Origin of the sequence: Aeromonas sp. S2(2024), assembly GCF_041402505.1 — a bacterium.
Classification (GTDB): domain Bacteria; phylum Pseudomonadota; class Gammaproteobacteria; order Enterobacterales; family Aeromonadaceae; genus Aeromonas; species Aeromonas media.
In genome coordinates, this window is the sequence record NZ_JBGLRL010000004.1 from 114540 (window position 1) to 170345 (window position 55806).

Here is a 55806-nt window from a genome sequence, read left to right on the forward strand (position 1 = left end):
GGGGGATCATGATGTCACGCACGCGCAGCTCGGCAATTTCGAGCACGCCTTCGATCATGTCCTTGGTGTCCTGATCGATGAGGTCACGTTCTTCCGCATCGGCGATGACTTCTACCAGATCATTGCGGTCTTTTGGCTCGCCCTGGAAGAGTTGGCTGAGCTTGTCGAGCCAGGTTTTCTTCGGCGAGCCGGTACTAGGGTGATCGTCGGTCATTTTCTCTCTTGGTTACTCGTGTGAACATTCGGGATGTTGTCTTGCCGATATAAGGATGGCGGCTGTCTGTTTCAAGACGGTGACCTCTTTACCGGCCTGTCACTCTTCTACGTCGTCGAGGTAGGGATCCGCAAAGCCGAGTTCCTGCATGATGTCGCGCTCGAGCTGCTCCATCTCCTCGGCCTCCTCGTCCTCGATATGGTCATAACCTAGCAGATGCAGACTGCCGTGCACAACCATGTGAGCCCAGTGGGCCATGAGGGGCTTGCCCTGTTCGATGGCCTCGGCCTCGACCACCTGACGACAGATCACCAGATCCCCGAGCAGGGGCAGTTCCATGCCGGGGGGAGCCTCGAACGGGAAGGAGAGCACGTTGGTGGGCTTGTCCTTGCCACGATAGGTGTGGTTGAGCTCGCGGCTCTCCGCCTCGTCCACCAGCCGCACCGTCACCTCGGCCTCGTCCTGGAAACCCAGGATGGTGCCATCGAGCCAGCCTTGCAGCTGGGCTTCGGTCGGCAGGCCGTCGGTGCTGGCACAGGCCAGCTGCAGATCCAGGGTCACGCTCATTGGGCACTCTCTTTGCTGGTGTTCTCGTTGCGGGTGTTGGGGGCGCTCTTGTCGGCCGCCTGCTGGGCATCGAACGCCTCGTAGGCCTGCACTATGCGGGCGACGACGGGGTGGCGCACCACGTCCTTGGATTCGAAGAAGTTGAACGACAGGCCATCGACCCCCTGCAGCACTTCCAGCGCGTGGCGCAGGCCGGATTTGGTGCTGCGCGGCAGATCCACCTGGGTGATGTCGCCGGTGACCACCGCCTTGGAGTTGAAGCCGATACGGGTCAGGAACATCTTCATCTGCTCCGTGGTGGTGTTCTGGGCCTCGTCCAGGATGATGAAGGCGTCATTGAGGGTGCGGCCGCGCATATAGGCGAGCGGTGCCACCTCGATGATGTTGCGCTCCATCAGCTTCTCGACGCGCTCGAAGCCCAGCATCTCGAACAGGGCGTCATAGAGGGGGCGCAGGTAGGGATCCACCTTCTGGGAGAGATCCCCGGGCAGGAAGCCGAGTTTCTCACCGGCTTCCACCGCCGGGCGGGTCAGCAGGATACGGCGGATCTCCTGGCGCTCCAGTGCATCCACGGCGGCGGCTACGGCGAGATAGGTCTTGCCGGTACCGGCCGGGCCAATGCCGAAGCTGATGTCGTGGCGCACTATGTTGGCGATGTACTGGGCCTGGTTCGGGCTCCTCGGCTTGATGAGGCCGCGCTTGGTCTTGACCGTCACCTCCTTGCCATAGGGCTGGCTCGGCGCCTCGTCGTCCTGCTCCAACACCCGGGATTCCTGCACCGTCAGGTGCACCATCTCGGGGGTGATGTCATTCACCTTGCCGCCCCTGAGCGGCTGGGTCTCCACATAGAGGTGCTTGAGGATGACGGCCGCCGCATCTATCTGTGCCTGCTTGCCGAGCACCTGAAAGTGGTTGTCACGGTAGCTGATCTCGATGCCGAGACGGCGCTCCAGCTGCTTGAGGTTGTCGTCAAAGGGGCCGCACAGGCTGGCGAGACGCAGGTTGTCGGCGGGTTCCAGGTGCAGGTTCAGGGTCGAGATGTGTCGGCTCAAGGTGTCCTCGTATCGGTTGTTCCCCCCGCCCTCGGGAGGGGGGAGGAAATTAATGGGGTCTGAAGGCCGCCACCCCGAGATCATCGGGGACGTTGTCCGGGCGGCGAGCCAGGATTTCGCTCGGCGCGGTGGCGATGCGCAGATTCATCTCATCCTCGCCGCGGATGAAGCGGCCACGCAGGGAGTAGGGGCGCACGTCGGTGATCTCAACATCGGCGAAGCCGCCGATGAGACGGTGCGGCCCCTCGAAGTTGACCACCCGGTTATTCTCGGTGCGGCCACTGAGCTGCATGGGATCCATCTTGGAGGGGCCCTCCACCAGGATGCGCTGTACCGAGCCAAGCATGGCGCGGCCGATGAGCATGGACTGGTGATTGATCTGATTCTGCAGCCGGGTCAGGCGGGCCTTCTTCACCTCCATGTCGACGTCGTCCGGCAGGTCTGCGGCCGGGGTGCCGGGGCGGGGGCTGTAGATGAAGCTGAAGCTCATGTCGTAGTTGATCTCTTCGATAAGCTTCATGGTGGCCTCGAAGTCCTCGTCCGTCTCGTTCGGGAAGCCGACGATGAAGTCCGAGCTCATGGTGATGTCGGGACGGACGGCGCGCAGGCGGCGGATCTTGGACTTGTACTCCAGCACGGTATGGGGGCGCTTCATCATGGTCAGGATGCGATCAGAGCCGCTCTGCACCGGTAGGTGCAGGAAGCTGACCACTTCCGGCGTGTCCTTGTAGACCTCGATGATGTCGTCGGTAAATTCGATGGGATGGCTGGTGGTGTAGCGGATGCGGTCGATGCCGTCGATGGCGGCCACCAGGCGCAGCAGCTCGGCGAAGGTGCAGTCATTGCCATCGAAGGTCGGGCCGCGGTAGGCGTTGACGTTCTGGCCGAGCAGGTTCACCTCGCGCACACCCTGCTGGGCGAGCTGGGCGATTTCGTAGAGCACATCGTCGAGCGGTCGGCTCACCTCCTCGCCACGGGTGTAGGGCACCACGCAGAAGGAGCAGTATTTGGAGCAGCCTTCCATGATGGAGACGAAGGCAGTGACCCCCTCGGCGCGGGGCTCCGGCAGGTTGTCGAACTTCTCGATCTCCGGGAAGGCGATGTCCACCTGGGCGCCGCGCCCCTCCTGGACCTGCTTGATCATGGCGGGCAGGCGGTGCAGGGTCTGGGGTCCGAAGACGATGTCCACATAGGGCGCCCGGCTGCGCAGGGCTTCCCCTTCCTGGGAGGCGACACAGCCACCCACCCCGATCACCAGTTCCGGTTTCTTCAGCTTGAGCTTCTTCCAGCGACCGAGCTGGTGGAACACCTTCTCCTGGGCCTTTTCACGAATGGAGCAGGTGTTGAGCAGCAGGACGTCTGCCTCCTCGGGCTCTTCGGTCAGCGTGTAGCCATTGCTGGCGTCCAACAGGTCGGCCATCTTGGACGAGTCGTACTCGTTCATCTGGCAGCCCCAGGTCTTGATATGAAGTTTCTTGCTCATTGCTACTCTTGACTGTGTTTAAGATCGGCAGGGTCAAAGGACCGGCCATTTTACTCCGCAATCCCGGTGCTGACCAGTCTGGGGCCGCGCCGCCGCCATATGGCCTGGCCCGTCGTGGCAATTGCCCGCCTGACGCACTGTTTATCCGGTCTCCTTGCGTTATCATGCCCCATTCGGTTCGCCCCTCTCTCCTTGTTCGGGGCGACCCCTTGCAGGAATCAAGTTATGGAACAGTGTGATATCGCCATCGTCGGCGCAGGCATGGTGGGCGCCGCCACCGCCTGCCTGCTGGCGGCAGAGGGTCTCAACGTGCGGGTCATCGAGACCCGGTTGCCGGAGCATTACGCCCCGGATCAACCGCTGGATCTGCGGGTCTCCGCCATCAGCCAGGCCTCGGTGGCACTGCTGGACAAGGCCGGTGCCTGGTCGCACCTGCAGCAGATGCGGCTGTGCCCCTACCGCCGGCTGGAGACCTGGGAGCTGGACGGCTTTGCCACCCGCTTCGACGCGGCGGATCTGGGGCTGCCCCAGCTCGGCTACATCATAGAGAACCGACTGGTGCAGCTCGCCCTGCTCAAGCGCATGGAGGATTTCCCCAACATCCAGACCCACACCCCGGCGGCTGTGGCGCGGCTGCAGCAAGGTGCCGAGCACGCCAGCCTGCTGCTCGATGACGGTACCGAGTTGCAGGCGCGCTGGGTGCTGGCCTGCGACGGCGCCGAGTCGCTCACCCGCCGTCTCGCCGGGATCGGGGTGTCACGCTTCGAGTACCGCCAGCACTGCATGCTGATCAATATCGACACCGAGTTCGAGCAGGAAGACATCACCTGGCAGCAGTTCACCCCGCAGGGCCCGCGCGCCTTCCTGCCGCTGCCCGGCCGGCACGGCTCCCTGGTGTGGTATGACAGCCCGGCCCGCATCCGGGCCCTGGCCGCCATGAACAACGAGGCCCTGGCCGCGGAGGTGCACCGCCATTTCCCGGCTAGGCTCGGCGGCTTCCAGGTGACTGGCAAGGGCAGCTTCCCCCTGGTGCGCCGCCACGCCAACCACTACCACGCCGGACGGGTGGTGCTGCTCGGCGACGCCGCCCACACCATCAACCCGCTGGCGGGGCAGGGGGTCAACCTCGGCTTCAAGGATGTGGCCTGCTGGACCGAGCTGCTGGGCAAGGCGGGGGCTGACTGGCACGACATCACCCTGGCTAGCCGCTACGAGCGCCGTCGGCGCCCCGACAACCTGCTGATGCAGTCGGGGATGGATCTCTTCTACGGAGTGTTCAGCAACGACATAGGGCCGCTGCGTCTGACCCGCAATCTGGCCCTGACCCTGGCGGACAAGGCGGGGCCGCTCAAGGAGATGGCGCTGCGCTACGCCCTGGGGCTGGTATAAAAGCTCCCCTGACCGGAAAGCGATGACGGTATCTGATGTCTGCTCGTCGACGCATCAGGCCGGCACGGGGTTGATTTCAATGCCCTGTTGAAACCCTGTAGTTTTGGGGCAACATGGTCAAAACAGTGCTGGCCACAAGGATGAGGACATGCGACATCAGGGCAGGATCGCGAGCTGGAACCCGCAGCGCGGCTTCGGTTTTATCAAGCAGGATCAGGGCGGAGCCGATCTCTTCGTGCACATCACCGCCCTGCAATTCGATGGCAGGCTGCCGGAGGTGGGAGAGAGGGTCTCCTATCAGGTCGGGAGCGGCAAGGATGACAAGCCCTGCGCCGTGCAGGTGTTCTTCCCCGACCGCCCCCTCTCGCTGGCAGACGGGCTGAGACCATCCATCGAGTCCCCCATGCCGGATCGCGGGAACAGGGCCGATGTGAACATGAGGGCACCACAACCCGCCATGCCCAGAGCCCGCGTGCATCACGCCCCTCGCCGCAAGGGCAACTGGCGTGGCAAGCTTGTCCCCCTGCTGGTGCTGGCGGGACTGTTCTTCCTCTATTCCCGCTTCTCGGCGGAGTTTGTCTCCCCTCCAGCAGCACCCACTTTCAGTCAGGAGGAGACCAGTACCTCGTACGGCAAGGCGCAGGCGTCCTCTTTTGTCCGTCAGTGCGACGGTCGTCAGCACTGCTCCCAGATGACCTCCTGCGAAGAGGCGACCTGGTTCTTGCAATATTGCCCCAATACCAAGATGGATGGAGAGGGGGATGGCATTCCCTGTGAAGATCAGTTGTGTGGCCATTGAGCCAGCCTTGCTGCTTTCCATTTCCCTGTTTGGGCAGCACTCCTGTCAGAGGTTATTCCCCTCCGGGTGCATGGCCCTGACCAGGGTCAGGAAACGATCCCGAATGGGATCCGCAAAGTCGGGGTTCCACACCAGGCTTATCTCCCACTCGGACCAGGGGCCGGACAGGGGATAGAGGGTCACGTCCTTGCCCGCGATGAAGCCGACGCTGCAGGGCAGTATGGCGTTGCCTATGCCGGCGGCCACCAGGGCCACCAGGGTCTGGATGTCCTCCGCCTCCTGGATCATGCCGGTCAGCCGGTTGGCGCCGAGGAAGCGGGCGATCTGCTGGCTGAGGCCGGGGCAGCGGTGGCCCACCATCTGCAGCAACGGCTGCGTGGTCAGCGCCCGCTCCACGTCGAACGCAGCCGGATCCGGCCCCGTCATCTGGCTTGGCACGGCCAGTACCAGCCGGTCGGTCAGCAACCTGTGTTCCTTCAGCTGTGGCGCTTGCGGCCTTCGCATGAAGCCTATCTGCAGCCGCCCCGCCAGCAGCAGATCGTGCTGGACGGCGGAGGTCATGTCCTGCAGATGCACCATTACATCCGGGGCCTGCTGCTTGAAGCGGGCCACCAGAGAGGGGGCCAGGGCGAAGCTCGACAGCCCGAACCCTATCTTGAGGCGCCCGGCGGCGCCACTCGCCAGCGCCACAGCGTGCTGCTCGAATCCCTTGCCGTGTTCCACCAGGGCGCGGGCCTGGGGCAGCAACTGGGTGCCGATGGCGGCCAGCTCGGCGCCGTGGCGGCCCCGGTTGAACAGAGTGCTGCCGAGCGCCAGTTCCAGCCCCTGGATCTGCTTGGTCAGCGCCGGTTGCGTGATGAAGAGCCGACTGGCGGCCTCCCGGTAGTTGGCGGTCTCGGCCAACATGACGAAGGCCTGCAACTGTCTTAAGTCGAATTTCATTCCATTTGGTTATCCAATGTGGCGATTTATTGATTATAAATTATCTAACTCCCTTGTTCTAATGGTCTCGAAACGGGCCTTTGGCCCTCTGACCAGCCACAAGGAGTCATGTCATGTCGAGTGAACGCTATCTGTTCTTGATCAAGGGAAGCCTGGTAATGGCCCAGCCACTGGCGGCGCCGGAGACGGGTGAGCTTCTGACCAGCCTGTTGCAGCAGGGGTTTGCCGTCGGGCCTCTGCCGGTGTGGGCGAGCAATACCGAGCAGGCGCTTGCTTGTTATGAGCAGTCGGCCCAGCGGCAGGCCTTCGTCGACGTGCTGGCGGGGAGAACCGCATGACCGTGCTCACCCTGAGGGCCGAGGCCCTGTTACTGGACATGGACGGCACCCTGGTGCACTCCACCACAGAGGTGGAGACCGTCTGGCGGCTCTGGTGCCAGAGCCATCGGCTGGATCCCGAGCCTGTGCTGGCCATGTGCCATGGGGTGCGCTCGCGGGAGGTGATACGCGCGCTGGCGCCACAGCTGGATCTGGCCCGGGAGGTGGCCCTGCTCGACGAGCTGGAGATCCGGCATGCGGGAGTGGCCGAGCCGATCGCCGGGGCCCGCACCCTGCTTGGGGCCTTGTCGCCGGCGCGCTGGGCGCTGGTGACCTCCGCGAGCCAGCGGGTGGCGCGGCACCGCCTGGCCAGTGCCGGGTTGCCGTTGCCGAGACTATTGATCGGGGCAGAAGATGTGGTGCGAGGCAAGCCGGATCCCGAGCCTTATCTGCTTGCCGCACGCCGGCTTGGCCTTGCTCCCGCCGACTGCCTGGTGTTCGAGGATGCCCCTGCGGGGATATGCAGCGCCCTGCAGGCTGGCTGTCAGGTAGTGCAGATAGGGGGCGACAAACGGCTCGATGGCGGGGTCAGGGCACGGCTGGAGGACTGGCGGCAGATCCGCCTGACCGAGGACGAGGCTGGCCTGCAGCTTTGCATGGCGAACCTGCTGCCGGACTGAGGCCGGCCTCCATCTGCCGGGGCGTCAAGAGGGATCCGAGTCCATGGCGGGGGGCGCCGCATCCCCCGAGCGCCTGTCTGCCTCTTCGCCCCCGTGCAGCTCCACCCGGTTGCGGCCATTATGCTTGGCCTGATAGAGGGCCTGATCGGCGCGGGAGAGCAGCCTGTCCAGGTTGAAGTGACCCTGGTGCTGGCAGGCTATTCCTATGCTCACAGTGACTGAGACCGGGTTGCCTTCCCCATCCAGCACCTTCAGCCGAGCAACCGCCTCCCGTAGCCGCTCGACCACATCCAGTGCCTGGGCCCTTGTGGTATCGGGCAGCAGCACCGCAAACTCCTCTCCTCCCATCCGGCCGAACAGGTCTTCCTGGCGCAGATGCTGGCTCACCGTGGTGGTGAAGGCCTTCAATAGTTTGTCGCCTGCCTCGTGACCATGGCGGTCGTTGATGCGTTTGAAGTTGTCCAGATCCAGCATGCAGACCGCGAGGGGGTGTTTCCCCCGTTCCAGCTTCTCCGCCATCTGTTCGGCACCGGGCCAGAAGCCAGCCCGATTGAGGACGCCGGTGAGATGATCATGGTGCGCCAGGTATTCCATCCTGCGCAGCAGGTTATTGCGTGTCGCCATTATGCTGGCGGCGGTGAGCGGGGTGAGGGCAATCAACATGACGCCGATCCGCACCGAGAACATCCAGTACTGAGTCTGGACATCCTGACTGATGATCAGGTAGCCGTTGGAGAGGGCGAGCAGGATCAGGGTGCTGAAGGAGAGCGAGAGCAGGCTGGTGGCAAAGACGGAGTAGTTGATGGCGCACCAGAGCAGGGCCGGGACCGGAAAGGCAATGGAGCCAGGCCCCTCGATCAGCAGGGTCAGCAGCAGGGTGCCGACCAGGCTCAGCAGGGGCAGCAGCCTGCTCCAGGAGATATTTGTCTGATACAGGAGGCGGCGCCAGTCCGGTAGTGTGCCCGGCGGGGGCAGGGTCAGGATCACCGGCAGTATGGCCATGTAGTTGACCAGCTCGCTGGCGAACCAGAAGCCGAGCCCGTAGAGGTGTGAGCCCTGAAACAGCATGGGGTTGATCGCTGCCCCGACCAACCCGGCGGCGAAGGAGGCCGCCATGGCGATCAGCAGCAGATAGACGATGGAGGTGGGTCGCCTGAGCCGTTTGTCTTCGTGATCCAGCCTGCGGAACAGCAGGTAGCCGACGCTGACGCCGGCCAGGTTGCCGAGGGTGAGCAGCGCCGTTTTGAGGGGCGGGTCCTCGGTGAGCAGGGAGGCGAGCAGATAACCCAGCAGGCCCCCCAGCCAGCCTGGGGGCGAGGCCAGGCGCGGGTAACGCAGCAGTATGCCGAGCAAGACGGCATTGGCGGGCCAGAAGGCCGCCAGCAGGCTGGGAGGGCGGGTGAAGATGCCGACAAGTGAAAACAGCAGGATGAGGGTGGCGACACAGAGCAGGGCAAACAAGGGATAGAAAGTGGACAAGATACGCTGGCGTCTGGCTTCTCCCATGCGTCTCTCCTGAGGGCGGTTGGCATGATAGCCCTGAGTATGGTTGTACGGAGCGGAAAATGCGGGGGGAAGCAGGGGCAAAGGCCCCCTCGGCGAGGGGGCCTTTGGGGTTAGCCGAAGACCCGGAAGCGGACCTCGTCGTCAATGAAGGTCTTGTCACCGGCCGGTTGCTCTATGCTGCCAAAGGGCATCTGGGCACGCAGCAGCCAGCTGGCGGGCAGGTCCCACTCCTTGCGGACCGCCTCGTCGATCAGCGGGTTGTAGTGCTGCAGGGAGGCGCCAACACCTTCCTGGGCCAGGGTGGTCCAGACCGCAAACTGGGCGATCCCGGTGCCATGTTCGGACCAGATGGGGAAGTTGTCGGCATAGAGGGCGAATTTTTGCTGCAGATCCTTGATGACGGCGGTGTCCTCGAAGAACAGCACTGTGCCGAAGCCTGCGCGGAAGCTGCCGTTTACCTTGGCCTCGCTCTGGGTATAAGCCTCTGGCGGTACAATCTTTTTCAATTCAGCTTTGACGATGTCCCACAGCTTGTGGTGCTGTTCGCCAAACAGGATGACGGCACGGGAGCTCTGGGAGTTGAAGGAGGAAGGGCTGTGCTTGATGGCATCCTTGATGAGAGCCGTCAGCTGAGCCTCGGAATGGGTCACCTGGTCACCCAGGGCATAGATGGTACGACGTACTTTGATCTGTTCGATAAACGGACTGCTCATAACATCTCCTTGGTTGTGGATCATCACCGCCAGCATTGCCGATAAAGGTCATCTGGCTCCGATTTATCCAGTCATGGACTATAACACCTTCTGTGCAAGAAACCGTCAACGCTGGGTGATGACTGTTTCCACTTTTCATGGATATTCACTTGATGAAACCGGGTATGGCCCGCTGATGTCTTTGTTGTCATTAACCGTAGTTGTTAATGACTTCAATCAATACTTGTATGGTGTTTTCAACTATAAAATGCATCTTATGTGACATTTTATAGAGGGTGGCATGGCTGCGGCTATCATCAAGGAGCGCTACTACATACTGACACCGCTGTCGTTTCTGCTCGGTGCCCTGGTGCTGATCACCACCCTGTTGCTGGCGGCGGCCAGCTACCTGCGCAGCATCGACAAGACCATCGCCGGCTATGACCACATGCTCACCTCCATCGACGCCACCCTGATCCACGAGATGGTGCTGGCCAATCGGCGGCAGCTCGGCGTGCTGGAGGCCTCCCTGGACAAGCGGGCCATCGCGCGGGGGGGCTCTGCCATCAACCCGATCTGGGCCATCGCCCACCAGTTCAAGCACGACGCCCACTTCCTCTACTTCTACAACACCCGCGTCGACCGTCTCGAGAGCTACCCCGAGTGGCAGGTGCCGACCGGCTACCAGGCACAGAAGCGCCCCTGGTATCAGACCCTTGCCAACGACGGCGAGGAGCTGGTCTGGTTTGGTCCCTACCAGGAGTTCGGCGGCAACGCAGAGGTCCTGACTCTGATCAAGCGGGTCAAGGATGACGAGGGGAAACTGCTGGGTTTGCTGATGGTCGACATGTCGTTCAACTCGCTGCAGGCGGCGCTGCAGGCGGCGCTGCGACGGGCGATGGGCAGCGATCAGGCTGCCATCTACATCACCGAGCGCAAGGGAAACCGACTGGTGGTGGGACACAACCTGTCACTGTTGCCGGCGGTACCCGGGACGCCGAGCCAGGGGGCCGAGTTGAAGGTGATCCGGGAAGGTTGCCACCTGACACACCCGCTGTCGGATATCGACTGGGATCTCAACATCTATCTGCCTCCCGCCCACTTTCATGACAACCTGCAAGATACCCTGCTGATGGTGGTGCTGCCCGCGTTGGCGCTGCTCGGTATCTGGCTCTGCAGTCTGTTGTTTCTGGTGCGTATTTTTCGCCAAGAGCAGGCGTTGGTGCAGCGATCTCTCAGCGGCCTCGTCCAGGATGCGGCGCTGATGGAGATCCAGCTGCGCCGGCGTACCTGGTTTGTGCACGGCAGCCTGGGGGAGATCAGTCAGGTGAGAAACAGCTTGCTGGAGGGACAGGATGCTCTGCTGCACGATCCCCTCACCGGCATCATGAATCGGCGGGCCTTCGAGCAAGGCAGGGCCAGGCTGGCGCAGGAGGAGAAACCCCACTGGCTGGTGCTGTTTGATGTGGATAACTTCAAGCGCATCAATGACAGCTGGGGACACGGGGTGGGCGATGCGGTGCTGTTCCGGGTGGCCACCATCATGGCGAGAACCCTGGGAGAGGCTCAGGTCTACCGTATAGGTGGGGATGAGTTTGCGGCCCTGCTGCCCTGGGAGCAGGAGGAGGTCGAGGAGCGTCTGACCCAGCTGCTGACCCGGATGCGGGCGCTGCAGTGGCGCGAGTTTGAGGAGTCCATCACCCTGAGCGCGGGTGGGGCTCGCTATCCGGATGACGCCGCCCTGCTCGATCGGGCGGATGAGTGCCTGTACCAAAGCAAGCGGCAGGGACGGGATTGCTGGCACCTGTCACCCACCCAAGATCCCCCAAAAGGGGAGGTCGTGACAATATCTGTCTGACCGCCATCGGGAGAAAAAGGGCCTGAATGGCCGAGAAAGGGGTCACAGTGGGGATAATTTCCCATGTGACCTTTTTTTTTAATTCATTTTCAGTCGGTTAGCTCATGTGATTGTGCCATGTCGCGAAGGAGAGACACTTCCCCTGCCGGCAAGGACGCCGTAATCCTGGTAGCGGAGTCCGGGACGCTTTGTATAGTGCAGGGAAAAATAATCAATTAGACATCAGGTTTGACAGGAGTACCCCATGGAAATGAGACAATACGGCATGAGCGCGATGGCGCTGCTGGGCGCGCTGCTGTTGGGCAATGGTCAGGCGCAGGCGTCCGAGACCGTCAACACCATACTCGGTGGTGGCGTCGGCGGGGTGGCAGGCACCATGATCGGCAAGCAGCTGGGGGGCGACACCGGCGCCTTGGTGGGGGCCGCTGTTGGCGGCGCGGCGGGCGGTGCGGCCACGGCCGACAGGGGCAACAAGAATGAGGCAGCCCTGGGGGGCGCGGTGGGGGCACTGGGCGGTGCCGCCATTGGCAAGAGCGTGGGTGGCAGCACGGGCCAGCTGATCGGTGCCGGCATCGGCGGGGCTGGTGGTTCGGCCATAGGCGCCAAAACCGGCGACAGTCACGAGAGCAAGAACGAGCGCTATTACGACGACAGGCGCTATCACAAGCACCACAAGCATCACAAAAAGCACCGTAAGCACAGATGGCATGACGACGACTGAGGTCAGCCAGGAGAGAGAAAAAGGGGCCAGGGGCCCCTTTTTCGTGTCCGTCGTATCGAAGGCGGTAGTGATACCCGCCGAGCGATGTTGTCGGCCCCGGCCTCGGCGTGTCAGACCAGACGGTGCTGGCGCCTGCCGGCGGCAAAGGCGTTGATGTTGTCGATCAACTGATCCGCGAGGCGCTGCATCGATTCCTCGCTGGCCCAGGCCACATGGGGCGTCAGAATGAAGTTGGGGTAACGCAGCGCCTGCATCAGGGGGTGGTCGGGGGGAGGTGGCTCGATGCTCGCCACGTCGAACCCGGCGCCGCCGAGGCGACCGTTGGCCAGCGCCTCCAGCAGGGCCTGCTCGTCCACCAGGCCGCCGCGGCCCACGTTGATCAGCAGAGCCCCCGGTTTCATCATGGCCAGCTCCCGCGGACCTATCAGGTGGCGGGTGTAGGGGGTGAGCGGGCAGTGCAGGCTGATGACGTCCGCGCTTTGCAGCAGCTCGTCGAGGGGCAACCGATCCTCGTCGTGGCTGGCACCGACCTGGCTCTGGGCATAAAAGACCTCCATGCCGATGGCACTGGCCCTCTGCCCCAGGGCCTGCCCCAGGGTGCCCTTGCCGATGATGCCGAGGCGCTTGCCGTGCAGATCCGTGATGGGGTGATCGAAGAAGCAGAACTGGCCGCTCTGCTGCCAGCGCCCCTCCAGCAGGGACTGGCGCCAGGCGAACAGGTTGCGAGACAAGGCCAGCATCAGTGCCATGGCGTGTTCTGGCACCGAGGGGCCCGAGTAGTTGCGGATGTTGCAGACGCCGACGTTGGCGGCGCGGCACGCCTCCAGATCCAGGTTGTCACTGCCGGTGGCCGCCAGCGCGATGAGTTTCAGGTCCGGCAGCCGGGCCAGCTCGGCGGCGCCGATGCGCACCTTGTTGATGATGGCGATGCTGGCGCAACTGAGCCGCTCCACCACCTGTTCCGGTCTCGTCTCGGGGTAGCTTTGCCAGTGATGGGGGAAGTCGGGGCGACGCAGATTGATGCCGGCGTCCAGGGTGTCACTGTCGAGAAACACGATTTGCTGCATTAAGCCTCCTGCCGTTGAGGCGTTTATGATGCCAAACATCGGCGACCGAGGGCCAGTTTGCAGCGCATCAATGGCTTGGCAATCGCGCCGGATGTGAGGCAGGCGGCATTTTTGGGGTCAGATCCAGCCCAGATGGGTCAGCCAGCCCTGGATGCGACCCGGCGTTTCGCCCAGTTCCATCAAGGCATAGGGACGGTAGTTGAGCTTGTGGCTGCGGCGGCTCTCGCTCTGGCGAGCCTCGGCAGCCAGCAGGGGCCAGCGTCCCCCGTCTTCCTGATAGAGATCCAGGGTGGGAATGCTGGCCTGGGCCACCTGCTTGGCCAGGGTCTGGTTGCTCAGCTGGTTGGGAAAGAAACCGTCGAGCAGCACCAGAGCATCGGGGGCGGGCAATTGCTCGCTGGTGATGAGGTTGGCGGCCCAGGCCGCGCTGGTGCCTTGCGCCAGCAACAGCTTGAACCCGCCCTCCTGCAGCTTGGCGTCACCGAGCTTGACGATGCGTTCGGCAAATTGCCGGCGAAATGCGTCAATGTTCTCCTGCTTCTTCTCTGAGGCCGGATCCAGCTCGGTCTGCTGGGGGGAGGGGAGCAGCAGCAGGGTATCGAAGCCGAGTCGACCCAGATCCCGGGTCAGTTGCCACAGCTGGCCGCTACGCTGCCAGTCCGGCAGCAGGATGGCGAGCCCCAGATAGCTGTCGCCGTCGTGCTTGGCAAACAGCACCCTCTGCTTGTCGATCCGGGTGCTGTCAGGCACTCCCTTCCAATCGCTCTCCTGCCAGTGATCGAGAGGGGCCGGGGGCGAGATCTCGTTAGCCGGCAAGGTGGTGCTCGCCAGCAGGGTCAAAAACAGCAGTGGTAAGGATAATCTGGCCATAATGCGCTCCCCGGTTGACTGGGTTAGCGGCGGCGTGCCGGATTTCTGAAGGGGGTCGGGGGATCCAGTAGCAAGAGGGAAGGGGCAGGCCCCTTCCCTCGACGGGCTCAGGGCCGGGCAAGTCTGCCGAGCTGGCGGTCGTGCAGGGGGGAGAGCAGAAGCAGGGCGCTGACGGCCCCCATCAGGGCGAAGAACATATCGGACTGGGTATCCCAGGGGTCTCCCTGGGTGCCGAGGAACTCGTCGGCGCCCTGACCCAGAGCCAGGGCTGCACCCCACTCGATGAGCTCATAGCTGGCGCTGACGGCGAGCACCACGCAGATCACCAGAAACACCAGCATCTTCTTGCCCTGCACATGGTGGCCGCGCAGCAGTATCTCGCGGCAGGCCAGGGCGGGCACGAACCCCTGGAAGAAGTGGCCAATCTTGTCATAGGGGTTGCGACTGAGATCGAACCACTGCTGTAGGTCGAAACCGAGCGGCACCCGGGCATAGGTGTAAGCCCCCCCCAGCATCAGCACGGCCCCGTGCAGAAAGACGCACAGATAGAGCAGGCTGGTGAGGGGGTAGCTGCGCTGGCTCAGCAGCAACAGCGGCAGGACGATCAGCACGGGGGCGACTTCCAGCAACCAGGTGACCCTGTCATAGGGTTGCCAGCCGGAGAGCACCAGCAGTACCAGGGTGAGCAGCAACAGCAGGAGTTTTTGATGAGATGTCATAGGGAGCCTGTGAGGGAGGAGGAACCTGACTTCATGGTGTAGTCCCAATCGGCGCGAGACTAAAGGGGGCAGGGGAATTCTCCCTCAATGGAAGGCCCGCTGTCACTGACCGGGGCTGAATGATCGCAGGGCAAATGCTCATAAAGAAAAAGCGAGCCTGGGGCTCGCTTTTTTCAACACGGGCGTGAAGCCGTCAAATCAGTTGACGCGACGCTTGAATTCACCGGTGCGGGTATCGATTTCGATCTTGTCGCCGATCTCTACGAAGGCGGCAACGGCCAGCTCGTAGGTGGTGCCCTTCAGGCGGGCCGGCTTGGTCACTTTACCGGAGGTGTCGCCACGGGCGGCCGGCTCGGTGTACTCGACTTCGCGAACGATGGTGGTCGGCAGTTCTACGGAGATGGCTTTCTCGTTGTAGAAAGTCACTTCGCAGATGTCTTCCATGCCGTCAACCATGTAGTTCAGGGCGTCACCCAGGTTGTCTTTCTCGACGTCGTACTGGTTGTACTCGGTGTCCATGAAGACATACAGGGGGTCGGAGAAGTAAGAGTAGGTGCACTCCTTACGCTCCAGCTGAACGACTTCCAGCTTGTCGTCGGCCTTGAATACGGTCTCGGTGGCGCTGCCGTTCAGCAGGCCTTTCAGCTTCATCTTGACCACGGCGGAGTTACGGCCGGATTTGTTGAATTCGGCTTTCTGGACCACCATCGGCTCGGTACCGATCATGACGACGTTACCAGCGCGGATTTCCTGTGCGGTTTTCATGTAAAAATTCCTGTTCGTATACGGGCAGATAAAAACTGCCAGATTATATACGGCTTTCTAAAAATTTCACCAGCCGAGTGACGAGATCCCCATCGGCAAGCAACTTCTGTGACCAGCTTCGCGCATGTTGTTGCCAAATAGTGCCGAATTGCGGCCATTGGGCCCAGAGTTCGCGCACATCTTGCCCATGGTTAAGGGCATGATTGAAGGCGCGCAGCCAGTGGGCCGCATCGGTTGGCAAGTCGGCCAGATCTGGCAAGCTAGATAAGTAGTGGTCGAGGAAATCATCCAGCTTGGCAATGTGAGCCTGATCGTCCTGGGGATAGATGTGCCACAGGAAGGGCCTTGCCGCCCATTGGGCCCGCACGAAGGAGTCTTCGCCGCGCACCAGGTTGAGATCGCAGCTCCACAGCAGCCGATCGTAGCCCGCCTGGCTCGTCATCGGCAGCAGCTTGATGGCAAGCTGGCCCGATTGCAGCAGATCCCCCGCCCTGGCCGTGCCGATGGCACTCTCAAGCCCTGCGCCGCTGAGCACGTCGTTGAGGGAGCGACCGAGCGGCAGCAGCAGGGTGACCGGGGTGGCGCCCTGGCTCCAGCACTGGACCAGGCTTTTCAGCGCCTCGCTCTCGTAGGTGAAGAGGCTTATCCGCAGCTCGTCTTGCGCCCTGGGCGGCAGCCCCAGGCTCGCCCAGTAGGCGGCAAGGCCTGCCTCATCCTGCTGCCACCGCTCCCGCTCGGCGATGAGCCCCTGCTCGCACAAGAGTCCACCGGTCTTAGCCGTGAAGCCCGGGAAGAAGAAGTATTTATTGAGGCTCAGCTTGCCGACCCGCTGCGGCGAGGCGAGGCCGTGGCAATCCTCGACCCAGCTCTCTGCCGAGAGATACTCCAGATTGATCCAGCAGGGGGGCGGGCTCTGCTCGGCCATGCGTTCGATAAAGGGGGCGGGCAGCTCGCAGGCGAAGGCCTCTATGACCACTCTGGCCGGGATGGCATCCGCTGGCAGGGGGCCTTGCCAGCGCTGGATGTGAATTCCCTCAACCCACTGGCGATCCCGCGCGGGATTAAGCCCCGGACAGATGCGGGCAAAGCTCGCCAGGTCGTCCACCCAGAGCCGCACCTCTCCATGCCCCTCCCGCTCCAGCTGGCGGGCCAGCCGCCAGGTGACGCCTATGTCGCCGAAGTTGTCCACCACGGTGCAGAAGATGTCCCAGTCGAAGGGGGGCAGGGGGCTGGTCATGTCAGGGGTCCAGATGCAAAAAAACCGGTGCGCAGGGTAGCACACCGGTGGCCTGGCTTCTAACCGTCAGCGCGTGACGGGGCTGCGGCAGATTACTCCTTGCCGTAGACGTTGTTCTCCTGCTCGCGCACCCGGATGAAGGTGGTGCGCTTGGTGAGCTCTTTCAGCTGGCTGGCACCGACATAGGTGCAGGTGGAGCGCACACCGCCGAGGATATCGCGCACGGCGTTCTCGACCGGGCCGCGGTAGGGCAGCAGCACCGTCTTGCCCTCGGAGGCACGGTACTCGGCGACGCCGCCGGCGTGCTTGTCCATGGCACTGGAAGAACTCATGCCGTAGAACTTCATGAAGGGCTCGCCATCCACGTCGACGACTTCGCCGCCGCACTCCTCGTGGGCCGCCAGCATGCCCCCCAGCATCACGAAGTCGGCGCCGCCGCCAAACGCCTTGGCCACGTCGCCCGGGCAGGTGCAGCCGCCGTCACCGACGATCTGGCCACCGAGGCCGTGGGCCGCATCGGCACACTCTATGATGGCGGAGAGCTGGGGGTAGCCTACCCCTGTCTTGACCCGGGTGGTGCAGACCGAGCCCGGGCCTATGCCCACCTTGACGATGTCGGCGCCGGAGAGGATCAGCTCCTCCACCATCTCGCCGGTGACCACGTTGCCGGCCAGGATGACGTGGTTCGGGCAGGCTTCACGGATCTTGCGCAGGAACTCGACGAAGTGCTGGGAGTAGCCGTTGGCCACGTCCACGCAGATGAAGCGCAGCGCCTCGGACATGGCGAGGATCTGGCGGGTCTTGATGAAGTCCTCTTCCGAGGTGCCGGTGGAGACCATGACATGGCCCAGCAGGGCCGGATCGGTGTCGTTCACGAAGGTTTGCCACTGGGCGAGGCTGTAGTGCTTGTGTACCGCCGTCATCATCTCGAAGCCCGCCAGAGTGCGCGCCATGGCGAAGGTGCCGACGGTGTCCATGTTGGCGGCGATGACGGGCACTCCCTGCCACTGGGTCCGGGTGTGCTTGAAGGTGAACTGACGGGTCAGGCTGACTTGGGAACGGCTCTTGAGGGTAGAGCGCTTGGGACGAAACAGGACATCCTTGAAACCGAGTTTCAAGTCTTCTTCGATACGCATTGCAAATTCCTTATTGAGCCTTGTGAAAGTCACTGTTGCAGTGGGCAAAATTTTCGGCAGGCACAAAAAAACCGCAGGTTTTCAAGGCCTCCGGTTTACAACAGTCTAGGCAAAAATCCCGCCAGAACAAGACTGATAATTAGCTCAGCATTGTGGTAGCCTTTGGCGTCACAACCTGAGGTCGACCACCAGCTTCATCCAGCACCTCGCCGTGGCCTCTCTCTCCCCCTCTTTTTCCCCCTGCACCAGAGTCAACTGCTGTCGGATCCCCCATGCCGTGAGTGCCAGAGGCCGGGGTTCTGGGCGCCTGCGCCACGTTTGCCAGTTGACAGGGGCCTGCGTGCTGCCCACTCTGGCGCAGAGGGCCAGCGTGGGCCCGCTTCGACGAGGAGAACACATTGTCCGTATCACACAAAGCCGGCTGGTTGTTGTTGGCCAGCCTCTGCTTCTCATCGGGCGCCTGGGCGGCCCCCACCGTCTATGGCTGGATCGAGAAGGGCCTGATCATGCCAAGTGGCGTCGCGGTCAAGATGAAGCTGGATACCGGGGCGCTCACCTCGTCCCTCGATGCGCGGGAGCTGCACCACTTCAAGCGTGACGGCAAGCCCTGGGTGCGCTTCACCCTGGCGTTGACCGATGCCAACACCGACAAGGAGGTGCGCCAGACCCTGGAGCGGCCGGTGGAGCGCAGCGTGACGGTGCGCGGTGCCGGCGGCATGGAGGAGCGTCCCACGGTGACCATGTCCATCTGTGTCGGTGACAAGGTCTACAAGGAGTGGTTCACCCTGCGGGATCGCAGCGACATGATCTATCCCGTGCTGCTCGGTCGTCGTCTGCTGGCGGAGCTGGGGCCGGTGGACTCCGCCCGCACCTTCACGGTGCAGCCGAGCTGTGGCTAGGCGTCATTCCAAAGGCGTGAGGATCGCACGCGGGGCCCGAGGCCCCGCGTTTTTCTCCCCTGAGGTCTGTGCCTTCTATGCCGGGCGGGGGGCGGCGGGCAGCAGCACGCTCACCTCAAGGCCCCCCTCGGGCCGGTTGTGGATGTCGAGGTCCGCGCCGTGCAGTTGCACGATGCGCTGGACTATGGCCATGCCAAGTCCCACCCCATCCCCCTGCTGGGGGTTGACCCGAAAGAAGCGCTCGCACAGGCGCGACAGGGAGGCGGTGGGAATGCCGGGGCCATTGTCCCGCACATCGACCCTGACCCTGTTGCCCTCCTGAGTGATCACCACGGCGACCTCGCCGCCCACCTGGGTGTAGCGCAGCGCATTGTCGATGAGGTTGCCAAACATCAGCTCCAGCAACATGGCCTGTCCCATCACCTGCAGATGCTCGTCGCCCTCGAGGGAGAGTTGCAGGTCCTTCTTCAGGGCGATGGGGGCAAGGGTGGCCAGGGTGCCCTGCAACAGCAGGCTCAGATCCAGCCTGCCGAGCGCCGGGACCTGCTGATTGTCGATGCGGGCCTGGGTCAGCAGCTGGCGGATCAGCCGGTCGCTGCGATCGAGCGCCAGCAACATCTTGCGCAGCGCCTGTTCGCGGCTGAGATCATCCTCGGCCGCCAGGGCATTCTCGCTGTGGATGCGCAGCACCGCCAGCGGGGTGCGCAGCTCGTGGGCCGCCTCGTTGGTGAACTGTTTCTCCCGCTCTATGGTGTCCGCCAGGGTGTGCATCAGCCGATTGATCTCCGCCACCAGCGGCGTCAGCTCCTCGGCCTTGATGGCCAGGTTGAGCGGGCTCAGGTTGGCAGGATGGCGCTCGCCGATGGCCTGGGTCAGCTGGTGCAACGGAGCCAGGCCACGTTGCACCAGCCACCAGAGCAGGACGAGCAGGAAGGGCAGGGTGATGAAGAGCGGCAGCATGGTCAGGGTGGCCATCTTGCTGGCCAGCTCCCCTCGCTCGTCATCCCGCTCCGCGACTATGAGCCAGGTGTGCTCATCCTCGTTGTAGAGGGTGAAGGTGCGCCACTCGTGGTGATCCTTGGTCTCGCTGTTGAAGCCGCGTTCCAGGGTGGTCAGGGGCTGCTCCGGCGCATTGGGTGAGCGCAGCAGTATGATGCCCTGCTCGCTCAGCAGCTGGAAGTAGAGGTTGTGTTCGAACTCGTGGCCGTAGGGGGTGAACTCGTTGTCCCGCCCAAGCTGGCTGAAGCTGCGCTTCTCCTGATGAAAGGTGTCGGGCACGGCCTGCTCCCACTCCTGGTAGACGGCGCCGTTGCTGGGCAGCTCGCCGCGCTGCTTCAGATAACGGCTGAGCAGCTGGTTGGTGATGCGGGCGGACTGGGCGAGACGGGCATCGAACAGCTCTTCCATCTCGTGGTTGGCTTCCAGATAGCCGATGAGGCCGCTGACGGCCAGGCTGAGACTGACCAGGGCCAGGATGCCGGAGAGCAGGAAGCGACGGATGGAGCGGACGCGACTCATTGGCTGGATATCCCTCTGGTGCCCGGGGTATCTGGCTGCGGCACAATGTAGCCGACGCCGCGGATGTTGCGGATGAGCTCGGGGAAGAACTTCTTGCGCAGGTGGTGAATGTGTACCTCCACCGCATTGCTTTCGGCTCCCTCATCCCAGCCATAGAGGCTCTGCTGCAATTGATCACGGCTCAGCACCCGGCCGCTCTGGCTGATGAGCTCCTGCAGCAGCTTGTATTCGTGGGGGGTTAGTCTGACCGCCTCTCCCTGATAGGTGACCTGCTGGGATTCGGGATAGATGAGGATATCGCCATACTCCAGCACCGCCTGGGCCTGTCCCTTGCTGCGGCGCACCAGGGCGCGCAGGCGGGCGTTGAGCTCCTGCAGGGCAAAGGGTTTCACCATGTAGTCGTCGGAGCCCGCATCCAGCCCCAGCACCCGGTCGTCCAGGGCATCCCGGGCGGTGAGGATGAGCACCGGCAGCGTCTGTCCCTCCCGGCGCAGCTTGCGTAGCAGGCTGATGCCGTCGATGTCCGGCAGATTGAGGTCCAGGATGAGGGCGGCAAACTCTTCGCTCTTGAGCGCCGACAGGGCGGGCAGCCCCTGCTGCAGCCAGTCCACCGTGTAGCCGCTGCTGCGCAGGGCATCCACCATGCCATCCCCCAGCATCATGTCATCTTCCACCAACAGGATCCGCATTGTTTTTTTCCCCTCAAATGACGCTGCCCACCAGTATGCAAGTTGGTGGGCAGAGTTTAAATAGCGCACTGATCTGCTTGTGTTTATAGCTTGGCGAGACGCTCGCGGATTTCCGTCTTGCGCCCTTCGTCCGCCACCTCGCGGCCCGGTCTGGCCGGGGCGGCCAGGGCCTTGTCCAGGTAGATCTTCGCCTGCGCCTTGTCCCCCTGTTCCAGCAGGAAATCGCCGTAGAAGAAGTTGGGATCGATGCCGGTAGGATTGATGGTGAGTGCCTGCTTGAGCAGCTGCTCGGCCTTGTCGTCATCCCCAAATCCGACCGGCCAGCCTGGCACCTGGTAGTAGAGCGAGCCCAGGCTGGTGTAGGCGGAGCCCTCCAGCGCCTTGGGATCCTGCTTGATGGCGATCTCCAGCTTGGCCTTGGCCTCTTTCACCAGGCTGAGGGCCCCGAGGCCGCCCTTGGCGCCGGCCCAGGTGCTCTTGACGATGGCAGACCAGATCAGCAGATCGGTGCGAAAGGCCTCCTTGGCACTGGCCTGATCCGCCTGGGCACTCAGGGTCTCCAGGCAGCTCTCCTTGGCCTTGCCGGTCTGCTGGTACTGGCAGTGGGCCCACTGCTGTTGAATGGTGGGCAGGGCATCGGCGGCCTGAACCAAGCTGCTGGCGAGGGCGAGCAGCAGGGCGCTGTGGCCAAATCGGGGGCGCAAAGTGGCGTGTTTCATCTCAATGTTCCTTCTCGTGCGTGGCACAGGTGGGGTTGTCCCCGTGATCGGTGGCCGGGTGGGCTGGGCGGCGGGCATGGCGCTCGATGACGGGCAGTTGTCTGGCCAGCGCTCTGTCGACCAGGGCGGGCAGCAGGGCATTGAGCCGCACGAACAGCTTCTCCGGCCAGCCGAGCCAGCTGCGGCGTGTCTCGTTGCACAGGGCGATGACGGCCTCCTCGGCGACGTCCTGAGGGCTGTCGGTGTGGGTGCCGAGCTCGGCATTCATGGCGTAGGCCGCCTCGGAGTTGAGGTGGGTGCGGGTGGCGCGGGGGGCAAAGTGCAGCACCTTGATGCCGGAGCCCTCCAGTTCCCGGCCCAGCGCCTCGCTAAAGCCCCGCAGGGCAAACTTGCTGGCGCAATAAACGCTGTAACCGGCATAGCCGATGGCCCCGAGGCTGGAGCCTATGTTCATGATGACGGCGGGCTTGCGCAGCCTTGGCAGCAGGGCGCGGGTGAGCTGGATGGGGGCCTCGACGTTGAGCAGCAGTTGGCGCGTCACCTGCTCGCTGCTCTGATCCTCCAGCCAGGCGAACTGGTTGCAGCCCGCGCTGTTGATCAGCACGTCCAGCCCGTCATCCAGCGCCGGGTGCTGCAACAACCGGGCCCGCTCCTGGGGCGAGCCCAGATCGGCGGTCACCGTCTGATGGCGCTCCGGGTGGGGCAGCTCCTTGCGCAGCCGTTCCAGTGCGCTGGCCCGGCGTCCGTGCAGCAGCAGATGCGCCCCCTGGGCCGCCAGCTCCAGGGCCAGGGCTTCCCCTATGCCGCCGCTGGCGCCGGTGAGCAGTATGCGTTTGCCTTCGAGCTTCATTGGCAGGATCCCGTGAGCTGATGGAGCATGTCGCCATAGAGGCGGTAGACCACCTTGGCGGAGTGAATGATGGCGGCCTGATCAGCGGCGTCTTCCACCCGGTTCATCAGGGATTCGAAGAACTTGAGGTGTTCCTGATCCAGGGCGCCGTGAGAGCTGAGGTAGCTCATCGCCTGGGGTGGCAGGCCCAGACCGCTCTTGAGCTGGTCCGCCACCGTCAGGGCGATGGCGACGCTGGTGCCTTCCAGCACCTGCACCATGCCGAAGAAACCCATGGGGTTGCCGCGCTGGATCTGGTCGTAGAGGAAGGCGACCATCAGCTCGATGGGCAGGCCGGGTCGGCCATGGCGCACCGCCTCGGCGTCACCGCCGCAAGCGCGGATGTCATTGAGGATCCACTCCTGGTGGCCGTACTCCTCGTCGATGTACTCCCGGATGGCGCCGCGCACCCACTCATACTCCTGTCCCAGCTTGCCGCCGGTGGCCATCAGGAGCGGCACCGTGTGGCGCACGTGGTAGTAAGCCTCTGCCAGAAAGGCGAGGTAGCTCTCCCGGCTGATGTCGCCGCGGCGGCAGGCCTCGATGATGGGGGCATTGAACAGGTGCTCGCGCTCGACGGCGGTGGCGTGTTGCAGGGTCTGGTAGAAACTCATGAGGATTCTCCTGTGAGGCCTTGAGTCAGGCATTGGTCGATCTGCCGGGAAAAGTGGTGATAAATCTCGTTGCGACGGGGGCGGCCGTTGGCCGTCAGCAGGCCAGGGTGCTGATCCAGCGCCACCGGCAGCCAGTGATGGATGCGGGCGTAATCGGGCAACTGCTGGTTGAGCCGGGCAATCTGCTCGGCCAACTGGAACTGGGTGCCCGGCAGCGGCTGGATCAGGGCGACGTTGGCGGGCTGGCCGTCACCGAAGATCACGATGCGGACGATGGCCGGGCAGAGCTGGGCCTGGGCCTCCACCCACTCCGGCGAAAAGTTGCGGCCAAAGGCGGTGATCTGCACGTTCTTCTTGCGCCCCGTGATGTGCAGGTAGCCCTCTGCGTCCAGGTGACCCAGATCACCGGTGGCGATGGTCGGGGTGGCGGGCGCCTCTTCCCCCAGATAGCCGAGCATGGCGCTGCCGCTCACCATGACTTCGCCGTCGGCGGCGATCGTCACCTGGCAGTGGGGCAGGGGGCGGCCGACGCTGCCTGGACGGTCGGCGTCCGGGCCGTTGAGCGCCACGACCGAACCGCACTCCGACAGGCCATAGCCCTCATAGACAGGCAGCCCCAGCGCGCGGGCATGGGCGATGAGCGCGGGGGCCACCTTGCCGCCACCGACGGCGACGAAGCGTAGTCCCTTGAGTCGTTCGGCCAGGGCCGGGGTGTTGGCGCACAGTGCCAGCAGCAGGCGCAGCAGCTCGGGTACCAGCACCAGGCTGTGGCTGGGCCAGCGTGCCAGGGCCTGGCCCAGCATGGCCGGGTCGAGGGTGCTGGAGCCGGTGAAACCCAGCTCGCCGAGCGAGGGGATGCGGCTGCAGGCGCCGGTGAGCAGTGGCACGTACAGACCGGTCAGATTCTCCAGCAGGGTGGCCAGGGGCAGCAGGGTCAGGTGCTGCTCAACTCCGGCCGGGGCGACCCTTAGGGCCAGGGATTCGCAGACTGCCATCATCTGGGCAAGGGACAGGCAGACCCCCTTGGGCTGGCCCGTGGTGCCCGAGGTATAGGTGATCTTGGCGGTGCCGTCCGGCAGGGCCGGAGGCGCGAGCGGGGTGCGCCGCCACAGGGGCAGATCCTGTTCGTCGGCGGTGCCCGTCATCAGGATGAGGGGGGCTGCGGCCTGCCAGCCCTCATGCTCGGGCCCCACCAGAGCGTCGGCCCCGCTGCTCTCCAGCAGCCAGGACTGCTGCGCCGGGCTGAAAAAGTGGGGAACCGGAATGACCACGATCCCGGCCCGGGTGCAGGCCAGATCGAGCAGCGCCCAGGGCAGACCGTTGTCGAGCTGCAGGGCCAGGCGGCGAATGCCGGCTTGCTGCAAACGGTCGGCCAGGTGCTGGATCTGCTGCCACAGGGTCTGGTAATCCAGCGAACCCTGGCTGCCTTGCAGTGCCGGTTGTCGCGGCGTCAGGCTGGCGTGGCGGGCGATGGCGTCAAACAGGCTCATTGAGCGCACCTCTTGTCATTGTCGGCGTGGCTAAAAAGCATGGGCATGGGCCCCAGCAGGTTGAGCAGCAGGCTGCTCTGGGCGAGCACCTCGCGCCCCTGGTTGATGTCCCCTGCCATCACCTTGGGTTGGCAGCGGTAGTATTCCCCCCAGGCGCTGGCGTCTTCTCCCACCTGGTGGGCCTGGGCGGGGGCCAGCTCTACCGGGTTGAGGCGCAGTCGGGCAAAGCTGTTGCGCAGTTTGGCGGTGCCGGTGAACACCACGTAGTCGAGGGCGTTGTCACACAGCAACCGGCACAGGGCGGCAAACATCAGGCGGGCATTGCCCGGCTCGCTGCAGGCGAGGTTGCCCACTTCGATGATGCGGTTGCGTGCCGGTCTTACCCCGAGGCGGGTTTCGATGGCAGCCTCGATGGGCTGCTCCAGATACTGCTCCAGATAGAGGGGCTGCTCGCGCTCACCCGTGCTGGCGTGGTTGAGTCCACAGGCGCCGACCAGCACCCCATCGGCCCGGTAAAGCCCGAGCAGGCAGGGCAGAAAATGGGGAATGCGGGCGTTGAATTCGAGGGTGTAGGCGGCCTGGATATAAGTTTGCAGCGCCATGACCTGCTGCGGGGATTCGGCCAGGATCAACCTGTAGGGGGCTTGGATCTCGATGGTCATGGTTGGCTCCTTCTCTTGCGATGGGTTGAGAGTAAAAGGGCAAACTTAAGAAACCCTTAAGGCGCAAAAAAAGTTGTCAGCAAGGCGGCGGGCCGGCAATCTGCGCGGCTGTTACCCAGGAGGATCCGTCATGTCATCAAGCACCAGCTGCCCCCTCTGCTCGGCTCGCCACAGTTACCCCCTGCCGGTGGCGGGCAAGCGCTATCACCGTTGTCTGGCGTGCGAGCTGGTCTGGTTGGATGAGGCGGATCATCTGGACGATGCGGCCGAGAAGGCGGTCTATGACGGGCACGACAACCGGGTGGATGATCCCCGTTATCGCGGCTTTCTGATGCGGGCCTTCGGCGAAGTACTCTCCCGGGTGAGCCCTCCTGCCTGTGGCCTCGATTTTGGCTGTGGCCCCGGGCCTGCCCTCATCGCCATGGGGCGGGAATCGGGCTTTGATATGGCGGGCTATGACAAGTTCTATGCCGACCAGCCCGAGCTGCTCACCCGTCGTTATGATTTCATCACCAGCACCGAGGTGATAGAGCACCTGGCTGCCCCCCGCGCCGTGCTGGACGGGCTCTGGGCCTGTCTCAACCCCGGCGGCGTGCTGGTGTTGCAGACCCAGCGGGTGCTGGGTGACGAGCGCTTCAAGAGCTGGCGTTATCGCCACGATCCGACCCACATCGTCTTCTTCGCCGAGGCCTCGTTCCGCGCCCTGGCGGCCTGTTGGCAGGCGCAGCTCGAGTTTCCCCACGCCGATGTGGCCGTGCTCGTCAAACCCTGAGACGGGCGTTTTCATTTGGCCATGAGTTGGGCATGCTGGTGGCCTGAAACCCAGGAACGGAAGCCCCTATTTCCATGTCGATCCCCCATTTGTCATTGCAAGATGCCCGCCACCTGCAACTCGCCGCCCAGGGGCTGTTGACCCCACGCCGCGCCAAGGCCGCCCCTTCCGATCTGCTGGCCTGTATAAGGCGCATGGCGCTGCTGCAGATAGACACCATCTCGGTGGTGGCCCGCAGCCCCTATCTGGTGCTGTTCAGCCGGCTCGGCCACTACGATCCGCGCTGGCTGGAGCAGTTGCTGGCCGAGGGGGATCTCTTCGAATACTGGGCCCACGAGGCCTGCTTCGTCCCCCGGGAGGATTACCGGCTGCTGCGCCATCGCATGCTGGATCCCGCCGCCATGGGCTGGAAGTTCTCCGCTCAGTGGCTCAAGACCCACGGCGGCGAGATAGCGCAGATAGTCGAGCGCATCCGCCGGGAGGGCCCGGTGCGGGCCGCCGACTTCGAACGCAAGGAGGGCAAGGGCAACGGCTGGTGGGACTGGAAGCCCGAGAAGCGCCACCTGGAGGTGCTGTTCACCGCGGGCCAGCTGATGGTGCGCGAGCGGCGCAACTTCCAGCGGGTCTACGATCTCGCCGAGCGGGTCATGCCCGAGTGGGACGACGGGCGGGATCTGCCGAGCCCTGAGCTCGCCCAGCGGGACATGGTGCGTGCCAGCTGCCGGGCGCTGGGGCTGGTCAAGACCGGCTGGGTGGCGGATTACTATCGGCTCAGGCGTGGCAAATACGATGCCCTGCTCCATCAGCTGGCGGACGAGGGGGAGCTGTTGCCGGTGCGGGTGGAGGGCTGGCAGCACGGTGCCTTCGTGCACGCATCGCTCTCCGATGAGCTGACCCGGGCCCAGGCAGGCAGCCTGAAGGCGACCCACACCACGGCGCTCTCGCCCTTCGATCCCCTGGTGTGGGATCGCAAGCGGGCCAGCGAACTGTTTGGCTTTGACTATCGCATCGAGTGCTACACCCCGGCCCCCAAACGCCAGTACGGCTACTTCGTGCTGCCCCTGCTGCGCCGAGGCAAGCTGGTGGGGCGCCTGGATGCCAAGGCCCATCGCAAGGAGGGGGTGTTCGAGGTCAAGAGCCTCTATCTGGAGCAGGGGGTCAGGGTGACCGCCAGCCTGGCGCAGGATCTGGAGAAGGCGCTGCAAAAACTGGCGCAGTGGCACCAGACCCCGCTGCTTCGTCTCGGCGCCATGCCGGCGCCCCTGCGGGCCCTGTGGCCGGAGTCCGCGCCGCTTCCTTGAGCAACGCGCAGCCAGACAACGCGCCGCGCGCCAACCATCAGCCAAACAAAAACCGGGCACTGGGCCCGGTTTTATCATCTGTTGCTGGCAACGGATGGATTACTGGAGTACCAGCACCATCAGCAGACCGACGGTGATGGCAGACACCAGGAAGGCGAAGCCATAGAACACGTAGTGGTGCAGCTTGGTGGTGTGGATCCCGAGATCATGCAGGCCGTGGTAGATGCGGTGCATGCCGTGCCAGATCGGCAGGGCGATGATCACCAGCAGGATGCAGGCACCCCACCAGGAGCTGGCGAACTCGAGTGCGCGTTCATAGCTCATGGTCTCCACGTCCATGATGCCCATGGGCACCAGCAGACCGGTAATGAGGACAATCACCGGCAGCAGCATGGCGACAACCATGCCACCGGCACCAAACAGTCCCCAGTAAATGGGCTCGTCAGAACGTCTCATCATTAATCTCCTCAAGCCACGATGATCAGGATCAGCAGGGATACCACCGCCAGCGCCACATACTGGGCGATGACGATCGGCTTCTCCGGCACCAGGTCTTCACCACGGAAAATACGCATGGCCTTGGGGGCCAGGGCGAACCAGGTCTTGGCGTGGAACAGGCAGGCTGCCAGCGCGATGACGTGGAACAGGATGGCGACCGGGCTTTGCAGGGATTCCAGCCAGCCGTTGAACGCTTCCTGACCCTGAACCAGCCGCAACAGACCCCACATCAGCACGACGGCATAGATGGAGACGAAGATGCTGGTGCCTTCGCGGATCATGTAACCGGTGTAGAAGGCATTCTTCAGCCACCAGTCTTTCTTCATTTCGCGCACGTAAGGCTTACGCTTGCTCTCTGTGTTGTTCATGGTCTCACTCCTCAATCCGGCTTGAACATGGCGATCATGTAGTCCTTGGCGCTCTCGACCTTGCCAAGCTGGATGGCTGCGGCCGGATCCACACCCTTGGGGCAGACATCGGAGCAATAACCCACGAAGGTACAACCCCAGACGCCCTCGTCCTGGCTGATGATCTTCATCCGCTCTTTGGACGCGCTGTCGCGGTTGTCGGCGTTGTAGCGATAAGCCAGTGCCAGGGCCGCCGGGCCGGTGAATTTCTTGTTGATGCCATACTGCGGGCAGGCGGCGTAGCACAGACCACAGTTAATGCACATGGAGAACTGGTGATATTTCGCCATGTCGGCCGGAGTCTGGGTGTACTCGCCGTCGCACAGGCTGCGCGGTTCGCTCGGGATGATGTAGGGCTTGATGCTCTCCAGCTTCTCGATGAAATCGGACATGTCGACCACCAGGTCGCGCTCGATCGGGAAGTTGTTGAGCGGCTCGATTTTCATCTTGCCCGGCAGGTAGTCCCGCAGGAAGGTCTTGCAACCCAGCTTCGGAATACCATTGACCATCATGCCGCAGGAGCCGCAGATCGCCATCCGGCAGGACCAGCGGAAGCTCAGGGTGGAGTCCAGCTGATCCTTGATGTACTGCAGCGCATCCAGCAGGGACATCTCTTTCAGGTAAGGCACCTGGAAGGTCTGCATCCAGGGCTCGTTATCCTGCTCGGGACGGTAGCGCAGGATTTCAATTTCGATCATCTCAGCCATTCTTCTTAGCCTCGTCTTGTTTCTCACCCTCGGAACCGTACACACGCTTCGCCGGTTGGGATTTAGTGATCTTCACATCGGAGTAATCGATGGTCGGGGCCCCTTCCGGTGCATAGAAGGAGAGAGTGTGCTTGAGGAAATTCACGTCATCACGCTCCTCATAACCGTCCAGACGCTGGTGGGAACCACGAGACTCTTTACGGTTGATGGCGGAGTGCGCCATGGCTTCTGCCACGTCCAGCATGTAGCCCAGTTCGATGGCGTACAGCAGATCGGTGTTGAAGACCGAGGACTTGTCGTTGATCTTGATCTTCTTGTAACGGGTTTTGAGCTCGTTGATCTTGTCGATGGTGCCCTGCATCAGCTCTTCGGTACGGTAGATACCGACGCCAGCTTCCATGGACATGCCCAGTTCGTTGCGGATGTCGGCCGGGTTTTCGGTCCCGTCGATGTCCATCAGCGAGAGGTGCTGCTTGATCAGCGCCTCGGCCTTGGCGGCCAGCGCTTCGGTGTTGCCGTGCTGCTGGGTCGCCGCGAATTCGGCTGCCTGTTCACCAGCCACCTTGCCGAAGACCACGATCTCGGACAGGGAGTTGGAGCCCAGACGGTTGGCACCGTGCAGACCGACGGAGGCACACTCGCCAGCGGCGTAGAGGCCGGGCATGCGGGTGGCGCACTTGCCGTCAGTTTCGATGCCACCCATGGTGTAGTGGGCAGTCGGACGGACCGGGATCGGCTCCTTGACCGGATCCACACCCACGTAGGCCTTGGCCAGCTCGCAGATGAAGGGCAGACGCTCTTTGAGGTACTTCTCGCCGAGGTGGCGCAGGTCGAGGTGAACCACGTCGCCCATCGGGCCCTGGATCACGCGGCCTTTCTGCTGCTCCTGCCAGAATGCCTGGGAGAGACGGTCGCGCGGGCCCAGCTCCATGTGCTTGTTCTTCGGCTGGCCGACCGGGGTTTCCGGGCCCAGGCCGTAGTCTTGCAGGTAGCGATAGCCATCCTTGTTGAGCAGGATGCCACCCTCACCACGACAACCTTCGGTCATCAGGATGCCGGTGCCCGGCAGACCGGTCGGGTGATACTGGACGAACTCCATGTCACGCAGTGGTACGCCGTGACGGTAGGCCAGCGCCATGCCGTCACCGGTGACGATGCCACCGTTGGTGTTGTAGCGGTAAACGCGACCGGCACCGCCGGTAGCCAGCACCACGGACTTGGCCTGGATGAAGCGGGTGATGCCGTTCTGGATATCGAAGGTCAGCACGCCTTGCACGCGGCCATCTTCGACGATCAGGTCCAGACAGAAGTGCTCATCGTAGCGCTTGATGGTCGGGTACTTGATGGAGGTCTGGAACAGGGTGTGCAGAATGTGGAAACCGGATTTATCTGCGGCGAACCAGGTGCGCGGGATCTTCATCCCGCCGAAACGGCGGACGTTGGCCTTGCCATCCGGCTTGCGGCTCCAGGGGCAACCCCAGTGCTCCAGCTGGATCATTTCGTTGGTGGCGTTGTTGACGAAGTATTCGACTACGTCCTGCTCACACAACCAGTCACCACCGGAGACGGTGTCATTGAAGTGGTTTTCGAGGGAGTCGTCATCACGGACGACGCCTGCGGCGCCACCTTCGGCGGCCACGGTATGGCTGCGCATCGGATAGACCTTGGAAATCAGGGCGATTTCCAGCTCCGGGTGGGCTTCTGCAATGGCGATTGCGGCACGCAGGCCACCGCCACCGGCACCGATGATGGCAACATCGGTCTTGATAATATCCACATCTGCCTCCTTAGGGATAGATTTGCTGGGCACGATTTTGCTCTATGAAAAAAATTCAGGCTTGATGCAAGTCAAACTGCTTTGTTTTAGTGCTTGGCAACGGTGATTTTTATTACAACCACCCCATTCCTTGGATGAAAATGCCGTCATTATCGCCATCCATCAGTGATCTGGATCAGCCGTACTCGCTACTCGATTGATTTTAACCCCAAGATTGTACGTAGTTTTCTTTCAAAAAAATGAGAAATGCCTCTCTTTTTAGGTATTACCCATAAAGTTTTTAAGTTTTTTATCAGAAATATTTAATGATAACTATTATCATGTTGGCGGCCGATGCAAAGACATCAAAAAAGTAATGCGAATATAGCCGTGGCAGGCATCATCTGTGTCACAAGGATATTCGAATGGAGAGGCTGATCACAGAGTGTTCTATGTCGAAGGGGAATTATAACCATTGAAACAAAAAGGGTTTATATAAAAAAGGGGCCTGGACGGCCCCTTTTGATTGATTCGATCAGATGCGGAACATACCGACCTGATTGTTGAGCTCACCTGAAATATTTTTAAGTTGAGCCGAGAGGTTGCGTGAACTGTCCGCATCCACCGCCAGCTCGTCCGAGACGTCCTTGACCGCCTGGATGTTGCGGCTGACCTCGTCGGTCACCGCCCGTTGCTCCTCGGCGGCACTGGAGATCTGGGTCGCCATGTCGGAGATCTGGTTGATGGAGGTGGTGATCTGCTCCAGGGCCTGGGTGGCGTCGTTCGCATCTTCCACACTGTTCTGGGCCAGCAGTTGACCCTCGTGCATGGTGCTGACGGCGCCCTGGGTATTGCGCTGCAGGGTCTCTATCATGCTGCGGATCTCGACGGTGGAGCTGTGGGTACGTTGTGACAGCACTCGCACCTCGTCGGCGACCACGGCGAAGCCGCGACCCTGCTCACCGGCCCGGGCGGCTTCGATGGCGGCGTTGAGCGCCAGCAGGTTGGTCTGCTCGGCGATGCCCTGAATGGTGGAGAGGATGGTGTTGATCTCCTGGGCGTTCTTCTCCAGCTCCTGGATGATGCCGGAGGCCTGCTTGACCTGGGTGGCGAGATCCGTGATGGAGCGCTGGTTGCGCGCGATCACCTGCTTGCCGTGCTCGCAACTGCTGGAGGAGCTGCGGGCCGCTTCTGCGGTCTGCTCGGCATTGCTGGCGACCTCGACGGCGGTGGCGGACATCTCGTGCACCGCGGTCGCAATCTGGGAGATCTCGTTCTGCTGGCGGGCCAGCCCCTGGTTGGATTTCTCCGCCATGTCGTGGGAGGACCTGGCCTGCTGGTTGAGCTGTCCGGAGGAGTTGGAGATGTCCTGCACCATCACGTGGATGCGCTCAATGAAGGTGTTGACGTGCTTGGCGACGGTACCGACTTCATCTTCCCGCTCGATCTTGATGCGACGGGTCAGGTCGCCATTGCCGCGGGAGAGATCGGCAATCGCCTCACCCAGGGTTTTCAGCGGGGCCAGGGAACTGTTGATGGCCACGTAGGAGAAACCGGCCACGATGAGGATGGTCAGCAGGCCCTGCAGCAGGGCGGAGGTGACCATGCGGGAGACGGACTGGTAGGCGACCGCTTCATCCACCACTATGCCGAAATACCAGTTGGTGTTGGGGATCTCGGTGAGATCGAACACGCTGGCCTTGCCGCTGATCATCATCTCGGAGATGGTGTTGTCATGAGCCAGCTCGTTGACCTTGGCCGCCGTCAGCTCGGGAGAAAGGGCGGTGGCGGGTTTGAGGGCCAGCGCCTTGTCCGGGTGGGCGATGATGGTGCCGTTGCTGTCCACCAGGATGGCGTAGGTGCCTTCCGAGTTCATGGCCAGCACGTCCCGCACCAGACCGTCGATGGAGACGTCACCGGCGATGACCCCGTCGGTGTTGCCACGGCTGAAAGGCTCGGCGATGGTGATGATGAGCTGGCCCGTGGTGATGTCGGCGTAGGGGGCCGTGATGGCGAGTTTGCCGGCCGCCGTGGCGTCCTTGTACCAGGGGCGCTGGCGCGGATCATAGCCAGCCGGCAGATCGGTGGGCTTGCTCTGGATCATCCGGCCATCCTTGGTGCCCACATAGACCAGGTCGAAGTTGCCCGCGTTCATGGACTGGGCCAGGTGACTGAGGGGCTCGTCCTCCTTGGTGAAGGCCTCCTTGGTGGCGGTGACCAGGTTGATGCGGGCATCGAGCCAGCGGGAGATGCCCTTCACGTTGGCGATGGAGCTGTCATCGATGAAACTCCAGATCAGCCGCTGGGTTTCGCTGCGCAGCTGGGTGGTGTTGTACCAGACCTGCAGGCCGGTGATGACCAGGATGATGGCCCCGATGGCGAGGACCAGCTTGTTCTTGATGGATAGGTTCATGTTTACATCCTTGTGAGCGTCAGTCTGAGATCTGTGTGGTGTTTGTTATTGTTATGAGCCAACTCTGTATCGGCTGAAAGTGGACTTTATGTATCCCGGTGCACAGAAAATTTTCGATCTTTTTTCACCTCCTGATGGCCTGCCAGGGCGCGCTAATACTCAGCTGAATCGATCTGGCCGGTTGGTAAAGATGCCATCGACCCCCATGGCTGCGAGGGCATCCCCATCACTCACCTCGTCGACCGTATAGACCAATACCTTTAACCCTCGGCGATGGGCATCCGCCACCAGTCCGGCGTCGACAAAATCCACGTCGCAGTTCAGGGACCAGGCCCCCAACTCTTCGGCGAAGCGGGCGCCGTGCAGCGGCAGGCTGGCGGTCAGGGCGCCGAGGCGCAGCTCCGGCCGCAGCCGGGCGAAGTGCGCCAGCTCGGGATGGTGAAACGAGGAGACGACCCAGTGGGACGGGGTGAAGCCAAGCTCCGCCTCGGCCCGCCTGGTCAGGGCCGCCACCGGCTCGGCGGTGTGCGCCCCCTTGAGCTCGATGTGCAGCTCGCAGCGCCCCGCAATCAGGCTCATCACCTGCCACAGGGTCGGGATCCGCTCCCCGTCCCCCGCATCCAGGCTCGCCAGATAGTCCCGGGACTGCTCTGTCAGCACCCCATGGCCGTCGGTGCAGCGTTCCAGTCGCCGGTCGTGGAAGACCCAGAGCTCGCCGTCTGCCCACTGTACGTCGAGCTCGATGGCGCCGACTCCGAGTGCGATGGCTATCTCCATCGCTTTGAGGGTGTTCTCCGGCGCCAGTTTGCTGGCACCGCGATGGGCAATGATCTGCATTCGCTGCTCCTGTTGTCGTCGTGGGGGATGAGTGAGCTAGAACCCCACCCCGGCCCTCCCCTTATGCAGGAGAGGGAGCCATCAGCCCCGGCTCATCCGAATGTCGATCTGCTGGTGTGGCAGATGCATGCCAAGCTGGTTGAGTTTCTCCAGGATCAGCGAGTGCACCTCGTGGGTGATCGGCATTCTGTGGTCCATGTTGTTCACGTAGAGCCGGATCTCGTAGATGAGGGCCGAGTCGGTGAATTCGATCAGGAACACCTCGGGGGTGGGGGTATCCAGCACCAGAGTGGACTCCTGCACGCACTGTTCCAGCAACTGTTGTACCCGCTTGGGTTCCTGGGTCAGACCGATGCGAATGCGCAGCTTGACCCGGGTGATGGCGTCAGACAGCGACCAGTTGATGAACTGCTCGGTGATGAAGGCCTTGTTGGGGACGATGATCTCCTTCCTGTCCCAGTCCACGATAGTGGTGGCGCGGGTCTTGATCTTGGTGACTGTGCCAGTCAGATCGCGAATGGTGACGGTGTCGCCGAGCCGGATCGGCTTCTCGAACAGGATGATGAGGCCGGAGACGAAGTTCGCGAAGATCTCCTGCAGACCGAAGCCCAGGCCCACCGAGAGCGCCGCCACCAGCCACTGGGTCTTGGACCAGTCGATGCCGAGCATGGAGAAGCCGGTGAGGGCGCCGATGAGGATCACCAGATACTTGCTGACCGTGGTCAGGGCGAAGCCGGTGCCGGGGGAGAGGCTCAGGTGCTGGAGCAGGGTGAGCTCCATCAGCCCCGGCAGGTTGCGGGCGGTGACCACCGTCAGGATGAAGGCGAAGGCGGTCAGCATCAGATCCTGCAGGGTAATGGCGGAGAGTTGCTCTATGCCAGCCACCTTGCTGCTCACCTGCCACACCTCGATGCTGCTGAGGAAGCTGAACGCCGAGTTGAGATCCGACCATTGCACCAGTACCAGCATGGTGAAGCCCAGCATCAGCAGGGTGCGCACCAGGCCGAGGGACTGGGCGCTGATGGTGTCCAGATCCAGCTCAGGCTCCTCCACCACGTCCGGGATCTCGGAGCTCAAGTCGTCATCCTCTCGTTCCCGCTGGGCCAGGATCTCGGCCCGCTTGCTCTTGGCACGATCGAAGGCGAGGCGGCGGCGCTGGATCAGCATCCAGCGGTGTGCCAGATAGTAGACGAGCAGGCAGCCGAGCCCAGCCAGCAGGCTCAGCTCCAGCTGGCGCAGCAGGATCCGGGAGGTATAGAAGTAGCCGAACAGGGTGCCCAGTACCGCCAGCAGGGGGGCCAGCATCAGGCTGTTCCAGATGAAGTGGTGCAGCAGGTGTGGCTTGGTCATGTCGGCCTGGCCCCAGGTGAGGGGCAGCTTCTCCCGGTTGAGGCGGGCGAAGAACAGCAGCAGCCAGAGGGCGCCGACGATGAAGGCCAGCCGGCCGAGGGAGTCGTAGAAGGCGTGCTCCTGATAACTGTTGGCCATGCCCTGCACGAAGAAGCTCGGGATCAGCACCAGCAGCAGGGTGCGGAACTGGCCCCACACCTTCTGGACCCGCTCTTTCTGCCAGCGGAAATGGAGGATGAGGATCCCCTTCTCCAGGGTGAGATGGCGGGCCACCAGCAGCGCCAGCAGCAAAAACCAGATCTCGCCAAGGCCGCGGGCCACCGCCACCGCGAAGGGGTATTGCCAGGCGCCGTCCAGCAGGCCGCGCACCATCAACACCATGGCGGGCAGCGGCAGGGCCGCGAGCAGGGAGCGCATCAGCAGCCGGCTGGTGAGGCTGAACTTGTCCTGGGTTACCTTGCCGATGCGCGGGGCTATGTAGTGGCTGTATTGCACCAGATGGCGTCCCAGCTTGGCCCAGCACCAGGCAAGCACCAGCAGACCGAGCCCGGCCAGGGTCAGGGTCATGGGGTTGTTCTCCACGATGGCCCTGGGCAGTTGCAGCCAGTTGACGGGATCGAGCAGCAGGCTCAGGGCGGTGGGCACACCGAGCAGGACGGCCGGGGTGAGCGGGCGCACATCCGGCATCCAAAACAGGTGGCTGGCGCTGATCTCGCGGATCTCGTCGATCTTGCTGTTCTGGCGGCTGTAGAGCAGCTTGAGCCGGGTCTGCTCCTGAATCAGGGTATCCGAGGCGTCGTTGAGCCGGGTCAGCAGTTGTCGCCTGGCCTTGAGCAGGTTGTCGAGCACGGCACGCTGGGCCCTGTCCAGGGTGATCTCATCCCCGCTGAGCAGCTCGTTGCGGATCTGCGCGGGATCCTTGAGGGCATCCTGCTCGGTCTCGTACTGGTATTTCGCCATGCGCGCCTTGACGATGTCGGACTCCAGTTTCTCCAGCGGGAAGTAGGCCGGCAGATCGGCCAGCTTGCTGCGCAGGTTTTCGCCGTAGGCGTTACTTATCTGCAACCATTCCAGTTGTTCGCGCACCGAGTTGACCAGATCGTTCAGTCCTGAGAGGGAGGTGTCGATGCCGCGCTGCTCGTCCTGTACCCGCTCTATCTGATCCTCCAGGGCACCCAGTTGCAGGGATAGCGCCTGGTTCTGCTGTTGCTGCTCCTGCAGCAGGGGCAGATCCGAGGTGAGCTGCCTGCGCAGCCGCTCGCTCTCGGCCAACGCCTGCACCGTCTTTTCTCGCCGCAACTGGTTTTGCTGGGCGAGCAGGCTGTTCTGCCACTCGTCCTCGTCCGTGATGGCGAGGTTGAGCTCCTGCAGTTTCAGCTTGCCGAGATCGTTGCGCTGCTGGGCGGAGAGCTGCTCCAGCTCCAGCATCTGGATCCGGTCGGAGAGGCTCTGCTCCTTGAGGCGGGTGGCCAGTTGCTGGGCCTCCTGCAGCCTGTCCGACTCGTTGCTGAAGCTCAGGCGATCGAGCTGGGAACGGGTCTGCAACAGCTGCTTGCGCAGCTCATCGACCCGCACATGATACTCCTGGCCCGTGCTCTCCAGCTGGTTGAGGCTGTCGGTCACGGCCTGGCGCTCCTTGCGCAGGTTGATCTGGCGGTTGCTGCTCAGGCTGATGGCCTGGCGCAACGTCTCTTCTTTCAGGGAGGAGAGGGGTGGGCGGGGCTGGGGTTGATAGTTGTGCAGGCTCTCCTTGAGGCGAGCGGACTCCTTGGGGTAGTCGATGAGGATCTGCTGATAGGCCTTGCCCTGCTCCCGATAGCGTTGGGCGTCCCGGGCATACTGCAGTGCCTGCTGATAGCTCTCCCGCAGCTGCTGGTTTTCGAGGCTGTCGGTCTTGGGGACGCTTTGCAGCAACTCTTCCACCTGGGTGACGGCATCATCGGCCTGGACAGCGGAGAAGGGGAGCAGGCTGAGACAGAGCATCAGACAGAGCAGGCGTTGCAACATGGCGCACGTTTCCGTTCATGAGAAGTCGCCTTAGCCTAAAGCAGGGGCCGGGGCGGGTAAAGCCTTCCACATTAATGATTTGCAACATAAATAACGGGTTATCCGGGTCTTGTTTGGCTATTATTCTGGCCGTTTCCCTCCGTTGAGCAATTTATGTCCTCTGTCGATCTGGGCACGGCCCCCCTTTCCCGGCTCTTCCTGCGTTACGTCACCCCGACGGTGGCCGCCATGCTGGTCACTGGCATCTATGTCACCATAGACGGCATCTTCGTCGGCCATATCCTGGGTCAGGACGGTCTGGCGGGCATGATGCTGGCCTACCCCATCTGCGCCGTGCTCTATGCGGTGGGGGCGCTGATCGGCATGGGCTCCTCGTCGCTCGCCTCGTTCTATCTGGGCAAGGGGGAGCAGGCAAAGGCGCGCCACATCGTCGGCAATGCGCTGGTGATGGTGCTCATCGCCTCCGCGCTGCTCGCCTTCATCGGCATCCGGTATGGAAGGGAGATGCTTACCTGGATGGGGGCCGAGGGGGTCATCTTCGACGCCGGGTTCGCCTACCTGCAGTGGTACGCCTGGCTCGGGGTCTTTGCCGTGCTCTCCATGGCGTTCACCGCCCTGCTGCGCAACGACGGACGGCCCGGTCTCACCACCTGGATCCTGGTGGGGGGCGGCGTGCTCAACGTGCTGCTCGATTACCTGCTGATGGCGGTGATCCCCTTAGGCCTCGCAGGGGCGGCCATCGCCACCATGCTCTCCCAGGCGGTGACCGGCGGTCTCTGCCTGTGGCACTTCTTCACCCCCCGCAGCCAGCTACGCATCCGCTGGGATACTCTGGTGCCAGACTGGCGCCTGATGGGGGAGACGCTGCGACTCGGGGTGTCGAGTTTTCTGATGTACCTCTATCTGTCTGTGGTGCTGGCGCTGCACAACAAGGCGCTGCTGTCAGTCGGCACTTCGCTGCACGTGGCTGCCTACGGCGTCATCAGCTACAGCGAGGCCTTCTTCTATCTCATCTTCGAGGGGATCGCCATGGGCATCCAGCCCATCGCCAGCTTCAACGCCGGAGCGGGTAACTGGGCTCGGGTACTGCGGGTGCGCAACCTGGCGCTGGGGGTGACCCTGGCGGTGGCGCTGTGCGGCATGATCCCGCTCTACCTCTGGCCACAGGGGGTGGTCTATCTGTTTGCCGGCGACAACGCGGCCCTCTTGCCGGTGGCCAGCCTCGGCATCTGGTTCTACTTCTGGGGCCTGCCCATGGAGGGGCTGCTGCTGGTGGGGGCCACCTACTTTCAGGCCATCAACCGGGCTCGCATCGCCTCCCTGCTCACCGGGGGCAAGCTGGTGCTGATCGGCGGCTTCCTTTGGGGCTTTTCCTCCCTGTGGGGCGTGGCCGGGGTCTGGCTGGCGCTGCCCACCTGCAGCACCCTGCTGGTACTGGTGATGTGGCAGGCCATGGGCAAGGAGGCCGGGCAGCATGCCGCAGCCCCGTGACTAGCGCCCCTCTCCATGAACGAAAAAGGCAGCCCGGGCTGCCTTTTTCGTTTCATCCTGCCCGGATCAGGGTTTGAAGGCGCCGATAAAGATGGCGGGATCGACGCGGGCGTCGTTGAGGCTGACGTTCCAGTGCATGTGGGGACCGGTAGCGCGACCGGTGGCGCCGACCCGGCCGACGATGCCGCCACGGGGCAGGCTCTGGCCCAGGGTCACGTCGATTTTGGACATGTGGCAGAACATGCTGATGAGCCCCTGGCCGTGATCGACGAACACCGTATTGCCGTTGAAGAAGTAGTTGCCGATCAGGATCACCTTGCCGGCGGCCGGTGCCTTGATGGGGGTGCCGGCACCGACCGCGAAGTCGAGGCCGGAGTGGGGGTTGCGCTCCTCGCCGTTGAAGAAGCGGCGCAGCCCGAACGGGCTGGAGAGGGGGCCGTTGACCGGCTTGTCGAACAGCAGGTTGCTGGGTTGGGTCGGGCTGAAGGTCTGGTAGGCCTTGTTCTGCTCGGCCAGTTCCCGGTTGATGCGGGCCATGTCCTCGGCCAGCGGATTGACCTGACGGGTGTTTTTGAGCTTGATGTGCTGCTCCCGATAGTGCTTGTTGCCGACCGTGAAGCTCAAGGTGCGGCCATCGTTCGTGGTCACTTGATGGGGGCCGGGCTGGCTCTTGAGCGGGATGCCGACGATGGCGATCCAGCGCTTGCCCTCTTCCTGCACCACCAGGACGGGTTTGTCCTGATACCGCACGGCGGGCGCCTTGGCGCCGTCTCCCAGTTGCACCACGGCCACGCCTCCCGGCACCGGGTGGTTGAGCAGACGGCTGATAAAGCTGGATTCGGCGTGAAGAGCGGGACTGCCGAGCAACATGAGAAGGAAGAACAGGCGGCGCATGGTGGCTCCATCGAACAAGGCGGTGAGATAAAAAGGGGGAAAATGATGCCACATTCTTGCCCGGCTGTCCGTCACCTCGCGCCATGGCGCCGGACAGGAGACTGTGCCGCACGGCAAGATTGAGAATTTCATGCTATTTACTAATGTGTCACTAAAGGTGTCTTTGAATGGCACCTATGACGGCAGGCAGCAAGGCACTGGCAGGGGACACGGCGGTCGCCAGCGACATCCAGGGACAGGTGGAGGTTGTGATGAAGACGAAGGCTCTCTTGATACTCGGACTCAGTATGGGGATGTCGGCATCCGTTGCCGCCTTCAACGGGGTCATTACCATCAATGGCGAGGTGACCGCCGGGACCTGTGCCATCGCGGTCAACGGGGGTACGGCGTCGGCGACCGTGACCCTGCCGACCGTCAGCACCAATGCGCTCGGCACCATAGGGCAGACGGCGGGGGCGACCGGTTTCAACCTCGCCCTCACCAGTTGCCCGACCACAGGATCGGTACGTGCCTACTTCGAAAACATCGGGGTGGAACAGACCACGGGCAACCTCAGCAACAATGCCGTCGCCTCGGGCGGCAAGAACCCGGCCCAGAACGTGGAGGTGCAGATCCTCTCGGCCAACAGCACTCCCATCGACCTGAGGACCAACACAGGCAACAACGTGCTGGTCAATTTCAGTGCTACCGGCGGGGCAACCCTCTACTACAGTGCCCAGTACATTGCCACCGGTGCCGTCGGTGCCGGCCTGGTTTCGGCGGATCTCATCTACTCCCTGGACTACCACTGAGCGCTCTGTCATGAAGGCGCTTCGCATCCATCGGCCCCGCAGGGCGGGGCTGAGGCTCACGCTCTGGTGCGTGCTGCTCCTGCCCTGGCTGGCCTGGGGCCATGTCCAGATCTCGGGCACCCGGGTCATCTACCCGGCCAACGCCCGTGAGGTCACCCTGGAGCTGACCAACAAGGGGAGCACCCCCTCGCTGGTACAGGTGTGGATAGATGCGGGCGATCGCCGCATCCGGCCCGGCGCCGAGGCGCTCCCCTTCCTGGTAACGCCTCCCATCACCCGCATCGAGGCCCAGCGTGGCCAGTCCCTGCGCCTGGCGTACGTGGGGCAGGGGCTGCCTCAGGATCGTGAATCGGTATTCTGGCTGAACGTGCTTGAGGTGCCGCCGAGCGTGAAGTCGACCCAGGCGGGGCAGAATCTGGTGCAGCTCGCCTTCCGCTCCAGGATCAAGATGTTCTACCGGCCATCCGGGCTGCCTGGCAATGTCGAGCGCTCCGCCAAGCAGTTGAGCTGGCGCCTGATCCGTCAGGGGGACGGTTACGCACTGCGTGCCAGCAACCCCAGCCTCTATCACGTCAGCATCAGCAATCTGGAGCTGCAGGCGACGGCGTCGTCGAAGCGCTACAGCAACTTGAGTGGCGGCATGGTGGCGCCGGGGGGCAGCTTCGATTTTCCCCTTGAGCCGCTGTCCGGGGCTGTCCATGCCAAGGCAGTGACCTTCTATTGGCTCAACGACTATGGTGCCCGCGAGGTGGGCCAATTCGTCTTCCGTTGATCCCGGTGCATGCGCTGGCGCTGAGGGGGATGCCATGACCGCCAGAGTGTCACTCCCTTTCCATGTTTTTCCGCAGGACTGCTGGCTCGTCCCTGGTGGCTGGTGCCTCTTCTTCATGCTCTGTGGCCCCCTTGCCGTGGGGGAAGAGGTGTCCGGGCAAACAGACAGCCCACCCGCAGACATCGAGTTTGACAGCCGCCTGCTCGACAGCCTGGGGATCAACATCGATCTGGCCCGCTTCTCCCGTGCCGACTTCATCCCCCCCGGACGCTACCAGCTCGACATCACCATCAATGGCAAGGATAGGATGAGCCAGCAGGTGGAGGTGAGAGTGGGGCAGGATCCCGGGACGCCTCTGTTCTGTTTTCATCCGGATCAGCTGACCCAGTGGGGACTGCTGGTCGACAAGCTGCCCGATCAGGGGGCGGTGCAGCAGCAACTCCGGAGCGACTGCATCGAGGTGGGATCCCTGGTACCGGGGGCCAGTTTCACCTTCGATCTGGCCAGTCTGAGCGGAGCACTCAGCCTGCCCCAGGCTTATCTCGGTCAGGTCAGGCGGGACTATGTGGGGCCGGAGCAGTGGGTGCAGGGGATCAATGCGGCCTTCGTCGGCTATAACGCCAACCTCTATTACAGCGAGCAGGGGAGCACAGGGGAGCCATTGAGCAGCAGCGTCAACCTCAACACCGGCATCAACCTTGGTGCCTGGCGCTTGCGCCACAACGGCTCCTGGCTGGGCAACCAGGGGGGCGGCTATCAGCCCCTCAACAGCTATGCGCAGCGGGATGTCACCTCCCGCAAAGCCCAGCTGACCCTTGGGGAGTACTTCACCCCGGGCGACAGCTTCGACAGCGTGCCCTTCACCGGCGTGCAGCTCGCCAGCGACGACGCCATGCTGCCGGATTTCGAGCGGGGCTTTGCCCCCGTGGTGCGCGGGGTGGCCCAGAGCAATGCCAGGGTCAGCATCCGGCAGGGCAGCGCCCTCATCTATGAGACTCAGGTCGCCCCCGGCGCCTTTGCCATCGACGATCTCTATGCCACCAGCTTTGCCGGTGATCTGGATGTGACCATCACGGAGGCGGATGGCAGCGAGCGCAGCTTCACCCTGCCGTTCTCCTCCGTGGTGCAGATGTTGCGAGAGGACACCTCCCGTTTCAGCCTGACCCTAGGACGCTATCGCAATGATGCGGGTCCCGATGGTCCGGATTTTCTGCAAGGCACCTACAGGCGCGGCTTCTCGGATGCCCTGACCCTATATGGCGGAACCATAGCCGCTGAGGATTACGGCGCCCTGCTGGGGGGCGTGGCCGTGGGCTCGGACTACGGCGCCCTGGCCCTGGATGTGACCGGCTCCTGGGCGCGGGGGTTGCCCGCCAGCGCGAACGTGCCCGATTCCCTCGCCGGTCAGAGCTATCGCCTCACCTACAGCAAACAGATGGAGAGGACCCAGACCTATTTCACCCTGGCCGCCTATCGCTTCTCCAGCGAAGGCTATCTCGACCTCAACGACGTGGCGGCGATACAGGCCCAGGCGCTGGACAGGTTGCAGCGGGAGCGCAACCGCTTCCAGCTCAACATCAATCAGCCGGTGGGAGAGTGGGGGGATCTCTACTTCAACGGCATTCGCCGCGACTACTGGGAGGGACAGGGGGAGAGCAGCAGCTTCCAGCTCGGCTACAACCGGGGATTTGACTGGGGCAGCCTGACCCTGTCGGCCAGCCACTCCCTGGAGCAGGGGGTCGGGGATCAATACGTGCTGAGCCTCAGCATCCCCATCGGGGACAAGCTGGGGGCGCCGCGCCTTGGCAGCACTCTCTCCTATCAGGAGGGACAGGGCGCCAGCGCCAGACTGGATCTCAACGGAGGGACCCGGGACGGGCGTTTCTATTACGGTGTCTATGGCAATCAGAGTCGGGGGAGTAGCAGCTCGGCCCTGAGCTATGGTGCCAACCTGCAGTATCAGACGGCGGCCACCCAGCTGGGGTTGAGTACCAGCCAGGGGGAAGGGTACGCCCAGTATGTGGCCTCGGCCAAGGGAACCCTGCTGGTCCATGAGGAAGGCTGGGTGCTGGGGCAGACGCAAGGAGAGACGATGGCGCTGGTGGAGGCCAAGGGGGCCCAGGGAGCCAGGGTCAGCCACGGGATCGGCAGCGAGGTGGATGGGGATGGCTATGCCGTGCTGGCTGGGCTCAACCCCTATCGCACCAATATCATCGGTCTGGATCCCAGCGGCTTGCCGCTGGATGTGGAGATAGATGGCAGCGCCCAGATGGTGGCCCCGCGCCGGGGTGCCATCGTCAAGCTGGCATACGAGACCCATGTCGGTCAGCCCTTGCTGCTCAAGGCCGTGCGTCAGGATGGCAGTGCGCCTCCCTTTGGGGCCGAGGTGGTCGATGGCCGCGGCGATGCCGTGGCCGTGGTCGGTCAGGGGGGGCTCATCTTCGTGCGTGGTGAGCAGGGGGCCCTCCATGTCCAGTGGGGCAAGGAGGGGGATGAGCGGTGCCGGCTCGATTACCGGGTCCCTCGGCCGGATCCTGCCATGCCCTATCAGCAGGTCGCCGCCCGCTGTCTCGCTTCGGGAGCAAGTTCATGAGAGACACCCTTGATTGCCATGGCTGGTGCCGGGCCCAGGAAGGATACGCCATGCTGTCATGGCTGGCGTTGGGCTCCCTGCTGTGGTGCTCAAGCAGTGAGGCCGCCCTGAACCTGATGCGTACCCGGGTGATCTATGAGGTGGGCACTGAGGCCAGCCTGATGGTGCGCAACGACGGCAGCGAGCCCAGCCTGCTGCAGGCCTGGGTCGATGGCGGCAATGAGCAGCAGGGGCCGGCCGATGTCTCGACCCCCTTTCTGGTGGTGCCGCCCATGATGCGGCTGGGGTCGCAGAGGGGGCAGGTGTTGCGCATCCTGGGAGCGGATCTGAGTGGGCTTCCCCAAGACAGGGAGTCCCTGTTCTGGCTCAATGTCCTCGGGCTGCCCCCCAAGGCGCAGGCCTCGCAGGGGAGCATGCAGCTGGCGTATCGCACCCGCATCAAGCTGTTCTACCGGCCGTCCGGCCTGGCGGGCTCCCCGGCCGAGGCGGTTAGCCGGCTTGGCTGGCAGGGGTTGGAGGGGGGCGGGCTTAGGGTCAGCAATCCTGGCCCCTTTCACATCAGCCTGAGCGAGGTGTTGCTGAGCGGGCCACACCTCGCCTGGCGTGAGGGCGGGGTGTTGCCACCTTATGGTTCCCTGTCGCTTCCCATGGCGGGTGCCGTGCCGACGGGGGCCCGCGGGCGGCTGCGCTGGATAGACGACGATGGCAATTATCATGAGCAGGAATTTGTCCTGAGCAGGCATTTAGGAGAGCGGGATGAGTGACGGTGTCGGAAACCTGGGCCTGCCTTCCTTGCTGGTGGCGGCGCTGCTGTTGCTGGGGAGCTTATGGGCGGGCGAAGCACGGGCCGTCAATGGCCAGTGCACCAGTCCCTTCGTGGCGACCGGCCCCATCACTACCAGTACCCTCTATCAGTCCGGAGAAACCAGCGGTCCCACCGCCTTCTCGACCACGGGCACGGCTACCTGTGATTGCACCGGGATCTCGGTGGGGCTGTTTGTGACCGTCTATTACCAGGGGACCACCAACCTGCCCACCGTCTCCGATCCTCTGGGCACCCCTCATCAAACTCAATCCCTATTTTGGCCTCAAAACTGAGTTCAATGCGGCAGGGGGATACCAGGAAGTTCCCTTCAGCGCCACGACCACAGGGCTGCTCAGTGCCTGTGTCGGTGGGTTGCTGAATGTCTCCCTGCTGGGGGGAATCAACGTGAATGGCGGCCGTTATACCCTGAAGCTGCTCAAGGGGGTCATGGGTACCCAGACCTTCAACGGCACCGTCGCCCACCTCTTCGTGCGCCGAGCCAGTGTACCCGACACCAGCCCGGTCAATGCCTTCAGCACCCTGGCGATGAACATCAGCGTCACCTCGACACCGACCTGCCAGTTCCCGGCCGGCACCAGCATTCCCATCGATCTCGGCGCCGTGGCGCAGAGTGCCTTCGTCGAGGGGGAGATACCCAGGGGTTATGCCCCGCGCAGCGTCAATGTGAGCGTGACCTGCAGCCAGATCCCGAGTGACTATCTGGTGCCGCTGCAATACAGCTTCGGGGGGCGCTCAGCAGCCAGAATCGCTTCATCACCACCAGCCTGGCCGGGGTCGGGGTGGGCATGGTCGAGCAGGATACGCTGACTCCTATTCCATTTGATACTGCCATCGCGGTACCCTACTCGGCGGCCAGCCACAACACCCAATATCAGGTGAGGCTGTATCCGACCCGGTTGCCGGGTCAGGTGGTGCGCACCGGTTCTTACACGGGCACCATCATGGTCACGGTGAGCGTGCCCTGATGACAGGGTTTTCTGCTGCTATTTTCGACGAGGTCAATGATGAACAGTGACAGCGCCCTGCGCCGCGAACCCAAACGCCACACCATAGGGCAGGGCTGGATCTGGATCCGCACCGGGTTCGATATCTTCAACAGGGGCATGGGCGCCAGTGTGGCCATGATAGTGATTTGGTTCCTGGTGGGCATGTTGCTGGAACAGCTGCCGGCAGGGGGCTTCATCTCCCAGTTGCTCTACATGGTGTGGGGCGCTGGCTGGGTGGCGGTGGCCCGCCGGGGTCATGAGGGCCAGCCCCTGCAGTTCGCCGATTTCTTCGCCGGTTTCCGTCACCGGCTGACCCCGTTGATGTTGGGGGGGCTGATGGTGCTCGCCCTGTTCATGGGGATACTGCTCATCTGCGCCTTCATGCTGCATCAGTGGGGCCTGACCGGTCTGCTCTCCCAGGATCCGGAGACCCTGACCCTGACGCCCGAACAGGCGCAGGGGTTCCTGCTCTGCCTGTTGCTGGGGCTGGCCTTGCTGGTGCCCGTGCTGATGGCCATCACCTTCGCTCCCGCCCTCATCTTCTTCCACGGCGTGGGGGTCTGGCAGGCGGCCAGGCTCAGCTTCAAGGGTTGCTTGAGCAATATGTGGCCCTTCCTTTGGTGGGGGCTGCTGGGGGCCGTGTTGATCTTCTTTGGTGCGCTGCTGATGCTGGTGGGCTTGCTGGTGGTGCTGCCGGCCATCAACTATTCCATCTACGCCGCCTATCGCGACATCTATGTGGACGAGGAGGCTGCCGACGACGGCGAGCCGCCGGTCAAGGCGTTTGGTTTCGAGGCATAAGCCGACACAGGGATGACAGGGGCCGACAGGCCCCTTTTTCATTAGCTCTCAGCGGGCCTGCCACAGGGGATCGTCCGCCATGTGCGCGATCAGGAAGTCGAGGAAGCTGCGCAGCAGGGGAGACATCTGCTTGCGGGTGCCATAGACGGCATAGACGCCGAGCTGCTTGGGTTGCCACTGGGTCAGCAGGGGCACCAGGGCGCCGCTCTCCAGGTGGGCCTGCACCGAGTAAGCGGGTTGCAGGCTGATCCCCGCCCCATCCAGGGTCGCCGCCAGCAGCAGGTTGGAGATGTTGGCGCTGAGGTTGCCGCTCACCGGCACGGACTCCGGGCCCTCGGGCCCCTGAAATTCCCACAGGCTCTTGCCGAAATAGGTGTAGGTGAGGCAGTTGTGCAGAGCCAGCTCCTGCACCCGCTGCGGCGGCGCATGATGGGCCAGATAGGCGGGGCTGGCACAGACTACGGAGTGGCAGGTGCCGAGGCGGCGCGCCACCAGGTTGGGATCCAGATCGTTGGTGATGCGCACCGCGAGATCGATCCGCTCCTCCACCAGGTTGACGGTTCTGTCCAGCAGCAGGATGTCGATGGCCGTAGCGGGGTAGCGAGCCAGGTAGTCGTCCGCCGCCTTGACCAGCAGCGCTTCGGAGAGGGAGTAGCTGCTGGTAATGCGTAGTTGCCCCTTGGGGGCCTCGTCACTGCGGATGGCCAGGTGCTCCATCTCTTCTCCCAGCGCCAGCATGGCCCTGGCCCGGTTCAGTGCCTCTTCCCCCGGCCCGGTCAGGCTCAGCCGGCGGGTGGTGCGGTGCAGCAGTCTGGCCCCCATCCAGCGCTCCAGCTCGGCCAGATAGCGCGAGACCATGGCGCGGGACATCTCCAGTTTCTCTCCGGCGCCGCTCAGACTCCCCTGTTCGACAACGCTGACGAAGACCCGCAATGCGGTCAGTCGATCCATCTATGGCTCTCTATATGTTCGATATATGCAACAGTGATGCGCTTTTTACGCTGTATTTGCAACTTAGGCGATCCAATACACTCTGTCCATCAAATGAACCCCGAATACTTGATGAGGAATAGATGATGAACAACACCCTGATCCGTAACCTGACGCTGGCGACCACCCTGCTGAGTGGCGCTGCACTGGCCGCCCCCCTGAGCGTGACCGTCTACAACCCTGGCGAGAAGGCGATCTTCCCGGTCTCCTCCTCACTGGTGACCGGTGATAAGGAGGCGATCCTGATCGATGCCCAGTTCGACGTGCAACATGGTCAGGCGGTGGTCGAGATGATCAAGAAGAGCGGCAAGAAGCTGACCACTGTTTATATCAGTGCCGGTGACCCCGACTTCTACTTCGGTCTGGAGCCCGTCATGGCGGCGTTCCCGGATGTCAAAGTGCTGGCCGACCAGCATGTGGTTGACCATATCAACCAGACCAAGGATGCCAAGCTGAGCTACTGGAGCCCGATCCTGGGAGAGGGCGCACCCAAGAGTCTGACCGTGCCGCAGGTGATGACGGCCTCCCACCTGACGCTGGATGGCGAGAAGATTGAAATCAAGGAGATGAACACCCCGAATGCCTACCTCTGGGCCCCCTCGATCAAGACGGCGTTTGGTGGCGTGCCGGTTTACCACGGGGTGCATGTCTGGATGGCGGACAGCCAGACCAAAGCGGCCCGCAGCAACTGGGTCAAGGCGCTGGACAACCTGCTGGCCCTGAAACCCGAGCGTGTAGTGCCGGGCCACTTCCTGGGCACCGCGCCTAAAGGCTCTGCCGCAGTGACCTTTACCCGTGACTACGTCCAGCGCTTCGAGCAGGCGTTGGCCACCGCCAAGAACAGCGATCAGCTGATCGAGGGCCTGAAGAAGGCCTTTCCGTCCCTGCCGGTTGACGATGGTCTGGCCATAGGTGCCAAGGTCAACATGGGCGAGATGAAGTGGTAATGGCCTGAGTCCTTTTCCCTGTGTTTTTTACCGGGCCCCAGGGCCCGGTTTTTTATCCAAGATTGAAGTGAGAATGAATATGAGCGAACAGCAAATCACCCTCCATTATGTCTATGACCCCCTCTGTGGCTGGTGCTATGGCGCCGCCCCCCTGCTTGAGGCCGCGGCCGGGCTCCCGACCCTGCAGATCGCGCTGCATGCGGGCGGCCTCTGGCTGGGCTCGCGCCGCCAGCCCATGGGCCAGGCCCTGCGGGACCATGTCCGCCCCCATGACGAACGGATCCAGGCACTGACCGGCCAGCTTTTCGGTGAGCGCTACTTCAACGAGCTCTTGCTCAGCGACGGCCTCTTGCTCGACTCCGAGCCCCCGATCCGGGCCATACTGGCGGTCACCGAGCTGGGTGGTGATGGTTTGAGCCTGCTGCATCGCATTCAGCAGTCCCATTACCTTGACGGTCAGTGGGTCGGTGACCAGGCCCATCTCGTGCGGCTGGCGCAGGAGCAGGGCATCACGCCGGAGGCGTTCGCCCTGGCCTTTGGTCAAGTGGATCTCGCCGGGCATCTGGCCCAAAGCCAGGGCTGGCTGCGCCGGCTCGGCGGGCAGGGGTTCCCCACTCTCGGGCTGATGCGGGGGGGAAGTCTCATCCCGCTGCCCGCCTCCTCGTTCTTGGGGGAGCCGCAAGCCTTCGCGAGCCATCTTGCCGCCCTGATGGCGGACTGATCCGGGCCATGCCCGGGTTTGCCGCACCGGCCCTCAGGGTCACGGCAATGGGCATGTCGGGTGAGCGAGGCAGGGGAGAGCGCTCCCCGTTTCGGGCTTCCCTTGTCCCCCGCACCGTTCTTGGGCATGCTAACGGCCTCTTTGATTGGCAGGATGCAGTACCTATGAACCTTCGCGATCTCGAGTACCTGGTAGCGCTGGAAGAGGAGAAACATTTTCGCAAGGCGGCGGAGCGCTGCTTCGTCAGCCAGCCGACCCTGAGCGGCCAGCTGCGCAAGCTGGAAGATGAGCTGGGGGTGATCCTGATCGAGCGCACCTCCCGCAAGGTGTTGTTTACCCCGGCCGGCGATGCCATGGCCCGGCAGGCCCGCAAGGTGCTCAAAGAGGTGCGCGAGCTCAAGAGCATAGGCCAGCACTTCGCCGAGCCCATGTCAGGTGAGATCCACATCGGCTTCATTCCCACCGTGGGTCCCTATCTCTTGCCCCACATCATTCAGGATCTGAGGGAACACTTCCCCAAGCTGGAGTTCTATCTCTACGAGGAGCAGACCCAGGTGCTGCTCAAGCGGCTGGAGGAAGGAGAGCTTGATTGCCTGGTGCTCGCCGAGCTGGAGGGCATGGACGGCTTTGGCTCCATCCCTCTCTATCAGGAGCCTATGTGGCTGGCGGTGCCCCAACATCATCCGGAAGCCAGTGCCAGGGCGGTGCCACTGCACAATCTCAAGGGCAAAAAATTGTTGATGTTGGCCGATGGCCACTGTCTGCGGGAGCAGGCGCTGGGATTCTGTTTTGCCGCCGGCATCGGCGAGGATCAGCGCTTCAAGGGCACCAGCCTCGAGACCCTGCGCAACATGGTGGCGGCCGGCAGCGGCATGACGCTGGTGCCGAAGCTGGCGGTGCCCGCCAACGCCGAGGAGAGGGGCGTCAGCTATCGTCCGGTGATAGACCCGGTACCGGGGCGCACCATCTCCCTGCTCTATCGTCACTACTCGGTGCGCCGCCCCTGCTTCAATGAACTGGCCTCCCGCATCTCGGCCCTGATGAAAGGGCTGCTCGGCTGAAGTGCAGATAAAAAAACCGGCGCCAGAGCGCCGGTTTTTTTGCCTCAATGGGCAGCTTAGAAGATGTCGTCGGTGGAGACGGGGCCATCGCTACTGGAGCCATCGCCGCCGTAGACCTGATTGCCATCGGAGAGCTGGCTCGCATAGCGGGTCGGTTCAGTGCCTTCCTTGAAGAACTCCTCCATGCTGGCGCCATCGGCACGGTTGGTCAGCAGACCTGTCTCACGATCGATGCGTACCTGCATGATCCCTTCGGGGACCGGCATCTTGCGCTCTGGCACTTGCTGCAGGGCCGTCTTCATGAAGTCGATCCAGATGGGCTGGGCGGCGCCGCCCCCGAATTCGGCTCGGCCGAGACCGCGCTGGTGGTTGTCAAAACCGATCCAGGAGGTAGCTACCAGATTCGGGGTGTAACCGGAGAACCAGGCATCCCTCGATTCGTTGGTGGTCCCCGTCTTGCCCGAGATGTCGTGACGCTTGAGGTCACGGGCCGCGCGCCAGCCGGTACCACGCCAGCCATTGCCACCCCAGATGGCGGTGGTCAGTGTATCGGTGATCAGGAAGGCGCTCTGGGCACTGATGGTCTGGGGTGCCATGTTGTTGGGCACGACAGGGTCAATCGGGCACTGTGCCTTCCAGTCAGGGACTGTGTTGGCGTAGGCATCGGCGCTGTCGAGCCCGGCGGCGGCCAGTACACCGCAGTCGCGGCAGGCGGCGGCCGGATTGGCCTGATACAGGGGAGTGCCAAAGCTGTCGGTCACTTCGGTGATGAAGTAAGGCGTCACCTGGAAGCCGCCATTGGCCAGCACGGAGTAGCCGCGCACCACTTCCAGCGGAGTGAACTCGGCGGCCCCCAGGGCCAGGGATTCGTTGGCGGAGATGTGCTCGCGGGCGAAGCCGAAGCGGGTCAGGCCATCGATATAGGTATCCAGCCCGATGGCGCGCATCAGCCGGACCGACATCACGTTCTTGGACTTGGCGAGGCCAAGGCGCAATGTGGTCGGGCCTTCATAGATGGCCGGCGAGTTCTTGGGCTGCCACATGGGGCCCTTGGCGGGATCCCACTGGTTGATCGGGGCGTCGTTGATGAGGGATGCCAGGGTATAACCCTGCTCCAGCGCGGTGGCATAGAGGAAGGGCTTGATGTTGGAGCCGACCTGGCGACGAGCCTGATCGACCCGGTTGAACTTGGAGATCTCGAAGCTGAAGCCACCAACCAGGGCCTCGATGGCACCGTCCTGCGGGTTCATGGCGACCAGGGCGGCGTTGACGTCAGGGATCTGGGAGAGCAGCAGCTCTTCCCCTTTCTCCCGCACCCAGATCTGGGCGCCGACCTTCAGTACGTCCCGTGCCGATTTCGGTGGATAGGTCTGGCGATCATCGGTGATGAAAGTTCGGGCCCACTTGATACCGTTCCAGCCGAGTTCTGCCTGCTTGCCATTCTTCAGCACCAGGGTGGCGCTCTTGTCGCCGACCTTGGTGACCACAGCGGCCATCAGGGGTTGGTAGGTCGGTTGCTTGGCCAGATGGGCCATGATCTGGTCGTAGTCCCAGGCCGTTTCCCCGGCCTTCCACAGCAGGGCGGTCGGGCCGCGATAGCCGTGGCGGGTGTCATAGTCGAAGACGCCGTCCAGTAGCGCCTGGTGGGCGGCGCGCTGGCGCTTGGCGGTAACAGTGGTGTAGACGTGCAGCCCCATGGTGTAGGCATCTTCGCCAAACTGCTCCACCATCTTCTGGCGCACCATCTCGCTCAGGTATGGGGCATTGAGAGTCGTCTCGGCACCGTGGTAACGGGCCTTGACCGGCATCTTGGAGGCCTCGTCAAACTGGGCCTGGGTGATCTTGCCGGTCTCCAGCATGCGGCCCAACACCACGTTGCGACGTGCAAAGGCACGTTCCGGCGAACGGATGGGGTTCAGCATGGAAGGGGCTTTCGGCAACCCGGCGATGATGGCGATCTCGTCCAGGGTCAGATCCTTGACGTCTTTGCCGAAGTAGACCTGGGCGGCGGCGCCGACCCCGAATGCCCGGTAACCGAGGGGGATTTTGTTGAGATAAAGGGTGAGGATCTCATCCTTGGAGAGATTCTGCTCGATGCGCCAGGCCAGGAACACTTCCTTTATCTTGCGCACTAGGGTCTTCTCGTTGCTCAGGAAGAAGTTGCGCGCAACCTGCTGGGTGATGGTACTGGCGCCCTGGCGGGCCTGGCCGGAGACGGCCCAGACGGTGGCGGCCCGGATGATGCCGATGGGGTCTATGCCCGGGTGCTCATAGAAACGGGCATCCTCGGTGGCGAGCACCGCATCTATCATGGGCTGGGGGATTTCATCCAACCGCAACGGGATACGACGAATCTCGCCGAACTGGGAGATCAGTTCCCCGTCCCGGCTGTACACCTTCATCGGAGTGGCCAGTTTGACATCGCGCAGGGCGCTCACATCCGGCAACTGGGGCTTGATGTAGAAGTAGATGCCGATGAGGCTGGCAACACCCAGCACTGCACCCAGCATCATGACAATAAACAGGCGAACGAGCCATTTCAGCATGGAAGAACTACCAATCGTCTTAAAATTAGCCAACGGGCGCAGAGTATAGCCTTTTTACCCTCGCGGATTCGAGGTTTTCCTGTCCGGGGACATCGACCTCGAGAAGAGGCGGGAGGGTAGCATTCCAGGACGCAATTACCAAGGGGGCCGCAATCAAGGCCGAAAGGAGAGGCGCGTCAACTTTTGACATAAACTTTATGACATTGATAGATAGAGCATTATATTGAGTTAAGTCATCACGTCGTGATGCACTGTCCTACAATAAGTCCTAAAACCCAATAACGCATGGATGTGTATATGTTTGGGCTATTAAGTAAGGGATCCCTCCTCTCCTTGGCGGGCATTGATTTTGGCAGTCAAACCATCAAGGCCGTCACCCTCAGCGGACGTCCTGGCAAGGTGCATCTCGAATCGGTTGCCGAGATCCCCATGCCCAAGGGCACTCTGGTCGATTATCAACTGCAGGACATTGAACGGGTCGGTCAGTCCCTCAAGTCGCTCAAGCGGCTCATACAAGGGGACTGTCAGCTCGTGGCCACGGCCGTGACGGGCTCCAATGTCATCACCAAGGTCATTCAGGTTGATGCCAACATCAACGAGAACGAGCTGGAGAACCAGGTTCACCTGGAGGCAGAACAGCTCATTCCTTTCCCCCTCGATGAGGTCAGCCTGGATTTCGAGATCCTCGGCCTGACGGCAGATGAGAGCCGCCAGGAGGTGCTGCTGAGTGCGGCGCGTACCGAGAGCGTCAACGGCCGGGTCAGTGCGCTGATGGAGGCCGATATGAAGACCATGGTGGTAGATGTGGGTGCCCATGCGCTGGGGCGTGCCGTGCTCGCCTGTCTGCCCGAGCTGAAAACCTGGGACAAGCCGGTCGGTATCGTCGACATAGGCGCCAGTGCCATGACCTTTGCCGCGCTGCTCAAGGGGGAGGTCGTCTACTCTCGTCTGCAGAATTTCGGTGGCGATCAATACAGCCAGGCCCTGGCCTCTTTTTACAGCATGAGTCTGGACGAGGCGGAGCTTGCCAAGGTACAGGGTCGCTTGCCTGCCGACCATGAGGTGGATGTGTTGTTGCCTCATCTCAACACCCTGGTGTTGCAGGTAAAGCGTAATGTGCAGCTATTTTGCAGTTCGTCGGGCAACAAGGAGCTGTCAAAACTGGTGCTGACGGGAGGGGGCAGCCTGCTGCCTGGTCTCGTCGGGCAGATAGGCAGCGAGCTCAACTGTGACGTCCTGCATCCCGACCCCTTTGCCTTGTTTGGCAAGCCGAAGGGAGAAGGAGGCCTCATCCATGGAGCCAAGTACATGGCGGCATTCGGTCTGGCACTGCGGAGCTTCACACCATGTCAAATATAAACCTACTGCCCTGGCGACTGGCCAGGGCCCAGCGTCAGAAGAAACAGTTTGGCATCATGATCGGTCTGTTCCTCGCGGCCACGGCCTCCCTTGCCTTTGCCGTCGACTGGCTGGTGCAGCAGCAGATCGGGTATCAGCAGCAGCGCAACCAGCGTCTGCTGCAGGAGATGGCCACACTCGATACCCAGCTTGGCGAGATCCGCTTGCTCAAGGAGCGTCGCAAGGAACTGATCGACCGGATGCAGCTTATCGAGCAGTTGCAGACAAGGCGCAACATACCGGTACGCCTGTTCAACCAGCTCCCCGTGCTGGTGCCCAACGGCGTCTACCTCAATACCCTGGCCTTGCAGGCCAACAGAATTGATGTCAACGGCAAGGCTGAAGCCTATGGCCGGGTTGCCAGCATGATGAGGCGCATCGATGGTTCGGGCTGGTTGGGGCAGTCTCAGCTCAGCACTATTTTCACTGCGGATGTGGCGCCCGTGGCCCTCAGCCAGTTCTCCATGATGTTCCAGATTGCCGGCGTCGCTCCGGCCGCGGCTAAGGGGCAAAAATGAACCTGCAACAGTTCAATGACCTGGATCTCAATGACATCGCGCGTTGGCCCAAGGTTGCCAAGGGGATCTTCATCCTGTTTTGCTGTGCCTTGCTGGGGGGGGCCATCTACTACTATGTGATTGCCAATTCCCTGACGGCCTTGCGGCAGGAGGCCGTCAAAGAGCAGGAACTGAAGGCCCAATTCGAGAGCAAGGCCATGCTGGCTGCCAACCTGGAGGCATACCGGAAGCAGATGGTGCAACTGGAGCATTTGGTGGATGCCCAGCTCAAGCAGCTGCCCAACACCCATGAAGTGGCAGGGCTGCTGGATGACATCAGCTTTATCGCCACCGACAACGGGCTCAAATTGAACAGGATTAACTGGGAAGCAGAGGTCAAACACGAATTCTCGACCGAACTTCCCATGCGCATCGAGGTGGTGGGCACTTATCACGAGCTTGGCAAGTTCACGGCTGACATGGCTGCATTGCCGCGCATCGTCATCCTGGAGTCGTTTCAGCTCAATCAAAGCCGGGATCAGGGCGAATTGATAGGCATGTCCATGCAGGCCAAGACCTACAAATACAACGGTAAAACCCTGGAGCAGAAGCCATGAGCATGAGAGTGATAGGACTCCTCTTGCCGGTGCTGTTGTTGACGGCCTGCGGCGGGCAGGAAGACATGGACGAGTACGTACAACAAACCAAGGCGAGGCAACCCATCCCGATCGAACCCTTGCCGGAGATAAAACCCTTTTCCCCCATGGCCTATCAGCACAGCGATCAACGCAGCCCCTTCATTGAACCGCAACCAGAGACCAGTTCCAGAGTGGATGCGAAGACCAAACCAGACTGCGCCCAGATAGTGGCGAATCGGGAGAAGGAAGTGCTGGAGCGCTATTCGCTGGCCAGTTTGAGCATGAAGGGATCCATCGGCAAGCAGGGACAGT

Annotated in this window: 55 protein-coding genes (2 of these 55 running past the window's edge); 25 read left to right on the forward strand and 30 right to left on the reverse strand. The window is 62.8% G+C overall.

What is annotated here, in order from left to right; genetic code table 11:
* The 4 genes from corC to miaB all read right to left on the reverse strand — a co-directional run.
* Nucleotides 1-214, reverse strand: partial view of a CNNM family magnesium/cobalt transport protein CorC gene (corC, locus tag ACB039_RS06195; RefSeq protein WP_005329827.1) — the 5' portion only. It extends 668 nt beyond the left edge of the window; 214 of the gene's 882 nt are visible here — the first part of the coding sequence; the start codon lies at nt 212-214; the stop codon falls past the left edge of the window.
* Nucleotides 215-313: 99 nt separating this feature from the next.
* Nucleotides 314-781, reverse strand: coding sequence for an rRNA maturation RNase YbeY (gene ybeY, locus ACB039_RS06200; RefSeq protein WP_371165306.1), 468 nt, complete (start codon nt 779-781; stop codon nt 314-316).
* Nucleotides 778-1833, reverse strand: coding sequence for a PhoH family protein (locus tag ACB039_RS06205; protein WP_005329829.1), 1056 nt, complete (start codon nt 1831-1833; stop codon nt 778-780). The genes ybeY and ACB039_RS06205 overlap by 4 nt, the downstream gene beginning before the upstream one ends.
* A 49-nt stretch (nt 1834-1882) precedes the next feature.
* Nucleotides 1883-3316: a tRNA (N6-isopentenyl adenosine(37)-C2)-methylthiotransferase MiaB gene (gene miaB, locus ACB039_RS06210; protein WP_005329830.1), complete on the reverse strand. Its 1434-nt coding sequence runs from the start codon at nt 3314-3316 to the stop codon at nt 1883-1885.
* Between the two features lie 225 nt (nt 3317-3541).
* Here miaB and ACB039_RS06215 point away from each other — a divergent pair, with 225 nt between their 5' ends.
* Nucleotides 3542-4705, forward strand: a complete 1164-nt coding sequence (locus ACB039_RS06215; RefSeq protein WP_005329831.1) for an FAD-dependent monooxygenase — start codon at nt 3542-3544, stop codon at nt 4703-4705.
* A gap of 148 nt (nt 4706-4853) precedes the next feature.
* Nucleotides 4854-5504 (forward strand): cold shock domain-containing protein, encoded by a 651-nt coding sequence (locus ACB039_RS06220; RefSeq protein WP_371165307.1) that lies wholly within the window; start codon nt 4854-4856, stop codon nt 5502-5504.
* 45 nt (nt 5505-5549) lie between these two features.
* On the opposite strand, the gene ACB039_RS06225 is transcribed toward ACB039_RS06220, so the two are convergent.
* Nucleotides 5550-6446, reverse strand: a complete 897-nt coding sequence (locus ACB039_RS06225) for a LysR family transcriptional regulator (protein ID WP_371165308.1) — start codon at nt 6444-6446, stop codon at nt 5550-5552.
* 113 nt (nt 6447-6559) lie between these two features.
* Here ACB039_RS06225 and ACB039_RS06230 point away from each other — a divergent pair, with 113 nt between their 5' ends.
* Nucleotides 6560-6784, forward strand: a complete 225-nt coding sequence (locus ACB039_RS06230) for a hypothetical protein (RefSeq protein ID WP_025326108.1) — start codon at nt 6560-6562, stop codon at nt 6782-6784.
* A complete protein-coding gene (locus ACB039_RS06235) occupies nt 6781-7443 on the forward strand; it encodes an HAD-IA family hydrolase (RefSeq protein ID WP_371165309.1) in 663 nt (220 codons plus the stop codon). The genes ACB039_RS06230 and ACB039_RS06235 overlap by 4 nt, the downstream gene beginning before the upstream one ends.
* A 24-nt stretch (nt 7444-7467) precedes the next feature.
* Here ACB039_RS06235 and ACB039_RS06240 read toward each other — a convergent pair whose 3' ends face one another.
* Together ACB039_RS06240 and ACB039_RS06245 are read right to left on the reverse strand one after the other, a co-directional pair.
* Nucleotides 7468-8949 carry a diguanylate cyclase gene (locus tag ACB039_RS06240; protein ID WP_371165310.1) on the reverse strand — a complete coding sequence of 494 codons (1482 nt, stop codon included), beginning with the start codon at nt 8947-8949 and terminating at the stop codon, nt 7468-7470.
* Between the two features lie 110 nt (nt 8950-9059).
* Complete coding sequence (locus tag ACB039_RS06245; protein ID WP_371165311.1) at nt 9060-9662, reverse strand: nitroreductase family protein; 603 nt, start codon at nt 9660-9662, stop codon at nt 9060-9062.
* Between the two features lie 280 nt (nt 9663-9942).
* On the opposite strand from ACB039_RS06245, the gene ACB039_RS06250 reads away from it, so the two are divergent.
* Together ACB039_RS06250 and ACB039_RS06255 are read left to right on the forward strand one after the other, a co-directional pair.
* Nucleotides 9943-11499: a diguanylate cyclase domain-containing protein gene (locus ACB039_RS06250; protein ID WP_371165312.1), complete on the forward strand. Its 1557-nt coding sequence runs from the start codon at nt 9943-9945 to the stop codon at nt 11497-11499.
* Nucleotides 11500-11743: 244 nt separating this feature from the next.
* Nucleotides 11744-12220, forward strand: coding sequence for a glycine zipper domain-containing protein (locus tag ACB039_RS06255; protein ID WP_371165313.1), 477 nt, complete (start codon nt 11744-11746; stop codon nt 12218-12220).
* Nucleotides 12221-12330: 110 nt separating this feature from the next.
* Here ACB039_RS06255 and ACB039_RS06260 read toward each other — a convergent pair whose 3' ends face one another.
* The 6 genes from ACB039_RS06260 to ACB039_RS06285 all read right to left on the reverse strand — a co-directional run bounded on the left by ACB039_RS06260 (nt 12331) and on the right by ACB039_RS06285 (nt 18014).
* The gene (locus tag ACB039_RS06260) at nt 12331-13287 is read right to left on the reverse strand and encodes a D-2-hydroxyacid dehydrogenase (RefSeq protein ID WP_005329849.1); all 957 of its coding nucleotides are present in this window, start codon (nt 13285-13287) and stop codon (nt 12331-12333) included.
* A 117-nt stretch (nt 13288-13404) separates the two neighbouring features.
* On the reverse strand, nt 13405-14157 hold the full coding sequence (locus tag ACB039_RS06265; protein ID WP_268434318.1) for a DUF3530 family protein: 753 nt from the start codon (nt 14155-14157) through the stop codon (nt 13405-13407).
* Nucleotides 14158-14264: 107 nt separating this feature from the next.
* Nucleotides 14265-14876: a DUF2238 domain-containing protein gene (locus ACB039_RS06270; RefSeq protein WP_371165314.1), complete on the reverse strand. Its 612-nt coding sequence runs from the start codon at nt 14874-14876 to the stop codon at nt 14265-14267.
* Nucleotides 14877-15074: 198 nt separating this feature from the next.
* The gene (gene efp, locus ACB039_RS06275; protein WP_011707002.1) at nt 15075-15641 is read right to left on the reverse strand and encodes an elongation factor P; all 567 of its coding nucleotides are present in this window, start codon (nt 15639-15641) and stop codon (nt 15075-15077) included.
* A 43-nt stretch (nt 15642-15684) separates the two neighbouring features.
* A complete protein-coding gene (earP, locus tag ACB039_RS06280; RefSeq protein WP_371165315.1) occupies nt 15685-16878 on the reverse strand; it encodes an elongation factor P maturation arginine rhamnosyltransferase EarP in 1194 nt (397 codons plus the stop codon).
* 92 nt (nt 16879-16970) lie between these two features.
* Nucleotides 16971-18014: a GMP reductase gene (locus ACB039_RS06285; RefSeq protein ID WP_171268644.1), complete on the reverse strand. Its 1044-nt coding sequence runs from the start codon at nt 18012-18014 to the stop codon at nt 16971-16973.
* A gap of 398 nt (nt 18015-18412) precedes the next feature.
* Here ACB039_RS06285 and ACB039_RS06290 point away from each other — a divergent pair, with 398 nt between their 5' ends.
* Entirely contained in the window at nt 18413-18913 is a 501-nt protein-coding gene (locus ACB039_RS06290) for an ATP-dependent zinc protease (protein ID WP_371165316.1), read from the forward strand.
* 75 nt (nt 18914-18988) lie between these two features.
* Here the strand turns inward: ACB039_RS06290 and ACB039_RS06295 are convergent, their stop codons facing one another.
* The 7 genes from ACB039_RS06295 to ACB039_RS06325 form a co-directional block, all read right to left on the reverse strand.
* Complete coding sequence (locus tag ACB039_RS06295; protein WP_218409466.1) at nt 18989-20431, reverse strand: ATP-binding protein; 1443 nt, start codon at nt 20429-20431, stop codon at nt 18989-18991.
* Complete coding sequence (locus tag ACB039_RS06300; protein WP_268419926.1) at nt 20428-21120, reverse strand: response regulator; 693 nt, start codon at nt 21118-21120, stop codon at nt 20428-20430. The genes ACB039_RS06295 and ACB039_RS06300 overlap by 4 nt, the downstream gene beginning before the upstream one ends.
* Before the next feature lie 83 nt (nt 21121-21203).
* A complete protein-coding gene (locus ACB039_RS06305) occupies nt 21204-21839 on the reverse strand; it encodes a tetratricopeptide repeat protein (RefSeq protein ID WP_371165317.1) in 636 nt (211 codons plus the stop codon).
* A 1-nt stretch (nt 21840) separates the two neighbouring features.
* Nucleotides 21841-22689 (reverse strand): SDR family oxidoreductase, encoded by an 849-nt coding sequence (locus tag ACB039_RS06310; protein WP_371165318.1) that lies wholly within the window; start codon nt 22687-22689, stop codon nt 21841-21843.
* Complete coding sequence (locus ACB039_RS06315) at nt 22686-23342, reverse strand: TenA family transcriptional regulator (protein ID WP_371165319.1); 657 nt, start codon at nt 23340-23342, stop codon at nt 22686-22688. Before ACB039_RS06315 ends, ACB039_RS06310 begins: the two co-directional genes overlap by 4 nt.
* A complete protein-coding gene (locus ACB039_RS06320; protein ID WP_371165320.1) occupies nt 23339-24832 on the reverse strand; it encodes an AMP-dependent synthetase/ligase in 1494 nt (497 codons plus the stop codon). Before ACB039_RS06320 ends, ACB039_RS06315 begins: the two co-directional genes overlap by 4 nt.
* Nucleotides 24829-25494, reverse strand: a complete 666-nt coding sequence (locus tag ACB039_RS06325; protein ID WP_371165321.1) for a thermostable hemolysin — start codon at nt 25492-25494, stop codon at nt 24829-24831. Before ACB039_RS06325 ends, ACB039_RS06320 begins: the two co-directional genes overlap by 4 nt.
* A gap of 130 nt (nt 25495-25624) precedes the next feature.
* Here ACB039_RS06325 and ACB039_RS06330 point away from each other — a divergent pair, with 130 nt between their 5' ends.
* Both ACB039_RS06330 and ACB039_RS06335 read left to right on the forward strand, forming a co-directional pair.
* Nucleotides 25625-26266 (forward strand): class I SAM-dependent methyltransferase, encoded by a 642-nt coding sequence (locus tag ACB039_RS06330; RefSeq protein WP_371165322.1) that lies wholly within the window; start codon nt 25625-25627, stop codon nt 26264-26266.
* Between the two features lie 74 nt (nt 26267-26340).
* Nucleotides 26341-27567, forward strand: coding sequence for a winged helix-turn-helix domain-containing protein (locus tag ACB039_RS06335; protein WP_371165323.1), 1227 nt, complete (start codon nt 26341-26343; stop codon nt 27565-27567).
* 99 nt (nt 27568-27666) lie between these two features.
* On the opposite strand, the gene frdD is transcribed toward ACB039_RS06335, so the two are convergent.
* The 7 genes from frdD to mscM all read right to left on the reverse strand — a co-directional run bounded on the left by frdD (nt 27667) and on the right by mscM (nt 37542).
* Nucleotides 27667-28023 (reverse strand): fumarate reductase subunit FrdD, encoded by a 357-nt coding sequence (gene frdD, locus ACB039_RS06340; RefSeq protein ID WP_041205216.1) that lies wholly within the window; start codon nt 28021-28023, stop codon nt 27667-27669.
* Between the two features lie 11 nt (nt 28024-28034).
* Entirely contained in the window at nt 28035-28433 is a 399-nt protein-coding gene (locus tag ACB039_RS06345; RefSeq protein WP_041205215.1) for a fumarate reductase, read from the reverse strand.
* 11 nt (nt 28434-28444) lie between these two features.
* Nucleotides 28445-29179: a succinate dehydrogenase/fumarate reductase iron-sulfur subunit gene (locus tag ACB039_RS06350; protein WP_005317203.1), complete on the reverse strand. Its 735-nt coding sequence runs from the start codon at nt 29177-29179 to the stop codon at nt 28445-28447.
* Nucleotides 29172-30956 (reverse strand): fumarate reductase (quinol) flavoprotein subunit, encoded by a 1785-nt coding sequence (gene frdA, locus ACB039_RS06355; RefSeq protein WP_371165324.1) that lies wholly within the window; start codon nt 30954-30956, stop codon nt 29172-29174. Before frdA ends, ACB039_RS06350 begins: the two co-directional genes overlap by 8 nt.
* A 514-nt stretch (nt 30957-31470) precedes the next feature.
* The gene (locus tag ACB039_RS06360; protein WP_005329900.1) at nt 31471-33348 is read right to left on the reverse strand and encodes a methyl-accepting chemotaxis protein; all 1878 of its coding nucleotides are present in this window, start codon (nt 33346-33348) and stop codon (nt 31471-31473) included.
* 159 nt (nt 33349-33507) lie between these two features.
* Entirely contained in the window at nt 33508-34185 is a 678-nt protein-coding gene (locus ACB039_RS06365) for a glycerophosphodiester phosphodiesterase (protein WP_005329902.1), read from the reverse strand.
* 81 nt (nt 34186-34266) lie between these two features.
* Complete coding sequence (gene mscM / locus ACB039_RS06370) at nt 34267-37542, reverse strand: miniconductance mechanosensitive channel MscM (RefSeq protein ID WP_218409458.1); 3276 nt, start codon at nt 37540-37542, stop codon at nt 34267-34269.
* Between the two features lie 153 nt (nt 37543-37695).
* Here mscM and ACB039_RS06375 point away from each other — a divergent pair, with 153 nt between their 5' ends.
* Entirely contained in the window at nt 37696-39033 is a 1338-nt protein-coding gene (locus tag ACB039_RS06375) for an MATE family efflux transporter (RefSeq protein WP_371165325.1), read from the forward strand.
* A gap of 66 nt (nt 39034-39099) precedes the next feature.
* Here the strand turns inward: ACB039_RS06375 and ACB039_RS06380 are convergent, their stop codons facing one another.
* The gene (locus tag ACB039_RS06380; protein ID WP_268419912.1) at nt 39100-39927 is read right to left on the reverse strand and encodes a M23 family metallopeptidase; all 828 of its coding nucleotides are present in this window, start codon (nt 39925-39927) and stop codon (nt 39100-39102) included.
* Between the two features lie 167 nt (nt 39928-40094).
* Between ACB039_RS06380 and ACB039_RS06385 the strand changes: the two genes are divergently transcribed.
* The 8 genes from ACB039_RS06385 to ACB039_RS06420 all read left to right on the forward strand — a co-directional run bounded on the left by ACB039_RS06385 (nt 40095) and on the right by ACB039_RS06420 (nt 46696).
* Complete coding sequence (locus tag ACB039_RS06385) at nt 40095-40718, forward strand: fimbrial protein (RefSeq protein ID WP_233421492.1); 624 nt, start codon at nt 40095-40097, stop codon at nt 40716-40718.
* Nucleotides 40719-40728: 10 nt separating this feature from the next.
* Nucleotides 40729-41490, forward strand: coding sequence for a fimbria/pilus periplasmic chaperone (locus ACB039_RS06390; RefSeq protein WP_371165326.1), 762 nt, complete (start codon nt 40729-40731; stop codon nt 41488-41490).
* A gap of 34 nt (nt 41491-41524) precedes the next feature.
* The gene (locus ACB039_RS06395) at nt 41525-44083 is read left to right on the forward strand and encodes a fimbria/pilus outer membrane usher protein (RefSeq protein WP_371165327.1); all 2559 of its coding nucleotides are present in this window, start codon (nt 41525-41527) and stop codon (nt 44081-44083) included.
* Nucleotides 44080-44847: a molecular chaperone gene (locus ACB039_RS06400; protein WP_371165328.1), complete on the forward strand. Its 768-nt coding sequence runs from the start codon at nt 44080-44082 to the stop codon at nt 44845-44847. The genes ACB039_RS06395 and ACB039_RS06400 overlap by 4 nt, the downstream gene beginning before the upstream one ends.
* The gene (locus tag ACB039_RS06405) at nt 44840-45181 is read left to right on the forward strand and encodes a hypothetical protein (RefSeq protein WP_371165329.1); all 342 of its coding nucleotides are present in this window, start codon (nt 44840-44842) and stop codon (nt 45179-45181) included. Before ACB039_RS06400 ends, ACB039_RS06405 begins: the two co-directional genes overlap by 8 nt.
* A 79-nt stretch (nt 45182-45260) precedes the next feature.
* Complete coding sequence (locus tag ACB039_RS06410) at nt 45261-45716, forward strand: hypothetical protein (protein WP_371165330.1); 456 nt, start codon at nt 45261-45263, stop codon at nt 45714-45716.
* Nucleotides 45695-45874 (forward strand): hypothetical protein, encoded by a 180-nt coding sequence (locus ACB039_RS06415; RefSeq protein WP_371165331.1) that lies wholly within the window; start codon nt 45695-45697, stop codon nt 45872-45874. Before ACB039_RS06410 ends, ACB039_RS06415 begins: the two co-directional genes overlap by 22 nt.
* A gap of 39 nt (nt 45875-45913) precedes the next feature.
* Nucleotides 45914-46696, forward strand: coding sequence for a BPSS1780 family membrane protein (locus ACB039_RS06420; protein WP_171268658.1), 783 nt, complete (start codon nt 45914-45916; stop codon nt 46694-46696).
* 48 nt (nt 46697-46744) lie between these two features.
* On the opposite strand, the gene ACB039_RS06425 is transcribed toward ACB039_RS06420, so the two are convergent.
* A complete protein-coding gene (locus ACB039_RS06425) occupies nt 46745-47647 on the reverse strand; it encodes a LysR family transcriptional regulator (RefSeq protein WP_005329929.1) in 903 nt (300 codons plus the stop codon).
* A 125-nt stretch (nt 47648-47772) separates the two neighbouring features.
* Here ACB039_RS06425 and ACB039_RS06430 point away from each other — a divergent pair, with 125 nt between their 5' ends.
* The 3 genes from ACB039_RS06430 (at nt 47773) to oxyR (ending at nt 50415) form a co-directional block, all read left to right on the forward strand.
* The gene (locus tag ACB039_RS06430) at nt 47773-48633 is read left to right on the forward strand and encodes a Vmh family MBL fold metallo-hydrolase (protein WP_371165332.1); all 861 of its coding nucleotides are present in this window, start codon (nt 47773-47775) and stop codon (nt 48631-48633) included.
* Between the two features lie 73 nt (nt 48634-48706).
* Entirely contained in the window at nt 48707-49354 is a 648-nt protein-coding gene (locus ACB039_RS06435; protein ID WP_005329934.1) for a DsbA family protein, read from the forward strand.
* Between the two features lie 164 nt (nt 49355-49518).
* Entirely contained in the window at nt 49519-50415 is an 897-nt protein-coding gene (oxyR, locus tag ACB039_RS06440) for a DNA-binding transcriptional regulator OxyR (RefSeq protein ID WP_005329937.1), read from the forward strand.
* A 56-nt stretch (nt 50416-50471) separates the two neighbouring features.
* Here the strand turns inward: oxyR and ACB039_RS06445 are convergent, their stop codons facing one another.
* Nucleotides 50472-52961, reverse strand: coding sequence for a penicillin-binding protein 1A (locus ACB039_RS06445; protein WP_041205207.1), 2490 nt, complete (start codon nt 52959-52961; stop codon nt 50472-50474).
* Nucleotides 52962-53258: 297 nt separating this feature from the next.
* Between ACB039_RS06445 and tapM the strand changes: the two genes are divergently transcribed.
* The 4 genes in view from tapM to ACB039_RS06465 are tightly spaced (at most 2 nt apart) and all read left to right on the forward strand, a layout consistent with a single transcriptional unit that may run on beyond the window.
* Nucleotides 53259-54320: a PilM family type IVa pilus assembly protein TapM gene (gene tapM / locus ACB039_RS06450; RefSeq protein ID WP_041205206.1), complete on the forward strand. Its 1062-nt coding sequence runs from the start codon at nt 53259-53261 to the stop codon at nt 54318-54320.
* A complete protein-coding gene (tapN, locus tag ACB039_RS06455) occupies nt 54308-54877 on the forward strand; it encodes a PilN family type IV pilus biogenesis protein TapN (protein WP_005329944.1) in 570 nt (189 codons plus the stop codon). The genes tapM and tapN overlap by 13 nt, the downstream gene beginning before the upstream one ends.
* Entirely contained in the window at nt 54874-55473 is a 600-nt protein-coding gene (tapO, locus tag ACB039_RS06460; RefSeq protein WP_005329946.1) for a PilO family type IV pilus biogenesis protein TapO, read from the forward strand. Before tapN ends, tapO begins: the two co-directional genes overlap by 4 nt.
* Before the next feature lie 2 nt (nt 55474-55475).
* Nucleotides 55476-55806 carry the 5' portion of a pilus assembly protein PilP gene (locus ACB039_RS06465; protein ID WP_041206835.1) on the forward strand. Its footprint extends 197 nt past the window's final position, so only the first 331 of its 528 coding nucleotides appear in the window; the start codon lies at nt 55476-55478; its stop codon lies beyond the right edge, outside the window.

Coding starts and splice junctions, on each gene's coding strand:
- ybeY (WP_371165306.1), bottom strand. CDS start 781: ATGAGCGTGACCCTGGATCTGCAGCTGGCCTGTGCCAGCACCGACGGC.
- miaB (WP_005329830.1), bottom strand. CDS start 3,316: ATGAGCAAGAAACTTCATATCAAGACCTGGGGCTGCCAGATGAACGAG.
- ACB039_RS06215 (WP_005329831.1), top strand. CDS start 3,542: ATGGAACAGTGTGATATCGCCATCGTCGGCGCAGGCATGGTGGGCGCC.
- ACB039_RS06220 (WP_371165307.1), top strand. CDS start 4,854: ATGCGACATCAGGGCAGGATCGCGAGCTGGAACCCGCAGCGCGGCTTC.
- ACB039_RS06225 (WP_371165308.1), bottom strand. CDS start 6,446: ATGAAATTCGACTTAAGACAGTTGCAGGCCTTCGTCATGTTGGCCGAG.
- ACB039_RS06230 (WP_025326108.1), top strand. CDS start 6,560: ATGTCGAGTGAACGCTATCTGTTCTTGATCAAGGGAAGCCTGGTAATG.
- ACB039_RS06235 (WP_371165309.1), top strand. CDS start 6,781: ATGACCGTGCTCACCCTGAGGGCCGAGGCCCTGTTACTGGACATGGAC.
- ACB039_RS06240 (WP_371165310.1), bottom strand. CDS start 8,949: ATGGGAGAAGCCAGACGCCAGCGTATCTTGTCCACTTTCTATCCCTTG.
- ACB039_RS06245 (WP_371165311.1), bottom strand. CDS start 9,662: ATGAGCAGTCCGTTTATCGAACAGATCAAAGTACGTCGTACCATCTAT.
- ACB039_RS06250 (WP_371165312.1), top strand. CDS start 9,943: ATGGCTGCGGCTATCATCAAGGAGCGCTACTACATACTGACACCGCTG.
- ACB039_RS06255 (WP_371165313.1), top strand. CDS start 11,744: ATGGAAATGAGACAATACGGCATGAGCGCGATGGCGCTGCTGGGCGCG.
- ACB039_RS06260 (WP_005329849.1), bottom strand. CDS start 13,287: ATGCAGCAAATCGTGTTTCTCGACAGTGACACCCTGGACGCCGGCATC.
- ACB039_RS06265 (WP_268434318.1), bottom strand. CDS start 14,157: ATGGCCAGATTATCCTTACCACTGCTGTTTTTGACCCTGCTGGCGAGC.
- ACB039_RS06270 (WP_371165314.1), bottom strand. CDS start 14,876: ATGACATCTCATCAAAAACTCCTGCTGTTGCTGCTCACCCTGGTACTG.
- efp (WP_011707002.1), bottom strand. CDS start 15,641: ATGAAAACCGCACAGGAAATCCGCGCTGGTAACGTCGTCATGATCGGT.
- earP (WP_371165315.1), bottom strand. CDS start 16,878: ATGACCAGCCCCCTGCCCCCCTTCGACTGGGACATCTTCTGCACCGTG.
- ACB039_RS06285 (WP_171268644.1), bottom strand. CDS start 18,014: ATGCGTATCGAAGAAGACTTGAAACTCGGTTTCAAGGATGTCCTGTTT.
- ACB039_RS06295 (WP_218409466.1), bottom strand. CDS start 20,431: ATGAGTCGCGTCCGCTCCATCCGTCGCTTCCTGCTCTCCGGCATCCTG.
- ACB039_RS06300 (WP_268419926.1), bottom strand. CDS start 21,120: ATGCGGATCCTGTTGGTGGAAGATGACATGATGCTGGGGGATGGCATG.
- ACB039_RS06305 (WP_371165317.1), bottom strand. CDS start 21,839: ATGAAACACGCCACTTTGCGCCCCCGATTTGGCCACAGCGCCCTGCTG.
- ACB039_RS06310 (WP_371165318.1), bottom strand. CDS start 22,689: ATGAAGCTCGAAGGCAAACGCATACTGCTCACCGGCGCCAGCGGCGGC.
- ACB039_RS06315 (WP_371165319.1), bottom strand. CDS start 23,342: ATGAGTTTCTACCAGACCCTGCAACACGCCACCGCCGTCGAGCGCGAG.
- ACB039_RS06320 (WP_371165320.1), bottom strand. CDS start 24,832: ATGAGCCTGTTTGACGCCATCGCCCGCCACGCCAGCCTGACGCCGCGA.
- ACB039_RS06325 (WP_371165321.1), bottom strand. CDS start 25,494: ATGACCATCGAGATCCAAGCCCCCTACAGGTTGATCCTGGCCGAATCC.
- ACB039_RS06330 (WP_371165322.1), top strand. CDS start 25,625: ATGTCATCAAGCACCAGCTGCCCCCTCTGCTCGGCTCGCCACAGTTAC.
- ACB039_RS06335 (WP_371165323.1), top strand. CDS start 26,341: ATGTCGATCCCCCATTTGTCATTGCAAGATGCCCGCCACCTGCAACTC.
- frdD (WP_041205216.1), bottom strand. CDS start 28,023: ATGAGACGTTCTGACGAGCCCATTTACTGGGGACTGTTTGGTGCCGGT.
- ACB039_RS06345 (WP_041205215.1), bottom strand. CDS start 28,433: ATGAACAACACAGAGAGCAAGCGTAAGCCTTACGTGCGCGAAATGAAG.
- ACB039_RS06350 (WP_005317203.1), bottom strand. CDS start 29,179: ATGGCTGAGATGATCGAAATTGAAATCCTGCGCTACCGTCCCGAGCAG.
- ACB039_RS06360 (WP_005329900.1), bottom strand. CDS start 33,348: ATGAACCTATCCATCAAGAACAAGCTGGTCCTCGCCATCGGGGCCATC.
- ACB039_RS06365 (WP_005329902.1), bottom strand. CDS start 34,185: ATGCAGATCATTGCCCATCGCGGTGCCAGCAAACTGGCGCCGGAGAAC.
- mscM (WP_218409458.1), bottom strand. CDS start 37,542: ATGTTGCAACGCCTGCTCTGTCTGATGCTCTGTCTCAGCCTGCTCCCC.
- ACB039_RS06375 (WP_371165325.1), top strand. CDS start 37,696: ATGTCCTCTGTCGATCTGGGCACGGCCCCCCTTTCCCGGCTCTTCCTG.
- ACB039_RS06380 (WP_268419912.1), bottom strand. CDS start 39,927: ATGCGCCGCCTGTTCTTCCTTCTCATGTTGCTCGGCAGTCCCGCTCTT.
- ACB039_RS06385 (WP_233421492.1), top strand. CDS start 40,095: ATGGCACCTATGACGGCAGGCAGCAAGGCACTGGCAGGGGACACGGCG.
- ACB039_RS06390 (WP_371165326.1), top strand. CDS start 40,729: ATGAAGGCGCTTCGCATCCATCGGCCCCGCAGGGCGGGGCTGAGGCTC.
- ACB039_RS06395 (WP_371165327.1), top strand. CDS start 41,525: ATGACCGCCAGAGTGTCACTCCCTTTCCATGTTTTTCCGCAGGACTGC.
- ACB039_RS06400 (WP_371165328.1), top strand. CDS start 44,080: ATGAGAGACACCCTTGATTGCCATGGCTGGTGCCGGGCCCAGGAAGGA.
- ACB039_RS06405 (WP_371165329.1), top strand. CDS start 44,840: ATGAGTGACGGTGTCGGAAACCTGGGCCTGCCTTCCTTGCTGGTGGCG.
- ACB039_RS06415 (WP_371165331.1), top strand. CDS start 45,695: ATGGTCGAGCAGGATACGCTGACTCCTATTCCATTTGATACTGCCATC.
- ACB039_RS06420 (WP_171268658.1), top strand. CDS start 45,914: ATGAACAGTGACAGCGCCCTGCGCCGCGAACCCAAACGCCACACCATA.
- ACB039_RS06425 (WP_005329929.1), bottom strand. CDS start 47,647: ATGGATCGACTGACCGCATTGCGGGTCTTCGTCAGCGTTGTCGAACAG.
- ACB039_RS06430 (WP_371165332.1), top strand. CDS start 47,773: ATGAACAACACCCTGATCCGTAACCTGACGCTGGCGACCACCCTGCTG.
- ACB039_RS06435 (WP_005329934.1), top strand. CDS start 48,707: ATGAATATGAGCGAACAGCAAATCACCCTCCATTATGTCTATGACCCC.
- oxyR (WP_005329937.1), top strand. CDS start 49,519: ATGAACCTTCGCGATCTCGAGTACCTGGTAGCGCTGGAAGAGGAGAAA.
- ACB039_RS06445 (WP_041205207.1), bottom strand. CDS start 52,961: ATGCTGAAATGGCTCGTTCGCCTGTTTATTGTCATGATGCTGGGTGCA.
- tapM (WP_041205206.1), top strand. CDS start 53,259: ATGTTTGGGCTATTAAGTAAGGGATCCCTCCTCTCCTTGGCGGGCATT.
- tapN (WP_005329944.1), top strand. CDS start 54,308: ATGTCAAATATAAACCTACTGCCCTGGCGACTGGCCAGGGCCCAGCGT.
- tapO (WP_005329946.1), top strand. CDS start 54,874: ATGAACCTGCAACAGTTCAATGACCTGGATCTCAATGACATCGCGCGT.